At 70.9% G+C, this 57,671-nt stretch carries 44 protein-coding genes and 1 pseudogene (1 of these 45 running past the window's edge); 22 read left to right on the top strand and 23 right to left on the bottom strand.

Annotated features, from left to right (window positions below; translation table 11 throughout):
* From ABT130_RS14865 to ABT130_RS14830, 8 genes are all read right to left on the bottom strand, one after another.
* Positions 1-1,913, bottom strand: the 5' portion of a protein-coding gene (locus ABT130_RS14865) for a hypothetical protein (protein ID WP_350955860.1). The gene continues 85 nt to the left of window position 1, outside the view; 1,913 of the gene's 1,998 nt are visible here — the first part of the coding sequence; its start codon is at positions 1,911-1,913; the stop codon falls past the left edge of the window.
* An 80-nt stretch (positions 1,914-1,993) separates the two neighbouring features.
* Positions 1,994-2,419, bottom strand: a complete 426-nt coding sequence (locus ABT130_RS14860; protein WP_350955859.1) for an HIT family protein — start codon at positions 2,417-2,419, stop codon at positions 1,994-1,996.
* Between the two features lie 4 nt (positions 2,420-2,423).
* Positions 2,424-3,251: an HpcH/HpaI aldolase/citrate lyase family protein gene (locus ABT130_RS14855; RefSeq protein ID WP_350955857.1), complete on the bottom strand. Its 828-nt coding sequence runs from the start codon at positions 3,249-3,251 to the stop codon at positions 2,424-2,426.
* Positions 3,251-4,411, bottom strand: a complete 1,161-nt coding sequence (locus tag ABT130_RS14850) for an acyl-CoA dehydrogenase family protein (protein WP_350955855.1) — start codon at positions 4,409-4,411, stop codon at positions 3,251-3,253. The genes ABT130_RS14855 and ABT130_RS14850 overlap by 1 nt, the downstream gene beginning before the upstream one ends.
* Positions 4,412-4,622: 211 nt before the next feature.
* Positions 4,623-5,093, bottom strand: a complete 471-nt coding sequence (locus ABT130_RS14845; RefSeq protein ID WP_350955853.1) for a VOC family protein — start codon at positions 5,091-5,093, stop codon at positions 4,623-4,625.
* 9 nt (positions 5,094-5,102) lie between these two features.
* Positions 5,103-5,663, bottom strand: a complete 561-nt coding sequence (locus ABT130_RS14840; protein ID WP_350955851.1) for a hypothetical protein — start codon at positions 5,661-5,663, stop codon at positions 5,103-5,105.
* 435 nt (positions 5,664-6,098) lie between these two features.
* Positions 6,099-6,749, bottom strand: coding sequence for a DUF3618 domain-containing protein (locus ABT130_RS14835; protein WP_350928749.1), 651 nt, complete (start codon positions 6,747-6,749; stop codon positions 6,099-6,101).
* Positions 6,746-7,144 (bottom strand): phage holin family protein, encoded by a 399-nt coding sequence (locus tag ABT130_RS14830; protein WP_350928747.1) that lies wholly within the window; start codon positions 7,142-7,144, stop codon positions 6,746-6,748. Before ABT130_RS14830 ends, ABT130_RS14835 begins: the two co-directional genes overlap by 4 nt.
* A gap of 309 nt (positions 7,145-7,453) precedes the next feature.
* Here ABT130_RS14830 and mads6 point away from each other — a divergent pair, with 309 nt between their 5' ends.
* The 3 genes from mads6 to ABT130_RS14815 are packed head-to-tail and all read left to right on the top strand — an operon-like array spanning position 7,454 to position 10,896.
* Positions 7,454-9,055: a methylation-associated defense system protein kinase MAD6 gene (gene mads6 / locus ABT130_RS14825; protein WP_350955849.1), complete on the top strand. Its 1,602-nt coding sequence runs from the start codon at positions 7,454-7,456 to the stop codon at positions 9,053-9,055.
* A gap of 58 nt (positions 9,056-9,113) precedes the next feature.
* Entirely contained in the window at positions 9,114-9,710 is a 597-nt protein-coding gene (locus ABT130_RS14820) for an RNA polymerase sigma factor (protein WP_350928743.1), read from the top strand.
* Positions 9,703-10,896: a CU044_5270 family protein gene (locus tag ABT130_RS14815; RefSeq protein ID WP_350955847.1), complete on the top strand. Its 1,194-nt coding sequence runs from the start codon at positions 9,703-9,705 to the stop codon at positions 10,894-10,896. Before ABT130_RS14820 ends, ABT130_RS14815 begins: the two co-directional genes overlap by 8 nt.
* A 7-nt stretch (positions 10,897-10,903) precedes the next feature.
* Here ABT130_RS14815 and ABT130_RS14810 read toward each other — a convergent pair whose 3' ends face one another.
* Positions 10,904-11,842, bottom strand: coding sequence for a diacylglycerol/lipid kinase family protein (locus ABT130_RS14810; RefSeq protein ID WP_350928739.1), 939 nt, complete (start codon positions 11,840-11,842; stop codon positions 10,904-10,906).
* Positions 11,843-11,926: 84 nt separating this feature from the next.
* Positions 11,927-14,659 carry an immune inhibitor A domain-containing protein gene (locus ABT130_RS14805; RefSeq protein WP_350955845.1) on the bottom strand — a complete coding sequence of 911 codons (2,733 nt, stop codon included), beginning with the start codon at positions 14,657-14,659 and terminating at the stop codon, positions 11,927-11,929.
* A 340-nt stretch (positions 14,660-14,999) separates the two neighbouring features.
* Here ABT130_RS14805 and ABT130_RS14800 point away from each other — a divergent pair, with 340 nt between their 5' ends.
* From ABT130_RS14800 to ABT130_RS14745, 12 genes are all read left to right on the top strand, one after another.
* The gene (locus ABT130_RS14800; protein WP_350955843.1) at positions 15,000-16,361 is read left to right on the top strand and encodes an FAD-binding oxidoreductase; all 1,362 of its coding nucleotides are present in this window, start codon (positions 15,000-15,002) and stop codon (positions 16,359-16,361) included.
* Positions 16,362-16,562: 201 nt separating this feature from the next.
* Complete coding sequence (locus ABT130_RS14795; RefSeq protein ID WP_350955841.1) at positions 16,563-18,467, top strand: serine/threonine protein kinase; 1,905 nt, start codon at positions 16,563-16,565, stop codon at positions 18,465-18,467.
* A 328-nt stretch (positions 18,468-18,795) separates the two neighbouring features.
* Entirely contained in the window at positions 18,796-19,809 is a 1,014-nt protein-coding gene (locus ABT130_RS14790; RefSeq protein WP_350955839.1) for a nitronate monooxygenase, read from the top strand.
* A gap of 154 nt (positions 19,810-19,963) precedes the next feature.
* Positions 19,964-20,623, top strand: a complete 660-nt coding sequence (locus ABT130_RS14785) for a TetR/AcrR family transcriptional regulator (RefSeq protein ID WP_350955837.1) — start codon at positions 19,964-19,966, stop codon at positions 20,621-20,623.
* Positions 20,624-20,670: 47 nt separating this feature from the next.
* Positions 20,671-22,203 carry an acyl-CoA carboxylase subunit beta gene (locus ABT130_RS14780; protein WP_350955894.1) on the top strand — a complete coding sequence of 511 codons (1,533 nt, stop codon included), beginning with the start codon at positions 20,671-20,673 and terminating at the stop codon, positions 22,201-22,203.
* Positions 22,204-22,205: 2 nt separating this feature from the next.
* Positions 22,206-24,257, top strand: coding sequence for an acetyl/propionyl/methylcrotonyl-CoA carboxylase subunit alpha (locus tag ABT130_RS14775; protein ID WP_350955835.1), 2,052 nt, complete (start codon positions 22,206-22,208; stop codon positions 24,255-24,257).
* Between the two features lie 58 nt (positions 24,258-24,315).
* Entirely contained in the window at positions 24,316-25,128 is an 813-nt protein-coding gene (locus ABT130_RS14770) for an enoyl-CoA hydratase-related protein (protein ID WP_350955833.1), read from the top strand.
* Between the two features lie 33 nt (positions 25,129-25,161).
* Positions 25,162-26,898, top strand: coding sequence for an acyclic terpene utilization AtuA family protein (locus tag ABT130_RS14765; protein WP_350955831.1), 1,737 nt, complete (start codon positions 25,162-25,164; stop codon positions 26,896-26,898).
* Positions 26,899-27,001: 103 nt separating this feature from the next.
* Complete coding sequence (locus tag ABT130_RS14760; RefSeq protein WP_350928721.1) at positions 27,002-28,027, top strand: phosphotransferase family protein; 1,026 nt, start codon at positions 27,002-27,004, stop codon at positions 28,025-28,027.
* A 118-nt stretch (positions 28,028-28,145) separates the two neighbouring features.
* Positions 28,146-28,370 (top strand): hypothetical protein, encoded by a 225-nt coding sequence (locus ABT130_RS14755; RefSeq protein WP_030908087.1) that lies wholly within the window; start codon positions 28,146-28,148, stop codon positions 28,368-28,370.
* A 112-nt stretch (positions 28,371-28,482) separates the two neighbouring features.
* A complete protein-coding gene (locus ABT130_RS14750; RefSeq protein ID WP_350955829.1) occupies positions 28,483-29,334 on the top strand; it encodes a helix-turn-helix domain-containing protein in 852 nt (283 codons plus the stop codon).
* Positions 29,335-29,401: 67 nt separating this feature from the next.
* Positions 29,402-29,671 carry a hypothetical protein gene (locus tag ABT130_RS14745; protein WP_343976512.1) on the top strand — a complete coding sequence of 90 codons (270 nt, stop codon included), beginning with the start codon at positions 29,402-29,404 and terminating at the stop codon, positions 29,669-29,671.
* Positions 29,672-29,708: 37 nt separating this feature from the next.
* Here the strand turns inward: ABT130_RS14745 and ABT130_RS14740 are convergent, their stop codons facing one another.
* The 8 genes from ABT130_RS14740 to ABT130_RS14705 all read right to left on the bottom strand — a co-directional run bounded on the left by ABT130_RS14740 (position 29,709) and on the right by ABT130_RS14705 (position 39,571).
* A complete protein-coding gene (locus tag ABT130_RS14740) occupies positions 29,709-30,362 on the bottom strand; it encodes a TetR/AcrR family transcriptional regulator (protein WP_350928713.1) in 654 nt (217 codons plus the stop codon).
* Between the two features lie 143 nt (positions 30,363-30,505).
* Positions 30,506-32,560 carry a mannosyltransferase YkcB-related protein gene (locus tag ABT130_RS14735; protein ID WP_350955827.1) on the bottom strand — a complete coding sequence of 685 codons (2,055 nt, stop codon included), beginning with the start codon at positions 32,558-32,560 and terminating at the stop codon, positions 30,506-30,508.
* A complete protein-coding gene (locus ABT130_RS14730) occupies positions 32,557-33,753 on the bottom strand; it encodes a bifunctional glycosyltransferase family 2/GtrA family protein (protein WP_350955825.1) in 1,197 nt (398 codons plus the stop codon). Before ABT130_RS14730 ends, ABT130_RS14735 begins: the two co-directional genes overlap by 4 nt.
* Before the next feature lie 498 nt (positions 33,754-34,251).
* Positions 34,252-34,614 carry a YybH family protein gene (locus ABT130_RS14725; protein WP_350955823.1) on the bottom strand — a complete coding sequence of 121 codons (363 nt, stop codon included), beginning with the start codon at positions 34,612-34,614 and terminating at the stop codon, positions 34,252-34,254.
* 327 nt (positions 34,615-34,941) lie between these two features.
* Complete coding sequence (locus tag ABT130_RS14720) at positions 34,942-36,339, bottom strand: HAMP domain-containing sensor histidine kinase (protein WP_350955821.1); 1,398 nt, start codon at positions 36,337-36,339, stop codon at positions 34,942-34,944.
* The gene (locus ABT130_RS14715) at positions 36,336-37,043 is read right to left on the bottom strand and encodes a response regulator transcription factor (RefSeq protein WP_350955819.1); all 708 of its coding nucleotides are present in this window, start codon (positions 37,041-37,043) and stop codon (positions 36,336-36,338) included. The genes ABT130_RS14720 and ABT130_RS14715 overlap by 4 nt, the downstream gene beginning before the upstream one ends.
* Positions 37,044-37,116: 73 nt before the next feature.
* Positions 37,117-38,631 carry a phytoene desaturase family protein gene (locus ABT130_RS14710; RefSeq protein WP_350955817.1) on the bottom strand — a complete coding sequence of 505 codons (1,515 nt, stop codon included), beginning with the start codon at positions 38,629-38,631 and terminating at the stop codon, positions 37,117-37,119.
* Positions 38,612-39,571, bottom strand: a complete 960-nt coding sequence (locus ABT130_RS14705) for a LysR family transcriptional regulator (RefSeq protein WP_350928701.1) — start codon at positions 39,569-39,571, stop codon at positions 38,612-38,614. Before ABT130_RS14705 ends, ABT130_RS14710 begins: the two co-directional genes overlap by 20 nt.
* A gap of 70 nt (positions 39,572-39,641) precedes the next feature.
* On the opposite strand from ABT130_RS14705, the gene ABT130_RS14700 reads away from it, so the two are divergent.
* The 5 genes and pseudogenes from ABT130_RS14700 to ABT130_RS14680 all read left to right on the top strand — a co-directional run.
* Positions 39,642-40,721, top strand: coding sequence for a YeiH family protein (locus ABT130_RS14700; protein ID WP_350955815.1), 1,080 nt, complete (start codon positions 39,642-39,644; stop codon positions 40,719-40,721).
* A 123-nt stretch (positions 40,722-40,844) separates the two neighbouring features.
* Positions 40,845-41,783 (top strand): pseudouridine-5'-phosphate glycosidase, encoded by a 939-nt coding sequence (locus tag ABT130_RS14695; RefSeq protein WP_350928697.1) that lies wholly within the window; start codon positions 40,845-40,847, stop codon positions 41,781-41,783.
* 7 nt (positions 41,784-41,790) lie between these two features.
* Complete coding sequence (locus ABT130_RS14690) at positions 41,791-42,741, top strand: carbohydrate kinase family protein (RefSeq protein ID WP_350928695.1); 951 nt, start codon at positions 41,791-41,793, stop codon at positions 42,739-42,741.
* A gap of 64 nt (positions 42,742-42,805) precedes the next feature.
* Positions 42,806-44,470 carry a hypothetical protein gene (locus ABT130_RS14685; RefSeq protein WP_350955813.1) on the top strand — a complete coding sequence of 555 codons (1,665 nt, stop codon included), beginning with the start codon at positions 42,806-42,808 and terminating at the stop codon, positions 44,468-44,470.
* 452 nt (positions 44,471-44,922) lie between these two features.
* Positions 44,923-46,140 (top strand): annotated as a pseudogene (locus tag ABT130_RS14680) (MFS transporter); the annotation flags it as partial.
* Between the two features lie 67 nt (positions 46,141-46,207).
* On the opposite strand, the gene ABT130_RS14675 reads toward ABT130_RS14680, so the two are convergent.
* The 3 genes from ABT130_RS14675 to ABT130_RS14665 all read right to left on the bottom strand — a co-directional run bounded on the left by ABT130_RS14675 (position 46,208) and on the right by ABT130_RS14665 (position 49,485).
* Positions 46,208-48,229: a tetratricopeptide repeat protein gene (locus ABT130_RS14675; RefSeq protein ID WP_350955811.1), complete on the bottom strand. Its 2,022-nt coding sequence runs from the start codon at positions 48,227-48,229 to the stop codon at positions 46,208-46,210.
* Complete coding sequence (locus tag ABT130_RS14670) at positions 48,226-49,116, bottom strand: SIR2 family NAD-dependent protein deacylase (protein ID WP_245651495.1); 891 nt, start codon at positions 49,114-49,116, stop codon at positions 48,226-48,228. Before ABT130_RS14670 ends, ABT130_RS14675 begins: the two co-directional genes overlap by 4 nt.
* 210 nt (positions 49,117-49,326) lie before the next feature.
* On the bottom strand, positions 49,327-49,485 hold the full coding sequence (locus ABT130_RS14665; RefSeq protein ID WP_350928689.1) for an FxSxx-COOH-like cyclophane-containing RiPP peptide: 159 nt from the start codon (positions 49,483-49,485) through the stop codon (positions 49,327-49,329).
* A 201-nt stretch (positions 49,486-49,686) separates the two neighbouring features.
* Between ABT130_RS14665 and fxsT the strand changes: the two genes are divergently transcribed.
* Positions 49,687-52,218, top strand: a complete 2,532-nt coding sequence (gene fxsT / locus ABT130_RS14660; RefSeq protein WP_350955809.1) for an FxSxx-COOH system tetratricopeptide repeat protein — start codon at positions 49,687-49,689, stop codon at positions 52,216-52,218.
* Positions 52,219-52,229: 11 nt separating this feature from the next.
* Here the strand turns inward: fxsT and ABT130_RS14655 are convergent, their stop codons facing one another.
* Positions 52,230-53,534, bottom strand: coding sequence for an HEXXH motif domain-containing protein (locus ABT130_RS14655; protein WP_350955807.1), 1,305 nt, complete (start codon positions 53,532-53,534; stop codon positions 52,230-52,232).
* Positions 53,531-54,808: an FxsB family cyclophane-forming radical SAM/SPASM peptide maturase gene (locus ABT130_RS14650; RefSeq protein WP_451935883.1), complete on the bottom strand. Its 1,278-nt coding sequence runs from the start codon at positions 54,806-54,808 to the stop codon at positions 53,531-53,533. The genes ABT130_RS14655 and ABT130_RS14650 overlap by 4 nt, the downstream gene beginning before the upstream one ends.
* 199 nt (positions 54,809-55,007) lie before the next feature.
* Here ABT130_RS14650 and ABT130_RS14645 point away from each other — a divergent pair, with 199 nt between their 5' ends.
* The gene (locus tag ABT130_RS14645; protein WP_350955892.1) at positions 55,008-57,482 is read left to right on the top strand and encodes an FxsB family cyclophane-forming radical SAM/SPASM peptide maturase; all 2,475 of its coding nucleotides are present in this window, start codon (positions 55,008-55,010) and stop codon (positions 57,480-57,482) included.
* Positions 57,483-57,671 lie beyond the last annotated feature (189 nt).

Raw genomic sequence — 57,671 nt, 5'->3', positions numbered from 1 at the left:
ATGCTCAGTGGTCCAAGACTGAGTTTGCCGTGACCACCCATGCCGTTGTCGATGAACCACTGCTCAAGCGCCTTCATGCCGGCATCGCCCTGTTTGGCGATCTCACTGAAAGGACGCAGGTTTCCGTTCGCATCGGTGATGGCCCTGTTGGATGGCGCGACCTGAGGGGTGAAGCCCTGTCGCATGAGAAGTCGGGCCACCGCGTACTGGCGGCCCAAGGTTTCAGCACCGTCCATTTCGCGGAGTTTGGCCACCTCCTCCTCCGGGTCGGGACTGTAGGTGTCGCCCGCGGCCACCCCCGTGGAGAGCGCCGTCCAGGTGCGGGCGAAAAGAGAGATGGGATGGATCAGGCCGAGCCCTCCCATGACGGTGCCGAGTATCAGGCTCTCCGCGTCGTCGGCGTCCTTCACGGCCTCGTCCACGGGTTTCAGCACCCGGGTCGCGGCGGCCAGTTCGAAGCCTCGAACGTTTCCAAGGACGGTGAACAGGTTGTCCAGGGCGGTGACATCCTTGGTGCTCCTGACCAGGCGCGAGGCCTCGGGGAGCAGTCGCTCGGTGAGCGCGCCCATGCCGGTTTCGAAGGGAGCCCGGCTCTGGGGGGTCGCGGTGAAGGTGGTGAGGAAGCGGAAGGTGTCCTCGGGGCTGAGCCGGAAGGCGCCGCGCAGGCCGGGGACGGTGGTCGGTTCGAAGGGCCCGGGGGTGAGTCGCAGGGCGCTGTCCTTGGTCATATCAGCGTCACCGATGTCGGCGCCCAGAGTGATCTCTGGAGCGTAGGAGCCGGCGATCTCCGACAGATGTGGCCGGGTGGCGTCGCCCAGCCGCCACCCGTCGGCGGTGGTCATCACCGTGTACGCGAAGAAGGCGGCCTCGCCGCTGTGCTTTCCCTGCGGCTCGTCGTAGGCACCGGAGGCAGCGGCCAGCATCCGCCCGAACCCGGCAGCAGATTCAGGCGTCCTGCCGGCCCGCTCATTGAGCGCTTCGAGGAAGGCGGCCAGCGCGGGCCTGGCCTTCCATGACTGCGGAGAATTCGAAAGGACCCCGAAGGGCGACTTCACGGAGGCCGGAACCGGACTGAGATCGGTGGCCGAGCTGATCGCGAGGCGGGCGGCGGCGGGGTTGTTGCCCAGGGCGCCCATGAGCCTGCCCAGGGTGGTCACGCCGACCCCGCTGCCGGCGAGGAGCGCGGGGGAGACGATCCCGGCCAGCCACTCGGCCGGGTAGCGGCCGTGACTCAGCAGGTCGGAGACGTCGTCCAGGGCATCGGCCTTCTCCACGGCCTCGACGACCCTGGCGAATCCCGGCACCTTGGCACCGCCCGCGACCGCGGTGGCGAAGGCCGTTCCCGCGACGCTGACCGCTTCCTCGTCGTCGGCCAGACGGCGGAGCCGTTCACCGAGCGCGCGGGTGCCCCTGGTGCCGAGGGCGGCGAAGAAGGAGGCGGTGAAGTCGGCGTCGTGCCGGTGAGCCTTCAGTTCCTCGACGAGCGCGGCCATCCGGTCCGAGGCGTACGGACCGAAGACGGAGAACTCGTCGAGGTCGATGCCGGCGAAGCGCTCGCCCAGGTCCGTCCCCTGACGCCGGGCCTCCGCCGGGGCGAGGAGAGCACCCTCCTGATATCCGCTCAGCCCGCCTCCGAGGAGCATGGCGGGGGTGGCGGTGATGGTCTCCACCCGCCGCCGGAGCCGGGGCAGCTGTTCCTCTGCCCAGCCGCCGATCTCCCTGACCTGGGTGAGCGAGGCTGCGGGGAGGTCAACCGCGGCCAGTTCCCTGCGGATGGCCTCGGCGTGCTCGGCGATGGCCTGTCCGGCCCGTTCCAGGTCGGTGATGAAGCCTCGCATCAGCTCCGGATCGATCCCGTTGAAGCCGGGTGCGAGTGGCCCGGTTCCCGGCGCCATCGCGGGCGTCTCCCCCACGTCTCACCACCTCCACCCGACCATCATGGCCGCGCGGGTCTCCTCGCCGCCATCCCCGAGGCCGGAGGCGGTCAGGCGTTTCAGGAGGTCGGCAGGGCCTCGCGGACGCGGCGGGCGTAGGTCTCGGCCTCGGCGGGGTCGTCGTATCTCGTACGGGGCCAGAAGAAGCCGCGCAGGCCGTCCTTGTGGTTACGGGGGACCACGTGGACGTGCAGGTGCGGGACGCTCTGGCTGACGCGGTTGTTCGTCGCGACGAACGTGCCGGCCGCCGCCAGGCCCCGCTCGACGGCGACGGCGACGGCCCGGACGCGTTCGAAGAACGGGCCGACCATCGGCGCCGGCAGGTCCGCCAGCGTCTCGACGTGGGTCAGCGGGGCCACCAGGACGTGGCCTTTGAAGACCGGACGCGTGTCCAGGAAGGCCACGGCCACGCCGTCGGAGACGACGACGTGGGCCGGGCGCTCCCCCGCCGCGATGGCGCAGAACAGACACCGTTCATCTGGCATCACGTCAGGATAGGAGGCGGCGGGCGGCCCTTACCACCGCCTCGTCGACCATCTGGCCCCTGGCGTCGGTGACGACACCTGATCCGGATGCCTCGAAGCGGGCGATCAGGTCACGAGCCCGGTCGAGCTCTTCCTCCGAGGGGGTGAACACCTCGTTGACGACGGCCAGCTGGGCCGGGTGGATGCAGGCTCTGCCACGGAAGCCGAGGCGTTTCAGGGCGAGGGTGGAGACGCGCAGGGCGTCGAGGTCGCGGAAGTCGGTGCTGACCGGAGCGAGGGGCGGGGCGAGTCGGGCCGCCGCCGAGGCCAGGACGACCTGGGAGCGAGCCCACAGCAGCTCACACTCGTCGGGGCCGGTCTCGACCGCGAGGTCCGCCCGGAGATCGGCCTCGCCGATCTGCAGGCGCGCGACACGGGGCGCCCTGGCGATCTCGGGGGCCGCCAGGATCGCGGCGGCACTCTCCAGCAGGGGGCACACCACGATGGAGCCGCCCGGCACTCCCTGGGCCGCCTCGGCGGCGGTCAGCACGGCATCGACGGCCTCCAGTTCGGCGGCCGACTCGGTCTTGGCCACGCAGACCCCGCGCACCCCGGGCAGGGCGACCGCCCGCAGGTCGTCGTGTCCGGCCGCGCCGGGATTGATCCGTACGTAGATCTCGGGGTTGTCGGGGCCGAGCTCGCGCAGCCACGCGGCGACAGTCGCGCGGGCCGCCGCCTTGTGCACGGGCAGGACCGCGTCCTCAAGATCCACGATCAGACTGTCGGCTCCCCTGCCGAGCGCCTTGGCGAGTTTTTCGGGCTGGTCACCTGGTACATAAAGGGCAGATCGCATCACCATCCGACTTTAGCGGTACCCGAGATGAGGGATCTCGCGATGACCATCCGCTGGATGTCGTTGGTGCCCTCGCCGATGGCCATCAGGGGCGCGTCGCGGTAGAGGCGTTCGAGGACGAACTCCTGGGAGTAGCCGTAGCCGCCGTGGATCCGCATCGCCTCCATGGTGGTGCGCAGCGCCACCTCGGACGCGAAGTACTTGGCCATCGCGGCCTCGGAGTTCACCGCGCCGTTCTCGGAGCGGACCGCCGCCCAGTAGGTCAGCAGCCGGGCCGCCTGGATGTCGGTGGCCATGTCCGCGAGCTTGAGCTGGATGGCCTGGAAGTCGGAGATGGGCCGGCCGAAGGCGTGGCGCTCGCGCGAGTAGCTCAGCGCGGCGTCGTAGGCGCACTGGGAGACGCCGACGGCGCGGGCCGCTATGTTGACCCGGCCGAGTTCCAGGGCGGACAGCGCCTGCTGCATGCCCCGTCCCTCGACCCCGCCGAGCAGCGCCGAGGCCGGGACGCGCACGTCCTGCAGCACGATCTCGCAGGTCTCGGTGCCCTTGTAGCCGAGCTTGGGCAGGTCGCGGCTGACCGTGTAACCGGGAGTTCCCGCCTCGACCAGGATGAGGGACATGCCTCGGTGCGCGGGGTCGGTGAGCGAGGTCTTGACCAGCACGGGCATCGGGTCGGCGTGCCGGGCGTTGGTGATCCACGTCTTGGTGCCGTTGATCACGTAGTGGTCGCCGTCGCGGACGGCCCGCGTCTGGATGCCCTGCAGGTCGGTGCCGGCCGCCGGCTCGGTCAGCGCGATGCCGGTGCGGCGGACACCGGTGGCCAGGTCCGGGAGGTAGCCGCTTCGCTGCTCCGCCGTGCCGTAAGCGGCGATCATCCAGGCGGCCAGGGAGTGCGAGCCGAGCACCCCGGCCACGCCCATCCAGCCACGCGCGATCTCCTCGAAGACCAGGGCGAACGACACCCGGTCCAGGGCCAGCCCGCCGTACTCCTCGGGGATCGTGATCCCGAACAGCCCCATCCGTTTGAAGCCCTCGACGATCTCCGTGGGGTAACGGCCGGTCCGCTCCCACTCCGGGGCGACCGGCACGATCTCCTTGTCGACGTACTCCCGCAGGGTCCGGCGGAACAGCTGCTGTTCCTCGTTGAGCTCGAAGTCCATCACGAGGTCCTTTCCGGAAAAGCGGTCCCGCGGAGGGGGAGCGGGCCGGTCCTGGCCCGCGGGAGATACTTCACCAGGTGGCGCAAGGACATGATCTCGCACCGTCCCGGCCGGGACCACGGGCCCCCGCCGGAACCTTCCGGCGATCACGGGAAGGATCCCGCTCGGCACGGCCGCGCCGGGCCTGCCGCCACTCCGGCAGACGGGCCTCTCAGGCCCCGTCCCGCCCGGGGGCGAAGCCGGGGGCCGGGCCTGATCGGTAGACGCCTTCCGGGCCCACCTGGGCGGCATGGACCTCCTCGTCCGGAGCGTACAGCCGGATCTGGACGCCGTCGGGGTCGACGAAACCCAGCGCGTGGCCGGAGGAGGCCCTGATGATCGGGCTGTGCGGGATGCCGAGGTCGTCGAGGTGGGCGACCCAGGCGTCGAGCCCGGAGAGGGTGACCTGGAGCGCGAAGGGGTCGGCGTCGAAGAGCGCCCTGGCCAGGTCCGGGTTCTGGCGCAGCGCGATCTGGAAGGCGGCGCCGGGGACCTTGAAGCTCATGCCCCTGATCACGCCGTCCTCGTCCGCGAAGCCGGTGTGGTGCTCCAGCCCCAGGACGCGTTCGTACCAGGAGCGGCTCCGCTCCAGGTCACTCACCCAGATCTTGAGGTGGTGCACACCGGTCAGTGCGGCGTTCAACTCGCCTCCTCAGGAGTCCGGCGTCGTGGTGACGGTCGCGGTGAAACGGTGGTTACAGAATCTCTCGCGCGCCTCCCGCCGGCTGAAGCGCCGCTCGGACTCCTTGCGGTCAAGCGCTTCGAAACTGTCGAAACCGAGTCTGGTCACCCCCTTGCCCCCGGTGCGGGCGGTGAGAACGACCCTTCCCCGGTACGGGATGTGGCTGCCCGCGGCGCACCAGACACCGTCGGAGTGCTCGCGGCAGCGCAGGACGGCGACCCGCTTGCCGGCGGCGTCGAGCAGCACCGCCCTGGTGGGGCCCCGCCCCGCGGGAAAGCGGCCCCCCACCCAGAAGGTGCCCCAGTAGGGGGCGAAGGACGGGGTCAGGGTCATGGAGTAGTCAAGGGTGTAGGAGACCTGCCCGCTCGGGGCCGCGGGGGGCGTGACCCTGGCCGCCACCTCGATACCGATCAGTGGTCTGGCCTGGCATTTCCCGGTCACGCTGACGCAACTGGCCTGGGCCTGGGGCATCGGGGAGAGGGCCGCCGCGATGAGAGCGAGGCCTGCGGCGATCCCGAGAGCATGACGCATGAGACCTCCCTTGTTGTCCTGCCCCGAGAACGCTACATGCGCTCGGGGCACGCATGTGCCCGAGTCCGGATACTTCGCCTTTCGCTATGAAAACGCGGCCTGGCCGGTGAAGGCCGATGTGAAGGTCCGGGCGGAGCGAAGGCGGTTTCGCGACACATCGGCGGCGGGAAGGTCCGGGCAGGCGGAGAGGAGGGGGTCCGCCGCCCGCCCGGAAACGGTCAGATTACCCCGGCAGACATGAGTTTGGCTCGCCTGGGCGCACGGGTATTGGCCGGATCTCCGGAGATCCGGCGGTTCGCGTCGTTCCCGGCGGTGCCGAGGGCCGCTCGGAGCACCCCACCGGCCGGTCAGCCCGAGGGCCCCAAGACGGTTTCGAGGGCTTCGGGCCGCCTCCCGTGAATCGTCGGGGGCGGCCCTGCCGGTGTCGCCGGACGGCTACCTCTTTTTTCCTCTCCGCAGGACCCGGAAGACAACCAGGGCGAACGCGGCCACCGCCGCGATCGTCAGAACGGGGCGCTTGCCCGCCTCGGCCGTGACCTTCTCCGCCGCGTCCTTGATCTCGGCGGGGGTCACCTCCTTGACCCGGCCGACGACCTCGGGAGCCGCCTCCTTCACACGCTCGACCATCTCGGTGGCGGTGGTGGCGGTCGCCGCTCTCGCCTTGCGCAGGTCCTCCCCCACATGGGCGGCGGTCTCCTGAAAACGGCCCTTCACATCGGTCTTGTGCACCAGTGCCTCCACAGTGTCGCCAAGTTCGCGGCGGGCGTCCTCGATGTCCCGCCGCACGGTTTCCACGTCGCTCTCGTCTTTTGTGATGATCTTGCCGGTCTTCGTCTCGCCGACACCGGTGTCGACGTAGGGTGCGACGTCGGCGGCCGCGTTCTCCGCGAGCCGGGGCGTGCCGTCGCGCTCGGACTCCGGAACGCCGAGATCCTCGCCGGGCGTGCCGTACGGCTGCTTCGGCGGGATGTTCAGCGACTCTCTCTCGTCCGGCGTTATCGGGGCACCGACCCTTTTCCTCCGGGATCCGGTGATCCCCGCCTCGGCCCGGGACCGGTCGGGTCCGCCCGGGTCTGTCTCAGTCATCGGTGGGCCCTCTCCTTCACCGCGTAGATGTCGTCCCTGACGCTCTCGATGGTCCGCGCGGGAGTCGGCGGGGACGCCTCGGCGACCTGGTGCTTGCCGGAGAACCCGAGCACACCGGCCAGGGCCAGCAGCACCACGCCCACGACCGCCGCGGCCACCCAGGCGGGCATCACGTACGCGAGGAGCAGGATCACCGCGGCGACCAGGGAGCCCGTCCCGAACAGGGCCACGACTCCCGCCCCGCCGAACAGCCCCGCGCCGATTCCGGCGTGCTTGCCCTTTTCCGTCAGTTCCGCCCTGGCCAGACGGAGTTCGTCCCTGACCAGACGCGAGACCTGCTCCGACATCTGCCGGATCAGCTCGGACGTCGGCAGTGACTCCTTGGTGTTGACCATGGACTGCCTCCTCCCCTACAGGAAAGGACGCCTACCCTGTCCCACCGCGGCAAACATCCGTCCGGCGGCGGTGTTCACGGGAGCCCCAGGGGTAACACCGCCCCACGACCACGCCCCGCAGGAACGGCGGCACCGCCCGCACCCCTGACGTGCCGGACACGTCGATCACGTCTCCCGGCCAGGACTAGGCCATGATCATAGGGAGGCCCGCGTGTCCGAGTGGTGGAAAAGTAAAGGTACGGGCGAAGATGAGCCTCTTGAGATACTGCGTGGCACGATGAGCACGATCAGGAAGGCGGCACGCTAGAGATGGCACAGATCGTCGGCGGCGGAAGCCCGGTCAACGACGCCGAGCGACGGGTCATCGCACACCTGCGAGACAGCGCCCCGCCAGACTGGCTACTGCTGCACAACATCGAGGTGCCCCGCGGCGACGACACCTTCGAGGTGGACGTGATCGTCCTGACCGGTCACTCGCTCTGCGTCATCGACGTCAAGGGCACCCGGGGCAGGATCGAGGTCGCGGGGAACCGCTGGTTCCCGCTGCGGCGGGAGGCGTTCGGCTCCCCTGTCGCCAAGCTGCGCGGCAACGGGCGCGCGCTCAAGGGGCTGCTCACCCAGGAACGGCGCGAGCTGGACCGGGTCTACGTCGACAGCCTGGTGGTGCTCACCGGGGCCGACGCGGAGCTGGTCGACCCGGCCGGCCGCGACTCACGCCACGTCACCGACCTGGCCGGGCTTGTCGGCACGCTGAGTGACGCCTCCCGCGTCAGACGCGGCCACACCACGGACACCGCGCCGTACGGCACCGCGATCATTGAGGCGCTCAACGGGAGCGTGCGACGCTCCACGGCGCCGCCGCGGTTCGGCAGCTGGGAGGTGGAGGAGCAGCTGGGCGGCGACAACCGGGTCACCGAGTATCGCGCGATCAACGCGACGGTTCCCGGCAGCGAGACGGTTCTGCTGCGCGTCTACCGGGCCGACCCTCTGGCGGAGGAGGAGCCGAGGGCGGCCGAACGGCGGCTGATCACCAACGCCTATCAGGCTCTCACCAGGATCCCGGCGCACCCGTGCGTGGTGCGCGCCCGTGACTTCTTCGCCATCGACGACGAGAGCCGGTTCGTGCTGGTCCTCGACGACGTGCACGGTCAGGCGCTGCACCTGCACCTCACCGCCTCCCCCCGCACGCTCTCCACCGCCGCCCGGCTGGACGTGGTGGAGGACATGCTGCTGGGCCTGGCCCACGTGCACGCCAACAACGTGATCCACCGGGCGCTCAGTCCCGCGTGCGTGCTGGTGACGGAGAACGGCCGGGCGATGCTCACCGGGTTCGACTACGCCAAGCCCGGTCCCCGCGCGCACACCGTCGCCAACGAACTGCCCAACGTGCTCGACACCCACTACGCGGCCCCCGAGTGCCAGGCCATGCCCGAGCGGATGACCGCCGCCTCCGACGTGTACGCGGCCGGGGTGATCGCCTTCCAACTGCTGACAGGGGAGCTCCCACCGGCCAATCCCGACGCCGAACCCGCTTCCAGTGAGGCGTCCGCCGAGATCATGGACCTGCTCCGGCGCATGCGCGACCACGCGACGCACAAGCGCCCGGACGCCGCCGAGGCCCTGTCCGACCTGCGACGGGCGCGGCGCCCCCGCCCCGCGGCCCTCACCGCGCCGGATTCCGGCGAGTCGGCCCCCCTCCCCCAGGTCCCCGGTACGGCGAGCACCGGCGTGGCGGCTCCCGGACACCCGGAGGGGCCCGAGCCGGAACGCCACCGGCGAGACGCCCACGCGCCCGCGCGGAACGGGGAAGAGCGCGAGAAGAGCCCGCGTGACAGGAGCGGGCCGGGGCAGAAGCCGCTGCTCGACAGGCTCAGGATGAGGTTCCGGCGTATCACCGGGAAACAGTCGTGAAGGCGAACCGGGCCCGCGACGGAGTAGGGGTGTAACCCATAGAAGGGACACCCGGCACATGGCCGCTCCCCCTGATGCGCCGACGAGAGTCGACGACGCCGCGCTGATAGAACGGTCGCGGCACCGTCCCGACCTGTTCGCGATGCTCTACGACCGCTACTTCGTCGAGATCCACCGCTACGCCGCCGGACGGCTCGGCTCGCAGATCGCCGACGACGTCGCCGCCGAGACCTTCCTGGTGGCGTTCCGTAGACGGGAGACGTTCGACCCCACCAGGGGGACGGTGCGGCCCTGGCTGTACGGCATCGCCACCAACCTGGTCGCCCAGCACCGCAGGAGCGAGACACGCAGGCTGGAGGCGTTCCAGCGGGCATCCGTCGACGGTGAGGTCGACGAGGGATACGAGGAGCGGGTGGCCACCCGCCTCGCCGCCGCGGGCGTGCGGGGGCCGCTCGCGTCGGCGTTGAGCGGCCTTTCCGACGGCGACCGCGACGTGCTGCTGCTGGTCGCGCTCGCCGATCTCAGCTACGAGGAGGTCTCACAGATCCTCCACATCCCTTTCGGCACCGTCGGCTCCCGGCTCAACCGGGTGCGCAGGAAGCTGCGCGCGGCGCTGGGCGGCGTCAATCCCATGATCGGAGGCTCCGATGGATGACCTGACCGCGGTCCGGGACCTGCTCGCGGAGCCGGAACCGTCCCACGAAGTGATCGCGGCGGGCCGGGACCGGCTCCTGGCCGCCATGCCGTCGTCTCAGGAGCCGCCCGGGGGCCGAGGGCTCCTGCAGGCACGGCGGGGCCGCAGGGCGGCCTGGTGGACGGCCCTGGGGATGGGGGTGGCCGGGACGGCCGCGGCCGCGGCCCTGGTGATCACCTCGTCGACCGCCGCCTCGCCGACGCCGCTCCCTCACCTGCCCGCCCCTGGCCCGCAGGACACCGGGGCCGAGGCGAGACAGGTCCTGCTGGCCGCGGCCACCGCGGCGACCAGGGCACCGGCGGAGGGTGCCTACTGGGTCACCCGCACCGTCCGGGGGAACCAGCGCGTCGCGCCGAATGCCGGCTATCTCATCCTGCAGAGTCACGCCGAGGAGATGTGGCTGTCACGCGCACGCGACGGGCAGAGCTGGAGGATCAGCCAGTACCTCGGTGCCAAACCGGCGACTCCCAAGGACGAGGCGGCCTGGCGGAAGGACGGCTCCCCTGACCGCTGGCTGTTCGCGGACGGCGCGCTGACGGGCGGCTACGTCTCCGCCGAGGACAGGATCGAGTCCGAACCGGGAGAGCGGGAGGCGTTCCGCCTGCGCGGCAAGTGGAAGGGGTCGGCCGGCCACCTGACCAAGGGACTGCTCACCTGGGCCGAGGTGCGCGCGATACCGGACACCCCGGAGAAGTTGAGGATCTACCTGAACGGGCGCGGCAAGGAGTTCACCGCCAAGTGGCCGGGGGCCGAGAAGGCCGAGAAGCAGGTGGAGCCGTGGCTGCTGGAGGACTGCATGAGGATCATCACCTCGCTCCCGGTCTCCCCCGGGACCCGCGCGGCGGCCTATCGGCTGCTGGCCTCCCTGCCGGGGATGACGTCGGAGGGGAAGGTCGTCGACGGGCTCGGCCGAGTCGGTCAGGCGATCTCCTACCCGGTCAGCACCACCACGCCACAGGGCGAGAGCAAGGTCTACGGAACCAACCGGCTGGTGATCGACGTGTCGAGCGGGCTGCCGCTGTCGCGGGAGCAGGACGGCCTCGACCGGCTCAAAGACGGGCGGACCTACAAGGTCACCTCGTTCACCGCGTACGAACGGATCGGCTGGACCGACGACCTGCCCGACCTGCCCGCCCGGCAGGACTGAACGCGGCTCAGGAGTCGACGAAGTCGTCGGGGACCATCACCCGCAACCCGTTGGGGACGGTGCGGATCGTGATGGGGGTCATCAGCCGGACCTCGCCGTCGACGTCGGCGGCCAGCGGCGGGTCGGTCTCCAGGTGCATCTCGCGCCCCACCACGAAGGGACCTCCCGCGAGGCTGCGCCAGCGGCCGCTGCCGGCCCGGATCATGGTCTCCACCAGCAGGCGCAGCCGCTTGCCCGAGCCGAGCTGGTAGGCGACCAGGCGGCCGTTGTCGATGCTGATGTCCTTGGCGACCTGCCAGCCGCCGTGGAAGCGGCCGTTGGCGATGTTGAGCTGGTGGGTGAGCAGTTCGTGGCGGCGGCCGTCCACGGTGAGGAAGGCCCGGAACGGCCGGTGGCCCGGCAGGACCGTCAGTGCCGTGAGCGGGTAGGCCGCGCGGCCGAGGAGGCGTTTCACCCCGTGCCTGACCTTGCCCGCCACCTCCACCGACACCCCGAAGCTGGCCAGGTTGGCGAACTCGCGGTCTCCGGCGATGCCCAGGTCGATGTCCGCGACCTTGCCGGTGCGCAGCACCTCGATGGCTCCGGCGAGGTCGAGGGGGACGCCGAGGCTGCGGACGAAGTTGTTGGTGGTGCCCAGGGGCAGCACGCCGAGGGCGACGTCGCGGTGGGCGACGTGCTTGACGGCGGAGCTGAGCGTGCCGTCGCCACCGCCCACGACGAGCAGGTCGGGCCCCGCGGCCAGGGCCTCCTCGATGATGGCGCGCAGACGCTTGGGATCTTCCACGGGGAAGAAGCGGATCGATCCGAACCTCTCGGCCCGCAGCGCGCGGACCACCTCCGGGTAGTGGCGCCGGCCTCGGCGCGAGCGCGTGTTGACGACCACGCAGACCCTGCCCTCGGTCCTGATGGCCTCGGTGTGCTCGGCCTTGCTTCGAAGCTCTCCCACGCTGCCCCTATCCGATCGGGTGCCTGCCCGTTCAAATGGTATGGCCCCGCCGTCGGTGACAGCGGGGCCATACTCCTGCGGGGTTTACTTCTTGGGCGGGGTGACCTGAACGATCGCGCCGAGGTTACCCGGCAGCGGGGTGACGAGCTTGAGCTTCACGCCCAGCGCCTTGCCCTCGTCACCGGGGTTTCCGGAGCCGAGGACGTGGCCGCCGCCCATGTCGGTCCCGTACCAGTCGTTGGCGGGGGTGCCGTCGGCGTTGACGACCCGGGTGCTGTACGGCTGGTCGCCCGCCGACGGTACGACCGTCGAGGCGTCGAAGTCGCGGTAGTACAGGCTGGTGCCGCGCGCCTCGAAGCCGGGGTACCAGGTCTTGGCGTCGGTGAACTCCGAGACCCCCTTCAGCCCGTCCACCTTGGTGCAGTACGTGCTGAAGGGCTCGTCCGGCCCCTCGATGCAATCGGTGAAGGGGTAGGTCTTGGCGAAGGAGAAGGCGGCGTTCGAGCTCTGCACGCGTCCCGACATGTTCTTGAGCGTGGTGGGATCCTTCGTGGCCGCCACGCCGGTCCGCCGCAGCGGGTCGAAGTGGGAGTCGACCAGGATCAGGCTGCCCTTGGAACCGATGCTCGGCGCCAGTTCGAGGTTGTTGGCCACCGAGTTGTTGGTGTAGTTCGAGTCGCGGTACCAGACGAGCATGCCGGGGGCGTTGTACTTGACCTTCTCCACCTTCCACGCGCCGTCACGCGAGTAGTTGGTGGTGTAGGTGTACTGCAGGCCCTTGTCGAACCCGTCGAGGTTGCGCCACTCGGCCAGGTAGAAGCGGGAGACCTCCCGCGTGCCGTCGTTGAGGGCCCAGCCCTGGCCGTTGGTGTTGTTGAAGCTGCCGCCGGTGGCCGTCCAGCCGTTGAGGCCGCCCTCCAGGTCGTCACTCCAGACGGTCTGGGTGCCGTTGGTGAGCGCGAAGTCGTCGGCGTGCCAGCCGCGCGGGGTGTAGGCCGCGTCGGTGTTGTAGGTCAGGCGGAGCTTGATGTTCTTGCCGGCGAACGGCGTGAGGTCGACGTAGTCGTGCCGCCAGCCGCCGGTGGCGCCGGTGAGGCCGTACTTCTTGCCGCCGAACGCGGCGAGGTTCCCGTTGGGGTCGGTGTAGGCGTCGTCGGTGGAGACCAGGGCTCCGCCGTCGGTGTAGACCTTCTGCTGGCTCCAGGTGGTGCCGCCGTCGACGGAGGTCTCGATGAAGCCGAAGTCCCAGTCGTCCTCGATCTCGTAGTTGTTCCAGAGCCAGAACTTCAGGTCGGTCCCCGCGGGCACCTGAACGTCGCGGGCGATCTTGACGTTGGCCCACTCCTGGTCGAAGTTGGACCAGAGCGTCTTGGTGCCGCTGTGCGGTTCGACCATCGTGACCGGCGGGCTGTCCAGGTTCACCCGGACGCCGTCCTCGGTGAGCTTGGGCGTACGCGAGGCCTGGCCGATCGTCACCGCGCGGGCGCGGTCACCGGGGTTGAAGACCTTGGGGTTGGCCCAGCCGAGGACCCACTTGCTCCAGATGCTCATGTGGGTGGGCATCGACTGGAAGATCGGGCCGCTGTGCGATCCGCTGGACATCAGGTCCCAGAAGTCCACCGCGGAGGACGCCTGGCCGCTGGTGTCGTAGAGGTCCGGAAGGCCCAGGTCGTGGCCGTACTCGTGGGCGAAGACACCGACGCCGGAGTCCTCGGGCTGCACGATGTAGTTGGAGATCTTCACGTTCTTGCCGGGCACCTGGTAGCCGCCGGCCACCGCGCTGGAGTGTGCCCAGATCGCGTAGGTGCCCTCGGCGCCGCCGTCGGAGGACTTGTCCTTGCCCGCGTGGACCAGGACCAGGTGGTCGATCACGCCGTCGGGCTCGGCGAAGTTCCCGTCGCCGTCGGCGTCACCGACGTCCTCGAGGTCGTAGTCGGCCCACGGGAAGTTCGGGTCGGCGGCGGCCAGGGCGTTCACCGCGTCGATGGCGAGCTGGCCGGCCCCGCGCGGGTTGTCCGGGTGGCCGCTCATGTCCTGCACCGGCTGGCCGCAGGCGCGCGCGCCGTAGTATGCCTCAGAGTGCGGGACCTTGATCCACGGGCTTGCCTGCCCGGTGACCGTGTAGGCGCCCTTGGACATCTCCTCGTACATGTTCTTCAGGGTGTGCTTGGAGATGTCTATGCCCTTGCGGCCGTCCCGCGGGTCGGTCAGGTCGGTGCGGACGCGCTGGGTGATGCCCCCGGTGCTGTAAAGCATCTTGTTGAAGTGGTCGGGGCTGAAGTCGGGCACCCAGAAGCTGTTGTTGTCCTTGTGGGACAGCGTGGCCGGGTTGGGGATCTTGTTGTGCAGCGGGCCGTTGAGCCGCGTGCCCGGCGGCTCGGTGACGCACTCGGCCGGGTCCTCGCTGGTCACGCTCGCCGGACGGGAGAATCCGGAGAAGTCGTCGTTCGCCTGGTCGTTGAACTCCACCAGCAGGGTGAGGAGCTTGGCCGTCTTGGGGGTCTTCGCCTTCTTGAAGAGGAGGTCCGCGGGGTTGAGCCCCGTCCTGATCGCCTCGGCCTCGCGGGCGGCCAGCACCCGCGCGGCGACGGGGTTGCCCTCGGAGTACTTCCGGTCGATCTTCCTGGACGGACCGGTCTTGCGCGCCTTGGCCGACGGCACGGCCGGGTCGCCGACCTCCGGCTCGTCCCTGGGCGGCGCGTAGTTGATGTAGTAGTCGGCCGCGGTCGGCTGGTAACGCGCGACCGAGGAGTCGCTATCGGCCGACGCACCGCTCACAGCCAGTCCCGTGACGGCCAGGCCGAGCACGGGAACCATCGCGAGAAGGCGTCTGGGAGCGCCTCCTCTGCTGACTCTGCCGGACAACGTGTCCCCTCCCTGCACCCGGGTTTACCGGATGCGGACATTTCCGGCGCGCCGGATGAGCGCGCCGAACCGGGACGTTAGACGAGAAGGTAAAGCCAGAGTCAAGACGCCAAATGATGTTGTAAAAATGAAATAAAGTGTCTTTTACTGGGAATGGTGGTGATTTTCACTACGCTCCGGCTCGGCGCCGCCGGAAACTGCCTCCAAAAGCCCTTTGAGGTGCGGAATTGGCGTATGGAGGGTTCGGCGTACCGCCGAACACTCGCTCGGCGCCAGGCCGTACAGTCCACTTGTGACCGCTATCTCCGAACTTGTTGCCGCGCTCGCACCGGAGAAGGTGCTGACCGACTCCGACGTGACCGACTCCTACGCCCGGGATCGAACCTTTCTTGAGCCCGGCAAACCGCTGGCCGTGGTGCTCGCGCACACCAGGGACGACGTGGTCGCCGTGATGAGATGGGCCACCCGGTACCGGGTCCCCGTGGTGCCCCGGGGTGCCGGGACCGGCCTGGCCGGCGGGGCGACCGCCGTCGAGGGGTGCGTCGTGCTGGCGCTGCACAGGATGGCGGCCATCAGGGAGCTGTCCCCCGACGACGAGATAGCCGTGGTCGAGCCGGGGGTCATCACCGCCGACCTGGACCGGGCCGCCCGCGAGCACGGGCTGATGTACGCCCCCGACCCCTCCTCCTACGAGATCTCCACCATCGGCGGCAACCTGGCGACCAACGCGGGCGGCCTGCGGTGCGTGAAGTACGGCGTGACCCGCGACTCGGCGCTCGGCCTGGAGGTCGTGCTCGCGGACGGGCGGGTGATCAACACCGGTCGGCGCACCGTGAAGGGCGTGACGGGGTACGACCTGACCGGCCTGTTCGTCGGCTCCGAGGGGACGCTCGGGGTCATCACCGCGGCGACGGTGCGGCTGCGCAGAGCGCCGTCGGTCTACCCGGCGACGATCGCGGCCGAGTTCGCCTCCCTCAGGGAGGCCGCCGCCGCCGTCTCCGCGATCATCGCGGCCGGGTGCCAGCCGTCCCTGCTGGAGTTGCTCGACCGGAACACGCTCAAGGCCATCGACGACTGGCGGAACATCGGGCTGGAGGAGTCGACCCGGGCGATGCTGATCGCGCAGTCGGACGCGGTGGACGGCCCGGCCGTCTCCGAGCGCATGGCGGAACTCTGCACCGCCAGCGGCGCGGCCTTCGTGGCGGTGTCGTCGTCGGCGCAGGAGGCCGAGCAGCTGATCGAGGTCCGCCGGATGGCGTACGAGGCCAAGGAGCGGCTGGGCAAGTGCCTGGTGGAGGACGTGTGCGTACCGCGCTCCCTGCTGCCTGACATGATCGAGAAGATCGAGGCGATCGCGGCCAAGCACGGCGTGCTGATCACCACGGTCGCCCACGCGGGCGACGGCAACCTGCACCCCGTCTTCGTCTTCGACAGGACCCTGAGCGAACCGCCGCCCGAGGTGTGGGCGGCGGCCGACGAGCTCTTCAGGGAGACCCTGAAGATGGGAGGCACGCTCACCGGCGAGCACGGCGTCGGGCTGCTGAAACAGCGCTGGCTGTCCATGGAGACCGGGCCGGTCACCGAGGAGATCCACCGCGGGATCAAACAGGTCTTCGACCCGCTCGGCATCCTCAACCCCGGCAAGGCCATCTGAGCGGGTTCCCACCACGCCGGGCGGGAACCCCGCGGATCCCGCCCCACCAGGGCAAGAGATGGGACCTCCGCGGATTCCCGTCAGACCGAGCACGGGATTCCGCGGCTCCCCGGATCTCCATAGCCGTTCGCTCCCCTCTCACGCTGGTAGCGTTCTGCCCCACATAAACCATTTTTTTGGGTTTTGTCGGGGGGCATGCTGGTGGAACCACTAACAACGGAGGATCCCCCACGCCTGGGATCGTTCGAGCTGACCGGACGGCTTGGAGAGGGCGGGCAGGGGATCGTCTACCTCGGGCGGGGGCCTGAGGGCGAGCAGGTCGCCGTCAAGCTTCTCCACCACGGACTGGTCGGCGACCCCGAGGCCAGGGCACGCTTCCTGCGCGAGGTGTCGGTCGCGCAACGGGTGGCCCGGTTCTGCACCGCCTCCGTGCTCCACGCCGACCTCGCCGGCAGCCGTCCGTACATCGTGAGCGAGTACGTCCCCGGCCCCTCCCTGCGCCAGCTGGTCGACAGCCAGGGGCCGCGGCGCGGCGCCTCCCTGGAACGTCTCGCCGTCAGTACCGCCACCGCGCTGTCGGCGATCCACCGCGCGGGCATCCTGCACCGTGATTTCAAGCCCGCCAACGTGCTGATGGGTCCCGAGGGCCCGGTGGTGATCGACTTCGGCATCGCCAGGGCGCTGGACTCCCCGGGGATGACCGCGACCGGGGTCGCGATGGGCACCCCTTCCTATCTCGCGCCCGAGCAACTCGGGGCGGGCGAGGTGACACCCGCGGCCGACGTGTTCGCCTGGGGCGTCACGATGGTCTTCGCCGCGACCGGTAGGCCCGCGTTCGGCCAGGACTCCATCCCCGTCGTGATCAACCGGATCCTGAACACGGAGCCGGAACTGGGCGCGCTGGAGGGAGAGTTGCGCGAGCTGGTCACGGCCTGCCTGTCGAAGGACCCGGCACTGCGCCCCACCGCCGAGCAACTCGTCAACCGTCTGATGGGCACCGCCCCCACCACCCCGGTCCGGCGTCCGGCCCCCCTCCCCGGCCCTGTGCCCGGTCCCGGTCACGTGCCCGCGGCGGCCACGCGACAGGGCGGGCAGCGTCAGGACGGACCGCCGACGGGCGGACCGGGAGGCACCGCGCCGGGACGTGTAGGGCCGGGACACGGCGGACCGGGAGGCACCGCGCCGGGACAGGACGGCCCCGGGCGGGCCGGGGAGCCTGGTGGGAGGAAGCCGCGCGGGCCTGTGGGGCTCCTGCTCACCGGGGTGGCGGTCGTGGCCGCGCTCGGCGTGACCGCCGGGACCGTGGTGGTCCTGCAGAACGACGAGAAGGCCACGATGGCGCGAGCCGGAGCGGCATCCACCGCGGCGGAGACCCCGGGCCCCGACCCGACGACCGTTCCCGGCGATCCGCCCACGGCCGGGAAAAAGGCTTCCCGGCCTCCGGAGAACGAGGAACTCCTCACGATCACGCCCCACCCGTCCCGGCCGATCGCGCGGCCGTCATCCCGACCGGCCGAGAACCCGAGCCGCGCTGCGGGAGCGCCGACGGGGAAGCCGAGCAGGCCCCCCTCCCGGACTTCCAGCCCGGCGGCCACCACCGCCAGGCCCACCCCGCCGGTGGAGCAACCGGGCTCGGCGGAGCCGAGCGGCATCATCAAGCCCTCATCGGCTCCCGAGCCGACGGCCAAGCCCACCGCCACCTCGCGACCGACCTCGACGGTGAAGCCCACCACGGCCAAGCCCACCACCACGGCCAAGCCGAGTCCCGCCCCTCAGAAACCCAACCCCTATACGGCCACCGGCGTCTGCGGCAGCGGCTACAAGGTCATCAACTCCAAAGCCCTGGGCAGCGTCGCGACGATCTACCTGCTCTACAGCTCCGCCGCGGGTAAGAACTGCGTCGTCACCATGTCCAGGTACGTGATCCCCGCCAAGATCTCGATGAACGCGACACTTCAGGTGCAGGGCGGCTCCAGCGGGAGCAACCCCGGCAAGTTCACCGTCTACGCGGGCCCGGTACGCCTGTCCGGGGCCAAGAAGTGCGTCATCTGGGGAGGCTCGCACGGGTCGCTGTCCTGGAAGAGCGGCTGGAGCCACTGCGGTTGAGCACGAGGGCTGTCGCATACTCCTCGGTGGCCCGCGTGACGTCGCCGCCGCACCTCGTCCACCGCGTGAGCGTCCCGCCCACGACCAGGACGACCCCGGCGTCCGGCCGGCCCGGAGTCGGCAGGAGATCTCCAGGCGGCTCCGCTCGGAGACGCCGGGGTATGTCTTCAAGGCCATGGATACGGCCGTCCTGACCTGCGCGCAGTGGCGTTTGCCGGGTACCTGGCGCGCCAGGTACTTGATCTGGATTTACCGTGAACCCGCGAGTGGGATGTGCTGATCGGCGGCATAGGTTTTCCAGACCATGGAGTGCCGAGAGGAGAAACCGATGCCTGACCCGATGCCGTGGCCGTCCAGGCTGCCGATCGTCCAGGCTCCGATGGCCGGCGGGGCGTCCACGCCCGAACTGGCCGCCTCCGTGTCCGGCGCCGGAGGTCTGGGATTTCTCGCGGCCGGTTACAAGACGGCCGCGCAGATGCGGCAGGAGATCGAGCGGACGCGCGAACTCACGTCTCGTCCGTTCGGAGTGAACGTGTTCATGCCTACGGCCGACGAGGCCGATCAGGCCGAACTCGGCGCCTATGCGCGAGCCATCGAGGGGGAGGCGCGGCGGCTTGGTACCGAGCTCGGGGTCCCGCGCGGCGGCGACGACGACTTCACGGCCAAGATCGAGGATCTGCTCGCGGATCCGCCCGCGGTGGTGGGATTCACGTTCGGCTGTCCCGAGGACGAACTCGTCCGGGCGTTCCGCCGCAAGGGGACCGCGGTGGTGGTCACCGTGACGTCGGTGGCCGAGGCCCGGCTGGCCTCGGCCGCCGACGTGCTGTGCGTCCAGGGAGAGGAGGCGGGCGGGCATCGGGGGTCGTTCGCCAACACGGACGCGGAAGGAATGGGCCTGGACCGCCTGCTGCTCCGGATACGTGAGGTGTCACGGCTTCCTCTCATCGCGGCCGGCGGTATCGCCTCGGCCGCCGACGTCTCCCGGGTCCTGTCCGCGGGAGCGGTCGCGGCCGCGGCGGGCACCGCCTTCCTCCTCTGTCCCGAGAGCGGCACCGGCGCGGTCCACCGCGCGGCGCTGACCGATCCGCGCTTCACCCGGACCGCCATGACCAGGGCCTTCACCGGACGTCCGGCGCGTGGCCTGGTCAACCGGTTCATGACGGAGTACTCCGGCCGGGCGCCCGCGGCCTATCCGCAGGTCCATCACCTGACGGCGCCGCTGCGGCGCGCCGCCGCGGCACAGGGGGACGCCGAGGCGCTGCACCTATGGGCTGGAACCTCCTGGCACCGGGCGCGACCCGTACCGGCGGCGCGGGTCACCGTGGACCTGACCGCGATCTGAATTCGGTCAGAGCCGGGCTCGATCAGCGGTGTCGACGGGCGGGACGGCTCCGGCGCTGTCGGAGCCGGCAGCGGCGGCCTCGCCGGGGTGAGGGCGACATCGAATCCATCCCGGCCTCTGGCAGGCGCATGGGTTCTGGGTTACCGTAACTGACGTGATCGTCAAGTCTGAGACGCTCAGCACCCGGGGCCGGCGCACGCGAGCGGCGCTCGTCCAGGCCGGACGGGAGATGTTCGAGGAGCGAGGCTACGACGCCGTGCGTGTCGACGACGTCTGCGCGCGCGCCGGTGTCTCACACGGCACCTTCTACACCTACTTCGGCTCACGCGAGGAGCTGTTCCGTGAGGTGGCGGCCACCGTGGTGGGCGAGATGTTCACCGCCAACGTGGTCGGGCCCAGCGCTCCCGACGACCCGTACGCCCGCATCGAGGCCGCCAACCTGCTCTACCTGCGCGCCTGGGCCACCAACTCCCGGTTGGTAAGGATGCTGGAGCAGGTCGCGATCGCCGACGAGGGGTTCCGCGGCCTCCTGCTCGAGTTGCGCGAGGTCTTCGTGCGGCGCGGCGCGGAGGGGCTGCGGCGCCTGCAGGAGCAGGGTCTGGCCGATCCGTCGCTGGACCCCCGGCTGACCGCCGTGATGCTGGGCGGGATGGTCGAGCACTTCGCCCACGTCTGGCTCGACCTCGGCGAGCACGCCGACGAGCGGACCGCCGTAACCATGCTCTCCACGCTCTGGGCCCGGGCCATCGGCCTGACGCCCGCGAGCCGGGGCAACAACATGACGCCAACGTCAACAAAGGAGGCGGGTTCGTGAGCCGGCTGGACACCTCCGGTGACGACTACCTGGCCCGGCGCGAGGCGATGCTCGCCAAGCTGGCCGAGCTCGACGCCGAGCAGGCCAGAGCGGTGGCCGGCGGCGGCGAGAAGTACGTCGACCGGCATCGCGCGCGGGGCAGGCTGCTGGCCAGGGAACGGATCGAGCTGCTCGTCGATCCCGACTCGGCGTTCCTGGAGCTCTCACCGCTGGCGGGCTGGGGCAGCGACTTCCCCGTGGGGGCGAGCGTGGTCACCGGGATCGGGGTGGTCGAGGGCGTCGAGTGCGTACTCGTCGCCAACGACCCGACGGTGCGGGGCGGCTCGTCCAACCCGTGGACGCTGCGCAAGACGCTCAGGGCGGCCGACATCGCCTTCGAGAACCGGCTGCCGCTGATCAATCTGGTGGAGTCCGGCGGGGCCGACCTGCCGACCCAGAAGGAGATCTTCATCCCCGGCGGCCGGATCTTCCGCGACCTGACCCGCCTGTCGGCGGCCGGGATCCCCACGATCGCCCTGGTCTTCGGCAACTCCACCGCCGGCGGGGCGTACGTACCGGGGATGAGCGACCACGTGGTCATGGTCAAGGAGGGGGCGAAGGTCTTTCTCGGAGGGCCGCCGCTGGTCAGGATGGCCACCGGGGAGGAGTCCGACGACGAGTCGCTGGGCGGTGCCGAGATGCACGCCCGGGTCAGCGGGCTGGCCGACTACCTGGCCGCCGACGAGCACGACGCGCTGCGGATCGGGCGGCAGATCGTCAGGGGCCTGAACCGGCGAAGGCTCGGCGCCTCCGCCGGGGCCGTGCGTGACCCGCTGTACGACGAGGACGAGCTGCTGGGCATCGTACCCGAGGACCTGAAGATCCCGTTCGACCCGCGCGAGGTGATCGCGCGGATCGTGGACGGCAGCGAGTTCGACGAGTTCAAACCCCTGTACGGCGGGAGCCTGGTGACCGGGTGGGCCCGCCTGCACGGCTACCCGATCGGGATACTGGCCAATGCCCGGGGGGTACTGTTCAGCGAGGAGGCGCAGAAGGCCGCGCAGTTCATCCAGCTCGCCGGCCAGGCCCGCACACCGCTGGTCTTCCTGCAGAACACCACCGGCTACATGGTCGGCAAGGACTACGAGCAGGGCGGCATCATCAAGCACGGCGCCATGATGATCAACGCGGTGTCCAACTCGACGGTCCCGCACCTCACGATCGTCATGGGCGCCTCGTACGGAGCGGGCAACTACGGCATGTGCGGCCGGGCCTACGACCCTCGTTTCCTGTTCTCCTGGCCCAGTGCGAAGTCGGCGGTCATGGGGCCCGCCCAGCTCGCCGGAGTGCTGTCCATCGTCGGCAGGGCCGCGGCCCAGGCCCGGGGGCAGGTCTACGACGAGGAGGGCGACGCGGCGATGCGCCGGATGGTCGAGGCGCAGATCGAGGCCGAGTCGCTGCCGTTCTTCCTCTCCGGCCGCCTCTACGACGACGGGGTGATCGACCCCCGCGACACCCGGACGGTCCTGGGCCTGTGCCTGTCCGCCGTACACAACGCCCCCGCCCCGGAGCCCGCGGGCTTCGGCGTCTTCCGGATGTGACCATGCCCGCGAACATGCCCGCGAACATGCCCGTGACCGCCTCGCCGATCCGCCGCCTGCTCGTCGCGAACCGGGGTGAGATCGCCCGCCGCGTCTTCCGTACCTGCCGCGACCTCGGCATCGAGACCGTCGCGGTCTTCTCCGACGCCGACGCCGACGCCCCGCACGCGGCCGAGGCGGACCACGCGGTGCGGCTCGGCGGTGTCAGACCCGCCGACACCTACCTGTCGGTGGAGAAGATCATCGACGCGGCCCGCAGATCGGGGGCGGACGCGGTCCATCCCGGCTACGGCTTCCTGTCGGAGAACGCCGCCTTCGCCCGGGCCGTGCGGGACGCCGGCCTGACCTGGGTCGGTCCACCGGCCGACGCCATCGCCGCGATGGGCTCCAAGATCGAGGCCAAGGAGCTGATGGCGGCCGCGGGGGTCCCGGTGCTGCCGGGATTCACCACGGGTCCCGGCCACTCGACGGACGACCTGGAACGGGACCTGGACGCCGTGTTCACCCCGATGGGCGGCCCCCTTCCCCTGCTGGTGAAGGCGTCGGCCGGGGGCGGCGGGCGCGGGATGCGCGTCGTACGGCTGACCGGCGACCTGCCGGAGGCGGTCGAGTCGGCGCGCGCCGAGGCCGCGTCGGCGTTCGGGGACGGCACGGTGTTCGTCGAGCCCCTGCTGGAGGGCGCCCGGCACATCGAGGTGCAGATCCTGGCCGACGGGCACGGGACGGTGTGGGCGCTGGGCGAGCGGGAGTGCTCGATCCAGCGGCGGCACCAGAAGGTGATCGAGGAGACCCCTTCCCCGGCGATCTCCCCGGTGACGCGGGCGCGGCTGCGCGACGCGGCGGTCACCGCCGCGCGGGCCATCGACTACGTCGGCGCCGGAACCGTCGAGTTCCTCGTCAGGGGCGACACGGTCGCCTTCCTGGAGATGAACACCCGCCTGCAGGTGGAGCACCCGGTGACCGAGTGCGTCTACGGCGTCGACCTCGTCGAGCTGCAACTGCGGATCGCCGAGGGCGCCCGGCTGCCCGCGTCACCGCCCGAGCCGTCCGGGCACGCCGTCGAGGCGCGCCTATACGCCGAGGACCCGGCCCGCGACTGGCTCCCGCAGAGCGGCACCCTGCACCGCCTCGAGATCCCCGGCGTGGACTCCCGCTTCGCGCCCGCGTCCGGCGGGCGGCACGGACTGCGGCTGGACTCCGGCGTCGAGGACGGCTCGGTGATCGGGGTGCACTACGACCCGATGCTCGCCAAGGTCGTCTCCTACGGCGCGAGTCGCTCCGACGCCGTGCGGAGGCTGGCCTTCGCGCTGGCGGGCGCGCGGATCCACGGCCCCGTCACCAACCGGGACCTGCTGGTCGAGGTCCTGCGCCATCCGGCGTTCCTCGCCGGGGAGACCCATACGGGTTTCCTGACCGAACACGGCCTCACCGGGTCGGCGCCCGGACGGCAGGCCGCCGGAGCCGGGCCGGGGGCCGTGCGCCTGTCCGCCCTCGCCGCCGCGCTCGCGGGGGCGTCGGCCAACCGCGCGGCGGCGACGGTGCAGGTGGGACTGCCGAGCGGATGGCGCAACGTGGTGTCGCAGCCGCAGCGCACCGCGTTCGCGGAGACGGAGATCTCCTACCGGATCACCAGGGCCGGCCTGCGTGCCGAGGGGTTCCCCGATACCGTTCTGGTCGGCGCGACGCCCTCGCTCGTCGTACTGGAGACCTCCGGCGTGCGGCACAGGTTCGCCGTGGCCCGCTACGACGGCGTGACGCACGTGGACTCCCCGCTCGGTTCCGTACGGCTCACCCCGCTGGAGCGCCTGCCTGCGCCGGTGGAGCAGGTGCTCCCCGGCTCCCTGCTGGCACCCATGCCCGGTACCGTGCTGCGGATCGACGTCAAACCCGGCGAGAGGGTCGGTGGGGGGCAGGTGGTCGTGGTGCTCGAAGCCATGAAGATGGAGCACCGGATCACCGCACCCGCACCGGGCACGGTGGCGGCGGTGAACGTGGCGCCGGGCCGCCAGGTCGAGGCCGGGTTCGTGCTGGTCGTGATCGAGGAGCAGACTTGATCCCCTCCCCGGGCTCTCCGGAGCCGGAGTACGGGGTCTTGCGGCTGGAAGGATTCAGATGAGAACCGATGGGGGTTGGCCGGTGGAGCGCCTGGTGCACGGGGAGGTGTCCGGAGGGGTGGCGACGATCACCCTCGACTCCCCCCGCAACCGCAACGCCCTGTCGGTGCGGTTGCTGGGCGATCTGGAGGACCGGCTCAACTGGGCGCTGGCCGAGGAGAGCGTCCGGGTGATCGTGCTCACCGGGACCGGGCCGGTGTTCTGCGCGGGCGCCGATCTGAAGGAGCAGCGGGTGACCCCCCGTGGCGCGCACGAGGCGCCGGTGACCGCGTCGTTTCCGGAGATCATGAGCCTGATCTGGGAGAGCCCGAAGCCGGTCGTGTGCAGGCTGAACGGCACCGCGAGGGCCGGGGGGCTCGGTCTGGTGGCGGCCTGCGACTTCGCGATCGCCCCCGACTCGGCGTCGTTCGCCTTCAGCGAGGTGCGGCTCGGCGTGGTGCCCGCGATGATCTCGGTGACCGTGCTGCGGCGGCTCGACCCGCGCGCCGCCGCCGAGTACCTGCTCACCGGGGAGACGTTCGACGCCGCCCGCGCCAGGGAGATCGGGCTGCTCACCCGCGCCGTGCCCGAGGAGGAGCTGGACGCGACGGTCGCCCACTACACCGGCATGCTGCTGCGCGGCGGCCCCGAGTCGCTCGCTCTCACCAAGCAGCTCGTGCGGACCGTGCCCGAGCTGAGTGTCGAGGAGGGCATGCGCCAGATGGCCGAGCTGTCCGCCCGGCGCTTCACCTCCGCCGAGGGACAGGAGGGGATCGCCGCCTTCATGGAGAAGCGGCCCGCGTCCTGGATCCCCGCCTCCGAGGCGGGCTGACACCGCCTGCCGATACCCGCCCGAGGAGATCCGATGTTGCGTATCGCCAACTGCTCCGGCTTCTACGGCGACCGGCTGTCGGCCGCCAGGGAGATGGTGGAGGGCGGCCCGATCGACGTGCTCACCGGCGACTGGCTCGCCGAGCTGACCATGCTGATCCTGGCCGGGAACCGGCTCAAGGGCCGCCCCGGCTACGCGCCGACCTTCCTCAAGCAGCTGGAGGAGGTCCTCGGGACCTGCCTGGAACGCGGCATCAAGATCGTCTCCAACGCGGGCGGCCTGGATCCCGCCGGGTGCGCCGGGGCGGTGACCGAGCTGGCGGCACGCCTCGGGTTGCCGGTGCGGGTCGCCCACGTCACCGGTGACGACCTCACCGGCCACGACCTGGGCGGAGCGCCGAACGCCGACACCGGCGAGCCGCTGCCCGCGCCCGCCCTGACCGCCAACGCCTACCTGGGGGGCCGCCCGATCGCCGCCGCCCTGTCCGCCGGGGCGGACGTGGTGGTGACCGGCCGCGTCACGGACGCCGCCCTGGTCACAGGGCCGGGAATCTGGCGGTACGGGTGGGGGCCCGGCGATCTCGACGCGCTGGCCGGCTCCGTGGTCGCCGGGCACGTCATCGAGTGCGGCTGCCAGGCGAGCGGCGGTAACTACGCGTTCTTCGGCGAGGTGCCCGACCTGGCGCGCTGCGGGTTCCCGCTGGTGGAGCTGGAGGCGGACGGCTCCAGCGTGGTCACCAAGCATCCCGGGACCGGGGGGCTGGTCTCGGTCGGCACGGTCACCGCGCAGCTGCTGTACGAGATCGCCTCACCTCGCTATCCCGGCCCCGACGTGGTCGCGCGCTTCGACACGATCCGGCTGGAGCAGCAGGGCCCCGACCGGGTCCGCGTCTCGGGGGTGCGCGGCGAGGCCCCGCCCGCCACGCTCAAGGTCGCCGTCAACTACCTGGCGGGCTACCGCAACACCATGACGCTCGTCCTGACCGGCCTGGACATCGAGGCCAAGGCCGAGCTCGCCCAGGAGGCCATCTGGGCCCGGGTGCCGAGGGAGTCGTTCGACGAGGTCCACGTCGAGCTCACCCCGCTGGCGGGAACCGCCCTGCTGCGCGTCACCGTGATGGACGCCGACCGGCGCAGGGCCGGACGCGTCTTCTCCTCGGCCGTGGTCGAGACCGGCCTGGCGAGCTACCCCGGTTTTTACGGGCTGACCCCTCCCGGTGACGCCTCGCCGTACGGGGTCTACTGGCCCACACTCGTCCCGGCGGAGGCGGTGCGGGCCCGCGTCTGGCTCGACGGCCGCGAGCTCCCCACGGTGCCGGACGCGTCGGGGGACGGCGAGCGGGGGCGGTCCGGGCAGGCTCCCCCTCCCCCGGTCACGCGCCCAGGAGCACCGGCGGGGGGCGCGCCGGGCGGCCCGCGGGGCGCGGACGGCGACGGCGGGACGGTGCGGGTCGCGCTGGGCTCGATCGTGGGTGCCCGGTCCGGGGACAAGGGTGGCAACGCCAACCTGGGGGTCTGGGTCCGCACCGCCGAGCAGTTCGGGTGGCTGGAGGACTACCTGACGGTCGAGCGCCTGGCCGGGCTCCTGCCCTGCACCGCGGAGCTGAACGTCGAGCGCTTCGAGCTGCCCAACCTGCTCGCCCTCAACTTCGTCGTCCACGGCCTCCTCGGCCGGGGCGTGGCCGCCAGTCCTCGCCTCGACGCCCAGGCCAAGGCCCTCGGTGAGGAACTCCGCGCCGTACTCGCCGACATCCCGCGGCGCCTGCTGTGATCCCCCGATCGGAACGGCCGTCGCGGTATGGACGGTATTGACCGTCGCGGGCGGAGATCATAGATTCACTCTGACTAGAATATAATTCGGTCAAGGAGGATGCATGACGGCCGCGCACATCGACGTCAACGTGATCGACTTCGGCGTGCTCGGTGCGTGGATGGACGCGCAGGGGCTGCCCCACGGGCCGTTCGAGCGGGTCGCGCCCGTGGCGGGCGGAACGCAGAACGTCATGGTCCGCTTCGAGCGGGGTGGGGCTCAGTACGTGCTGCGCAGGCCGCCGCTGCATCCGCGCGCCAGGAGCAACGAGGTACTCCGCCGGGAGGCGAGGGTGCTGGCGGTGCTGCGCGACACGCCGGTGGCGGCGCCGCGCCTCGTCGCGGCCTGCACCGACGAGAGCGTCATGGGCGCGGTCTTCTATCTGATGGAACCGGTCCAGGGTTTCAACCCCACGGTCGGGCTGCCCGAGCCGCACGCGAGCGATCCCGCGATCCGGTACCGGATGGGCCTGGAGGCGGCCTCGGCGCTGGCCGACCTCGGGCGGGTGGACCACGGCGCGCTCGACGGGTTCGGCCGCCCCGACGGGTTCCTGGAGCGGCAGGTACCGCGCTGGATGGGCGAACTGGACGGCTACGGGGCACTGGACGGGTATCCGGGGCCCGACATCCCCGGACTGGCGGAGACGGCCGGCTGGCTGGAGCGCAACCGGCCGAAGGAGTTCACCCCGGGGATCATGCACGGCGACTACCACCTGGCCAACCTCATGTTCGCCGGTGACGGGCCCAGGGTGGCCGCGATCGTCGACTGGGAGATGTGCACGGTGGGCGACCCGCTGCTGGACCTGGGGTGGCTACTGGCGACCTGGCCGACCGCCGACGGCGTGGGCGTGATCTCCGGCGGCGTCACCGGGCTGGCCCCGGCCGCCGAGCTCGTCGAGTGCTACGCGGCCCTGTCCGACCGCGATCTGTCCGCCGTCGACTGGTACGCGGTGCTGGCCTGCTTCAAGCTCGGCATCGTGCTGGAGGGCACGCACGCTCGCGCGTGCGCGGGCAAGGCGCCCAGGGAACTCGGGGATCTGCTCCACGCGACCACGCTGAACCTGTTCGCCCGCGCCCGCACGTTCATGTGACATAAGGCGAAATAAGTGGAATGTGCGTTATCTGGTGCTTGAAACCTTCATGCAACCCTCCAAACTCTAGGATTGCTCGCAATTGCTCCGTGAGTGTGGTTCGGGGAAGGATTCAGTCATGCGCCTCCGGTTCCTTGGTTCAACCTCCGAAGCGGGCGCCTGCCCCTCCCTCTACGAGACCGATCGCGGGACCGTCGTGGTGCAGGGCCTTCGGGTGACCGACGCGGAGGCGCTGGCCGACCTGCGCCACGTCCTGGAGGGTGAAACCGCCGTCGAGGTGCCCCGCGAGTTGCTCGTGGACATCGCACGCCGGGTACTTTCTGTAAATATTGGTCACGATTAGGAGTGCTCTCTGGCTTGATCCACATGCTCGGGTCTAGCCTCGTGCGCACCACGCGGGGGATGACGTGAACCCGCGGGAGGAACAGGCGGGCGAGAGCGGCCGGGGAGATCGTGTGAGCGGGTTCCAACAGGCCAGAACCGAACTCGGCGCGCGGTTGCGGCACCTGCGGGAGACCGCTCATCTGTCGGGCAAGGAACTGGCCGAACGGCTGAGGTGGCAGGCCTCCAAGGTCTCCCGGATCGAGAACGCCCGCCAGGCCGTCACCGAGGACGACATCGTCCAGTGGGCGCAGGCCACAGACGCCTCCCCCGAGGTGGTCGAGGAGCTGGTGGAGCGGGCACTGGGCCTCCTGGATCGCCAGGACTCCTGGCGGCAGCGGCACCGCAGCGGGCTGGCCGCCCTCCAGGAGGACGTCCGCGACATGGAGGCGCGGACCACGCTGCTGCGGGTGTTCGAGCCCGGCGTGGTCATCGGCCTGCTGCAGACCACCGAGTACGCCCGGAGCATCTTCACTCGGATCAAGCGCCTCTACCTGTCCCCCGACGAGATCGACGCGGCCATCCGGGTCCGTATGCGGCGCCAGGACATCCTCTACGACCAGAGCAGGCGGTTCAGGTTCGTCCTGCCGGAGGCGGTGCTGCGCTACCGGCTGGCCCCGCTGGACGTGATGCGCGGGCAGCTCGACCGGTTACTGGCGGTGACCGCGCTGCCGAACGTGGAGTTCGGTGTGATCCCCTTCGAGGCGCCCCTGCCCTCGGCACCGCTCAACGGTTTCTGGATGTACGACGACGACCATGTCGCGGTGCCGACCAGGACGAGGGACCTGCTTCTCCGCGACCCGGACGACGTCGCCTTCTACGCGCGGACCTTCGAGGAACTCTGCGAGGTCGCGGCCTTCGGGGAGGACGCCAGATCGGTGATCGTCCGAGTACTCAACGATTTCTCCGGGCAGCCGAGGGAGTAAACACCGCAATTGCTTGATTAGCATCCCAAGATCGTGCAATTCTCTGTCGAGACGGAGGTGACGCACGATGCTGGACACGCTGTCTTGTCTGGAGAGGTTCGTTGCTGCGATACGACTGCACGCCGACCTTTCCGTACAGCGGATCTCGTTCGGTGATCCCGCGTACGTGTACGTCCGCAACCGTTTCAGCAGCACCCTGGCCGAGACCGTGACCTGCTCCCAGGACGGCCGTTTCATCACCTCGTGGGGTTACCGGCTCGGCACCAGCGAGAACATCGACGGTGCCGCGGCGCGGCTGGCCTTCCTCCTCGCGGCCCTGCCCACCCCCCAGGTCTGACCCGGCGGCCACGGGGTCTCCCCCGCCCGGCCCGCCGCTACGAAGCCTCGGCCGGCTCGTCGGGAAAGTCCGAGAGGTGCAGGCCGACCTCCCTGGCGGCGGCGACCCTGGCGTGATGGAGCATCCGGCTCCGCGACATGTTGCCGGTGTGCAGGGTGTACCGGACCACGAGGCCGTCGAGCATGCCGTCGATCCGCTCGGCCGAGCCCAGGGGGTCGTCGCAGGTGAACTCACCCGAGGCCACGCCGGCGGAGATCACCTGGCTGAGGATCTCGATCCAGGCGCCCTCAAGCTCCAGCAGGATGGTGCGGACGTGCTCCTCGCGCACTCCCACGGCCCAGGCGTCGACCCAGAGGATCCAGCTCTGGTCGGAGCGGGAGGCCGGGATGTAGAAGCGCAGGACACGGTCGAGGAGTTGGACGGCGGTGCCGGGGCCCGCGACGATCTCCTTCAGCCGCTGGATCTCCGAGTCGCTGGTGCTGCGGAGCATCTCGGTGATGAGATCGTCCTTGGTGGCGAAGTGGTAGTGGATCAGGCCACCGCTCACGTTCGTCGCCTTGGCGATGTCGGCGACACGGGTACTGGCCAGCCCGCGCTCGAGCACGACCCGCCTGGCGGCTTCAAGGAGCTCCGCTCGGCGCTGGTCGGCCTGGTCGGCGCGGCTGCTGCGCGCCCCTCCTCCGCTGTGCACGGCGCAAGACTACAGCAGCGCGGGCACACCGCCTCCATACTACTGATTGGTCAATCAGTCAATGACTTCGCCCCTGTCGTACGGGCGAGGAGAGCGGGAGCGGCACGGCTCCGGCCGCCCGGCAGACAGGCCGGCCCGCCGGCTCAGCCGCAGCGGTACAGGGACTGGTCGGTGGAGCCGCCGTACTCCGACGCCTTGACCGCCGTGCAGTTGGCCCGCACCCACTCGGTCACCTGGGACCCGCCCCCGTCGGGCCCGCCCCGGCCGCCTCCGGTCATCACGTACCTGAGCCGCCCCGAGGAGACGAGCCCGCTGAGCCGGTCCACGGTCATGGCGGGGTCGCTCCCGGTGAAGCCGCCCATCGCGATGACGGGCAGCCCTGTCGACAGGATGGCCGAGGAGGCGCCCTGCGCGCTGCTCACCGCCACCAGCCAGGTCGCGCCGTCCCGGTTCCTCCTCAGGTATTCGATCATCTGCCGGTCCATGGCACCGCCGGGGCCGCCACCACGCATGCCGCCTCCGGCCGGGAGGCCGTAGCGCGTCCGCGGAACGGCGTCACCGGTCACCCCCTGCTGCGAGTTCTGTCCCGGTACGCCACCGGGAGGTCCGCCGTCACCCTCGGCGCCCCCTCCTCTCGCGCCTCCGGGGAAGCCGCCCCGCATGCCGCCGAAGCCGCCGCTCCCCGCGGGACCCGCGGTGGGGTTGGTGCCGTTGACGGCCGAGCCGAGCGGGGTCAGCGCGTAGGCGGCGGGACCGGCGAGGCCGGCGGCCAGCCCGGCCGTCAGCGCAACGGCGGCGATCCGCAGCCGGAGCCGCGGCCCCAGGCGGGCCAGGAACAGCCCGGCGACCGCCGTCACCGTGATCGCGGCGACCGCCCAGGCCAGCCAGGGCACGAAGTCCGTACTGCGGTGCAGCACGGTGAACGCCCACGCCCCGGTGACCGCGATCCCCGCGGGCAGCACCCACGACCACGCCCTGGAGTGCCGGTAGGCCCTCCAGCCGAGCACCCCGCCGAGACCGGTCAGAGCGGCGACGGCCGGGGCCATCGCGGTGGAGTAGTACGGGTGGAAGGTGCCGCTGGAGAAGCTGAACACGACGTAGTGGACCACGAGCCAGCCGCCCCACAGCAGCAGGGCGATCCTGGCGTCGCGGAGCGGGCCGCGGGCGGTCAGGGCCAGGCCGGCGACCAGGGCGATCACGGCGAAGGGCAGCAGCCAGGAGATCTGCCCGGCCATGATGTCGTTGAACAGGCGCCCGGCGCCCGCCTCACCGCCGAACCCCATGCCACCCCCGGCCCGGCCCCCGCCGTTGCCGAAGATCCGTCCGAGGCCGTTGTAGCCGATGACGAGGTCCCGGACGGAGTTGTCGGTGCTGCCGCCGATGTAGGGGCGGCTCGACGCGGGCCACAGGTCCACGATCACCATCCACCAGGCGCTGGAGACCACCAGCGCGGCGCCCGCGGCGAGCAGGTGCCCGAGACGGCGGAGCGGCGCCCCCGGAGCCATGGCCAGGTAGAGCGGGGCGAAGGCCGGGAGCACCAGGTAGGCCTGGAGCATCTTGGTGTTGAACGCCAGGCCGACGAGCACCGCCGAGACGACGAGCGCACGCATCCGGCCGGTGCGTACCGCCTCCTGGCAGAACCAGGCCGCGAGCACCAGCAGCAGGACGAGGAGGGTGTCGGGGTTGTTGTCCCGGTTGATGGCCACGGTGATCGGGGTCAGCGTCATCACCAGGGCCGCGACCAGTGCGGCGACGTGGCCGTACCCGCCGGGCATGGCTCTTCGCACCGCCGAGTGGAGCACGGCGACGGCGGCGACCCCGGCGACGGCCTGGGGCAGGAGCATGCTCCAGGTGCCGAACCCGAAGATCCTCGCGGACAGCCCCATCACCCAGAGCGCGAGCGGTGGTTTGTCCACGGTGATGAACGACCCCGCGTCCAGGGCTCCGAAGAAGAACGCCTTCCAGCTCTGGGTGCCCGACAGGATCGCGGCGGAGTAGTACTCGTTGGCGTGACCGTTGCGCCCCAGCGCCCAGACGTACAGGACGGTGGCCAGCGCGAGCATCCCCCACAGGCCGGGCCGCGCCCAGCGGGGGTCGCCCTGGGCGCCGAGGAACACCCGCCGCACCCCGCCCTGCCCGGCGGTGTGCCGCCCGCCCGAAGTCGGCAGCACCGCGTCCGGCGAGGTGTGGGTGGTCATCGGCTGTTCTCCTTGGCGCGGCGGGGGTTGAAGACCCAGGTGCGGAGCATCAGGAAACGTACGAGGGTGGCGACGGCGTTGGCCGTCACGAGCGCGGCGACCTCCGCGGCGGTGGACGCCGCGGGTGCCACGAGGTTGAGCAGGGCCAGGCCGCCGGTGCTCAGCGACAGGCCGACGAGGAAGGCCAGGCCGCCTTCGAGCTGGTGACGGAGGGCTCCGATGCGGCCGGTGACGCCGAAGGTGAAGCGCCGGTTGGCCGCGGTGTTGAGGACCGCGGTGACGAGCAGGGCCACCCCGTTGGCCACGACGGCGGGCATCACCAGGCGCAGGGTAACGAACAGGGCCAGGTGCGCCAGGGTGCAGACCACGCCGATGACGGCGAAGCTCGGCAGCTGGCGGGCCATGCCCCCGGGCAGCCGCGCCGCCCGCACCCGCGGCGGGACCGGGATCCTGGCCGCCCCCGACAACGTCTTCCGCGCCACCCTCGCCATCCCCCTGAGGTCGTCCCTGACGGTTCTGACGATGTCGACGCGGCTGTCGGGGTCGTCCACCCAGTCGACGGGCACCTCGTGGATGCGCAGACCGTGCCGCTCGGCCAGGAGCAGCAGCTCGGTGTCGAAGAACCACTCCTCGTCCTCGACCGCGGGGAGCAGCGCCTGCGCGATCTCGGTGCGCACCGCCTTGAAACCGCACTGCGCGTCGGAGAACCGTGCCCCCATCGCCGAGCGGAGCAGCAGGTTGTACGTCCGCGAGATGAACTCCCGTTTCGGCCCGCGGACGACGTTGGCCCCCCGAGACAGCCGAGTGCCGATGGCCAGGTCGCTGTGGCCGGAAAGCAGCGGGGCCACCAGCGGCAGGAAGGCGTCCAGGTCCGTGGAGAGGTCCACGTCCATGTAGCCGACCACGTCGGCGTCACTGGCCGACCATGCCCTGCGCAGTGCCCGGCCCCGGCCCTTGGCGTCGAGGTGCAGGACGCGCACGCCGGACAGCTCGCGGCTGAGGTCGGTGGCGATCTGCCAGGTGGCGTCGGTGCTGGCGTTGTCGGCGATCGTGATGCGAAAGCCGTAGGGAAAGGTTCCCGTGAGGTAGGCGTGCAGGCGGCGGACACTCTCGTCGAGCACCCGCTGCTCGTTGTGGACGGGGACCACGATCTCGACCGTTCGGGTGCGCGCCGGCGCTGTCGCCTGCTTCACGCTGCTCTCCCGGGGTGAGGGCTCGGTTCTCTCATGGCCCCAGAGTCATCAGGTGACCTTGGGCGATCCTGAGGCGACCGTTAACACCGGGTGAGAAAACGAAGGAGCCCCGGCGCGCGCAGCCGGGGCCTGGGACCGTCCGCGAGTGCGCCCCCGTCCTTCGCACCGGCCGATCAGGCCACCGGCAGCGAGTTGGGCGGGCCCGGCTGCGTATAGGCCGGTGAGACACGAAAAGCCCCCGGCCGCGGGCGCATTCGAGGGATCGTCGCAACACAGTGATCGCTTACTGGCAGCGGTCAGCATGGCGCGAGCCGACTGGGTTTCCGTGTTCCCCGCGTTGGGGGAAGACGGAAACCCAGTCGGAGACCAGAGGATCGGCCAACGTGGGTGACATGAAACCGACCGAGATCACCCTCGGCATAGTGCTGGACGAGGAGATATACGAAGCGGGGGCTGCTGAGGTCGTCGTCCACGCCGCCGGCGACGAATGGCTCTGACCTAATCTAGAAGACCAGGCTGATCGATCACCCACAACCACGTGCCGTCATCCTGACGGCGAGCCACCTCGACGGTGATACCGCCGTCGGGCAAGCACACCGAGGTAAGCGCCAGGTCGCCATTACGCAGCGTGGGCTGCTGCCGCCCAGGGGCAAAGGTGGGTCCATCGGCGACCAGACGCTCATATGCCTGACGGATCTCTTCGGCCCCCTGGGCGACCTGACCGTCCGGCAACGCCAGCACTGCGTCCGGTTCGTACAGCGCCACCAGCCCTTCGACATCGCCCGCGTTGAGCCGCTCGACGATGTACCGGCTGAGATCCTCGGGTTGGACGGCGCGCTTCCGGACATCATCAATGGTCATTGCCTGTAACTCCCATCAGATCACAGCAAACCGCCTCGGACAGCAAGCGATCATGCCAGGTAGGTACGACAAACCATCCCTACCGGCGACAGCCACTGATCAACGTCCGAAACAGGGCCCCTCGGTCAGACGCAGGTCGCCAGGAGCTCCGCGAGGCGTTCAGCCGGGGTGTCCCAGTCGAGCGTCTTTGCCGTCGGCGTTGGTGACCTGGGCGCCACGCAGGTAGCGCTCCTCGTCGGTGGGCGTGGCGTCGCCCATGCCGTCGTCCGCCCCCCGCCCCTGGCCGCCCGCCCCCGGGCCGCCGGGGCCACCACCTGATGAGAGACCTCACGGCGCCGCGGGGAGGTGGGCGCGGGCCGGAGAGCCGGGCAGGCGGACGCGCGCGAGGATGCCGCCCCCCTCGGCGTTCTCCAGTTCCACCACTCCCCCGGCGTCGCGCACCGCCTTGGCCACGATGGCCAGCCCCAGCCCCGACCCGGGCATGCTGCGGGCCGAGGACGACCGCCAGAACCTGTCGAACACGTACGGCAACTCCCCCTGGGGGATGCCGGGGCCGTGGTCCCTGACCGTCAGCTCGCCGCCCCGGAGCCTCACCCGCACCGGGCCCTCCCGCCCGTGCGAGAACTTCACCGCGTTGTCCAGCAGGTTCACCACGGCCCGCTCCAGGGCGGCCTGATCACCTCGCAGGTACCAGGGGAGCAGCTCCACCTCGATCGGGGTGTCGGGGGCGCGCAGCCGCGCCCGGCGCACGGCCTCCTCGACGACCTCGTGGAAGGCGACCTCGACGTACGGCTCATGCTCGTCCTCGGCGCGCGAGAGCTGGAGCAGGTCGCCGACGAGCGTGGACATCTCCTCGAACTGGGCCTTGAGGTTGGTCAGCAGCCTGTGCTTGGGGGCGGGGTCGAGCGGACGCCCGGTGTTCTCGCTGCGCAGCAGCAGGTCGATGTTGGCGCGCAGGCTGGTGAGCGGGGTGCGCAGCTCGTGCCCCGCGTCGGCGATCAGCCGCCGCTGGCGCTCGCGGGACCCGGCCAGCGCGGTGGTCATCGCGTTGAAGGAGACGCCGAGCCTGGCGATCTCGTCGGTGCCCTCGACGGGGATCCTGGTGTCGAGGTCCTCGGTCCTGGCGACGTACTCGACGGCCTCGGTCAGCCGGCCGACCGGGCGCAACGCGGTGCGGGAGACCAGCAGCCCCGCCGAGGCCGCGCCGAACACGCCGAGCGCGGTGACCCCGGCGAGGATCCAGGCCAGGGCCGCGAGGGTGGTCTGAACCTCCTCCAGCGACCGGGACTCCATGATCGCGATGCCGGGCCCGACGTTCCTCGTCATCACCCGGACCTCCTCGCCGTCGTCGGTCACCCCGTCCCTGATCCTTCTCGTGCCGGGCGGGGCCTGGGTCAGGGCCAGGTCGGCGGGGGTGACCTTGACGGGTGCGGTGCCTATGACACACCTGCCGCCACCGGCGTAGATCAACTGGACCGACGGGATGCGGAACGGCGGCCTGCGCTCGATGCTCTCCCTCGGCCCCGCCGGGCCCCCCGCGCAGTACGACTCGATCCACTCGATGCCCTGCGGCCCCTTCGGCACCTCCAGGGAGCGCTCCACCTGCCGCAGCAGCTCGGCTCTGACGACGAACCAGCACAGCACCGCGCAGACCGCGATCGCCAGCGCCACGGCCGCCGCCACCAGCAGGGTCAGCCGCGAGCGCAGCGAGCGGCGACCGTTCACGCGGAGTTCCGCAGCACGTAGCCGACCCCCCGGACCGTGTGGATCAGCCGGGGACGCCCACCGGTCTCGGTCTTGCGGCGCAGGTACATGACGTAGACGTCGAGGGAGTTGGAGGAGGGCTCGAAGTCGAAGCCCCACACCTCACTGAGGATCTGCTCGCGGGTGAGCACCTGGCGGGGATGGATCATGAGCAGCTCCAGCAGCAGGTACTCGGTACGGGTCAGCTCCAGCCGCTCGCCCGCCCTGGTGACCTCCCGGCTGGCGGTGTCCATCCGCAGGTCGCCGAAGACCAGGCCCGCGTCGTCCTCGGCCGCGGGCGCGCTCAGCGCGCCGCGCCGCAGCAGCGCCCTGACGCGTGCCAGCAGCTCGTCCAGCTCGAACGGCTTGACCAGGTAGTCGTCGGCCCCCGCGTCCAGGCCGGAGACCCGGTCGCCCACGGCGTCGCGGGCGGTGAGCATGAGCACCGGCAGGTGGTTGCCCGCCGCCCTGAGCCTGCGGCAGGCGGTCAGCCCGTCCAGCCGGGGCATCATCACATCCAGCAGGACCAGCTCGTACGGCTCCCGCTTCAGCGTCTCCAGCGCCTCCTGGCCGTCCGAGGCCACGCCGACCCGGTAGCCCTCGAACTCCAGGCTGCTCTGCAGCGCCTCCCTGAGCGCGGGCTCGTCGTCCACGACCAGCACCCGCGCCGCCTCACCGTCACCCATGGCCCTCACGTTAGACGCTCATCATGAGAACCCGATGAACGCCTCGGGCCACCTTCGCCCAGGCCGGACGGGCTCAGGTGAGCAGCGCCATGGCGGCGTTGTGGCCGGGGATGCCGCTGACGCCACCGCCGCGCCTGGCACCCGCGCCGCAGAGCAGGACGCGCTCGAGGTCGGTCTCCACGCCCCAGCGTCCCGGCTCCCCGTACGGCCAGGACAGGTCGCGGTGGAAGATGTGGCCGCCCGGCAGTCCCGCCTCGGTCTCCAGGTCGACCGGGGTCTTGGCCTCCAGGCAGAGGCCGCCGTCCGGGGCGCGCAGCAGGCAGTCCTCAAGGGGTTCCGCGAGCACCCGGTTCATCGAGGCGAGCGTGGCGCGCAGCGCGGCCTCGCGCGCCCCGGCCGGGTCGTCGCGGAACAGCCTGGCCGGCATGTGCAGGCCGAACAGCGTCATCGTGTGGGCTCCGGCCTCCCGCAACCCCTGGCCGAGGATGGAGGGGTCGGTCAGCGAGTGACAGTAGACCTCGGCCGGGGGCAGCGTGGGGATCCGCCCGGCCGACGCCTCCGCGAACGCGCGGGCGAGCTGGTCGCGGCCCTCGTTGATGTGGAACGTGCCGCTGAACGCGGCCTCGGGGTCCACTGCGGGGTCCTTCAGCCGGGGCAGCCGCGACAGCACCATGTTGACCTTGAGCTGGGCGCCCTCGGGGGCGGGCTCGGCACCGCCGAGGAGCCGGGCGAGCACCGCGGGCGGCACGTTGGCCAGCACCCGCTCGCCCACCACCGTGTGCTCCCCGCCCGCGTCGCGGAAGACGACCTCGCCCGAGGCGTCGACCGCGAGGACCTCGGCGCCGGTCAGGATCTCCGCCCCCGCGGCGCGGGCGGCGTCGGCGAGCGCGCCGGAGACCGCGCCCATGCCGCCGACGGGGACGTTCCAGTCGCCGGTCCCGTCGCCGATCACGTGGTAGAGCAGGCACCGGTTGGCCAGCAGGCCCGGGTCCGAGGGGTCGGCGAAGGTGCCGATGAGGGCGTCGGTGAGGATCACCCCGCGTACGGTGTCGTCGGCGAACCGCTCGTCCACCACCTCACCGATCGGCCGCTCGAACAGGTCGCGCCACGCCTCGTCGCCGACGAGGCGCCGCATCGCCGCACGGTCGACGAGAGGCTCCAGCAGTGTCGGCGCGACCCTGCCGGCCATGTCGGCGGTCATCCCGTAGAAGCGCCGCCACGCGTCCAGCTCACCGGTGCCCCCGGTGACCCGGGCGAAGGAGGCGGCGGTCCGCGCGGCGTCGCCGTTGTCGACCAGCAGCCCGCTCTCCCCCACCGGCGTGTACGAGGCGTAACGGCGCCGGCGCAGCGTGACGTTGAGCCCCAGGTCGGCCACGACCTTGGCGGGCAGCAGGCTGACCAGGTACGAGTAGCGCGAGAGCCGCGCGTCGACGCCGGGGAACGCCCGCGCCGACACGGCGAGACCACCGACGTGGTCGAGGCGCTCCAGGACGAGGACGCGCCGGCCCGCGCGGGCGAGGTAGGCGGCGGCGACCAGGCCGTTGTGGCCGCCTCCGACGATCACTGCTTCATAGCGAGAGTGGAGCACGAGACTTCCCTGTGGGTTGAGCGGACGGTGGAGCCGGGGGCTCCGGCCGCCCGGCGGCGGAGAGGGTGATTCTCAGCAGGGTGGCGGCGGGGCCGCTGGGGGTGCGGCCGCGGCGCCAGACCGCCCGCAGGCGGCGCGCGAGGTCGATGTCCTTGGTGGGCACCTCGATCAGGCGGCCGGTGGCCAGCTCGGCCTCCACGGCGTAGCCACTGAGCACGGCGGGGGCCGCACCCTCGCGGGCGGCCCCCTTGACCGCCGCGTTGGAACCGAGCTCCAGCTTCGGGGAGGCGACGGCGTAGCCGGTCAGCGCGACGTCCAGCGTCTCGCGGGTGCCCGACCCCCGCTCCCGCACGACCAGCGGGGTGGCGGCCAGCTCGGCGGCGCGCAGCGGGGTACGGCGGCGCGCCCACGGATGGCCCGGCGCGACCACCACCACGAGCCGGTCCGTGGCCACCACCCGTGACACCAGCCCCGACGGCACCGAGGGCCCCTCCACGAAGCCGAGCTCGATCTCACCGCCGATCAGCTTCGCCACCTCCGCCGAGTTCTGCACGTCCAGGCCGACCTGTACCTGGGGCTCACGGTTCTGGAGCTCTCCCAGCCAGCGCGGCAGCAGATACTCGGCCACGGTCATGCTGGCGGCGATGTGCAGGTGGGCGGCCCGGCCGTGCCGTACCGCCTCCACCCCCCTCATGAGCTCCTCGGCCGCCGCCAGCACCTGCGCGGCCCAGGCCGAGACCATCGCGCCCTGCGGGGTGAGGACGGAGCCGCGCGGGGTGCGTTCCAGCAGTTCCAGCCCGAGACGTCGTTCCAGCAGCGAGATGCGCTTGCTCACCGACGGCTGCGCGACGCCCGCCGCCCTGGCTGCCTGGCCGAGGCTGCCCAGGCGTTCCACATCGACGAGCAGGCGCAGGGATTCGATGTCGGGCAGCTCACTCATAGCCCCAGGCTATGACCTACCAGCAAGACGACGGGTACCGGCCCCGCCGGGCCACGCCGACACTCGGACAATGCCCTCCTCCCCGCCCGCCCGTTCACCGGGACCTACCCGGCACTCCCCCTCGGCGCCCGCTGCGACGGGGCGGGCACCGGCGACGGCATCGGGGCTCGGGACGCTCGTGCCCGGCCTCGGGGCGGTGGCCGTCGCGGTGCTGCTGGCCACGGCCATCGCCCGGATCGTTCCCGAGGTGAGCGCCGCCGTGATCGCGGTGGCGCTCGGGGTCGCGCTCACCAATCTCGGTGGCCTGCACCGTTCGCTGGCCCCCGGGCTGAGGTTCGTCTCCCGCCGGGTGCTCCGCCTGGCGATCGTGCTGCTCGGGCTGCAGATCGCGCTGCCGGAACTGCTGGCGCTCGGCTGGCCGGTGCTGGCGGTGGTCGCGGCGGGGACCGGTGTCACGTTCGCGGCGACGCGGTGGATCGGAGGCCGGGTCGGGGTGAGCCCGCGCAGGTCCCTGCTGATCGCGACCGGCGTGTCCGTCTGCGGGGCGGCGGCCGTGGCCGCCATGCACGAGGTCGCGGGAAGCGACGACGACGACGTGGCGGCCGCGGTCGGCGTGGTCGTCCTGTACGGCAGCGCCTCGATCGTCACGCTGCCACTACTCGCGGGATCGCTGGGCCTGACACCGCATCAGCTGGGCATCTGGGCCGGCGCCTCGGTTCACGAGGTCGCACAGGTCGCGGCCATCGGCGCGGCGGCCGGAGCGGGGGTCCTGGTGAGCGCGGTGGCCGTCAAGCTGGCCCGGGTGGTGCTGCTGGCCCCGATCGTCGGCCTCACCTCCGCCGCCCTGCGCCGTACCTCGACGGAACCCCCCGGGGCCGGGCGGGCGGCGGGCCGGCCACCGGTGCTGCCGCTGTTCGTCGCCGGGTTCGTCGTGGCCGTGGCGGCGCGGAGCCTGGGCGCGGTACCGCCCGAGGTCATCCGGGCCGTCCCCGGGCTGACGGCGACACTGCTCGCCGCGGCGCTCTTCGCCCTGGGCACCGGTGTCGATCTCCGAAAGCTCGTGCGGGGCGGGCGGTCACTGCTCCTGGGCGGGATCTCCACGGCCATCATCGGCGGGATCTCACTGATCGGAGTCCTACTCATTAGCTGATCTTTAAGTGGACGTCTCCCGGCAACCGCCGTAACGTGCTCTTTTTGGGGAAGACGGTGTCGTTTACACCGTTCCAAAAGCAAGCAATGATTACGACCTCGGACAAGGAGACAGAACCAGCTCATGCGTACCACCCGACAGTCCCTCACCGGTATGCCGAGCCCCTCGAGTGAGGTGGCCGAGGCGCTGGAGCAGGGCGCCCCGATCGTGGCCCTGGAATCCACGATCATCTCGCACGGCCTGCCCCAGCCCCGCAACCTCGAGGTCGCGCTGGAGCTGGAGCAGCTCGTCCGCGAGGCCGGGGCGGTGCCGGCGACGATCGCGGTACTGGACGGTGTGGCGCGCATCGGTCTCGACAAGAGCCAGCTGGAGCGCATCGCCGGCGAGCCCGGGCTTCGCAAGCTGGGCTTCCGCGATCTGCCCGCCGCCGCCGCACTCGGGGCGAGCGGGGCGACCACGGTCTCCGCCACCTCGTTCCTGGCCGCCAGGGCGGGCATCCGGATCTTCGCCACCGGCGGTCTCGGCGGTGTGCACCGCGGATGGACCGACAGCCAGGACGAGTCGGCCGACCTCGACATGCTGAGCCGGACCCGCATCACCGTGGTCTGCGCGGGCGTGAAGTCGATCCTGGACGTCGGGGCCACCCTGCAGCGGCTGGAGACCCGTAGCGTCACGGTCGCGGGGTTCCGTACCGACGAGTTCCCCGGCTTCTACCTGCACACCTCTGGCGAGCCGATCGACTGGCGGATCGAGACCCCGGCCGAGGCCGCGGACATCATGCGGGCCCAGGACGCGCTGGGCGGACCGGAGAGCGCGCTGATCGTCGCCAACCCGGTGCCGCTGTCGGAGCAGCTCGACCCCGAACTGCACGACCGGGTACTCGCCGAGGCTCTCGCGGCGGCCGAAGAGCAGAAGGTCACCGGCCAGGCCATCACCCCGTTCCTCCTGGGTTACCTGGTACGCGGCACCGCCGGCGCCTCACTCGAGGCGAACCTGGCCGCGGTGCGGGGCAACGTCCGCCTCGCCGGGCAGATCGCGGCCTCCTGGAGCCGGGGAAACTGAGGAAACCATGACCGGAACGGGTCTACTGGTCATCGGCGACGTGGTGACCGACGTCGTCGCGCTGCACGGCGGGTCGGCCAGAAGCGGCCTGGCCGTCGGCACGGACACCGCCGCCGACATCGTGCTGCGTCCCGGCGGCTCGGGGGCCAACACGGCCTCCTGGGCCGCCCGGCTGGGCGCCGACACCCGCATCCTGACCCGGGTCGGCTTCGACACCGCCGACTGGCACGCCGCCGAGCTGCGGCGCTTCGGGGTACGGCCGCACCTGCGGGTCGACCCCGACCGGCCGACGGCCGTGGTGATCGCCATGGTCGACGTGACCGGGGAGCGTTCCATGCTCACCAACCGGGGCGCGGGCGGGCACATCGGCACGGGCGACTGGGACGAGAGCCTGCTGGAGGGGGTGGGCCACCTCCACCTGTCCGGATACACGCTGTTCGCCGAGCCGGGGCTCCAGCTTTCCCGGCTGGCCATGGCCGAGGCGTCCCGGCGCGGCGTCTCGATCAGCGTGGACCCCGCCTCGACCGGATTCCTGCGCTCGTTCGGCGCCGAGCGGTTCATCCAGGAGACCCTGACCGCCCAGCTGATCATCCCCAATCTGGACGAGGCGCTGCTGCTCACCCGCGAGACCTCGGCCGAGGGCGCGGCGGAGATCCTGAGCCTGCGCTACGGCGCGGCGGCGGTGAAACTCGGCTCCCGCGGCGCGCTGATGGCCAGGAACGGAAAGTTGACCGCCCGGGTTCCCGCACTCACCACCGAGGTGATTGACTCCATTGGAGCGGGGGACGCGTTCGCCGCGGGGTTGCTCACGGCCCTGCTGAGCGGGGCCGACGACGAGGCCGCGCTGGACGCCGGACGCCGTGCCGGAGCGGAGGCCGTGACGGTCCTGGGGGGCCGTCCACGTATCCTTCCGTCGGAGTTGGGTACGAACGAGCTTTACCCTCTTAACACCAATTGATAGCTTGCGGCGTAAGCTGCACCATTAGCCACACGCGTCACTTTGGGGAGGTTGCGGTCCGCCGATGGATGCCGAGTCATCGATCTGCCTGAGTGATCTGGTCCCAGCCCTGCGCTGGAGCCGTCCCCAGCAAGTCGCCGAAGCCCTGGCCGACCCCCGGCTGCCCGCCGGCTGGTGGTCCTCGGTCACCCTGCCCAAGGCCCTCGGCTCCGCCGGGCTCGACTGGGTCTGCGACAGGCTGGCCCGGCTCTCGCTGTCGCGCTGGGACCATCTTCCGCTGAGCGACGTGCTGCCCGCCCTGCACGTGCACACGGTCGACCCCACCCTGCCGGACTGGCCGGAGCCCGCGCGCCTGGCCATCACCGGGCTGGGCGGCTGGAGCCGCCTGCGCCGCCTGACCGCGGGAGACCTGAGCGGGCCCGCGATGCCCGCCTCTCCCGAGGTCCTGGTCACCGCCATGTTCCGCGAGGTGCTCAGCCGTACCCCGGGGCTCGCCGAACAGGCCGCGCCGGCCGCCCAGGCTCAGTCCCCGGCACAGGAACAGGCCCCCGCGCAGGTGCCCGCGCCACCGATCCCGGCCCAGCCGCCCGCGCCGCAGGAGCAGCGCCAGTCGCCGGCCCCGGAGCCGGCCGCCCCCGCCGCCGAACCTCCCGCCGCCAAACCTCCGGTGCGCCTCAGTGACTATCCGCTGGTGCGCCTGGTGGACAACATGTTCCGCGACTGGAGCCCGCTGGAGCGCGCGGTCGCCGTGGAACGGCTCTTCGCGGTCGACCCGATCAGCCTGCGCGCGCTCGCGCACAAGCTGAACGCCGACCGCGACGCGCTCTCCACGGCCCAGCGCACCGCCGAGGAACGCATCCTGCTCTGGCTGCGCTCCTCGGAGTCCGCACCGCTGACCGGGCACATGTTCGGGCTGACCGAGTGGCTGGGCGCCGCCGCCACCAAGGACCAGCTCATCGGCGCGGACCCCGCGCACCCGATCGAGGTCCCCACCCTCCAGACCCCGCTCTGGCGGGTGCTGGTCACGCTCATGCCCGATCGGCGGCTCCAGGACGACTGGCTCGTCGTGGGCGATCTGGGCGGCCTGCGCGACCGGACCCGCCAGCTCCTGGCGAACAAGCCGATCGACGCCGACGCGGTCGCGCTCATGGAGCACCAGCTCGGCATCCGGGCCCACTCGGCCCAGGCCTGGCTGGACGCCCTGGCCGCGAGCGGGCAGGAGACGCCTGCCCAGGAGGCCGCCGCCGAGGCGACCAGGCAGCTGCCTCGCCGCACTCCGGGGGCCAACGGCCACCACCACCGCGGCGGCCAGCCGATACCGCAGGTGAACACCGGCAGCATCGATCCCCGCGCCGCCCTGGCCACGCTGTCGGCCCTGTCCGGCGGTAACACCCGGCCGCACCTGATCACCAGCCAGCGGGCTCCGCTCCACCCGCCCGCGAGCCCGTCGGCCGACCCGAGCCGCTGGCAGCGCATCGAGGTGACCAGCGACCACCTGCGGGGCGGTCCCGTGGCCGTGCCCGAGGGGTACGCCACCCGGCTGGGCATGCGTCCCGGCACGCTGCTTTCGGTCACCGGCCCCGGTGACAACGCGGTGGTCCTGGTCTGGCGGGACCACCCTGTCTTCGACTCCCTGCAACCCGTCCTGATGCGCCTGAACGCCCGGCCGGGCGACCAGGTCTACGTCACCGTGGACGGCTACCGCCTGGACGCCCAGCTGCCCGCCTGAACTTCCGGCCCCCTCGGAGTGATTTCCGCCCCTGGGAACCGGCCGTCCGCGGCGACCGAAACCGGCATGGGCGGCCCCCACCCCCGGGGGCCGCTCACCGGTCGCGTCGATTCGGGCACCGAGCGCCGTCGACGACCTGTGATTTCCACCAAGGATTCCGAAACATCCCCTTTCTCGGCATGGGAATGACCGACCTTTCCCGGCTGCTCTTTTTCGGCGCTATGCTTTTGGGACTCAAGTGACTTAGCGACACCGCTGGGGCCCGTTTCCCTGAAACGGGCTCTCGTTGTTGTTGAATCCTGCGACTTTTCGTAAGGAAACGCCATCTGGTGGGAGTCGGGATAGCTCTATCCTCCGTCGCCTTGTGAAGTGTCCCCAGGGACGCGGGCGGGGACGGCGGGCGGCTAAGTCGTGATATGGCCAGGGATTAGAGAGCGACTTCGAACTAGCCGATGAGAAAATTCGCCCGTGTCTGGCTGGGACTGACGTTCTCCACCGTGGGATCACGAGCCGTGAGCGTCGCCTATCCCCTCCTGGCACTGGCCTTGACCGGATCTCCGGTGCAGGCGGGCTGGACCAGCTTCGCCCTGACGTTTCCGGTCCTGATCTTCTACATTCCGGCGGGCGTCCTGGCCGACCGGGTGAACCCGCGCTCGCTCATGCTCCTCACCGAGACCCTGCGGGGGCTGGCCGTCTTCAGCGTGTTCCTCGCACTCGCCCTCGACTGGCCGTCGCTCCCGCACCTACTGGTGGCGGCCTTCCTGGAGGGCACGCTGTGGGTCGTCTACTCGCTGGCGGAGACGGCCTTGATCTCGTCCCTCGTCCCGAGGGACCAGGTCTCCGTCGCGATGGCCAGGAGCGAGACGATCTCGCACGTCGCGGTGCTGGCGGGCAGGCCACTGGGCGGGTGGCTTTTCGGGATCATGCAGGTGGCGTCCTTCGCGGTGAACTCCGCGCTGTTCTTCCTGGCGCTGCTGTCCCCGCTGAGCGTGGCGGGCGGAGGGAGAGGGCGCCGGCCTCGGTCGCACGCGATCCGCGAGATCGCCGGCGGGCTCGTCGACGGGCTCAGAAGCCTGGCGGGACGGCACCTGCTGCGGGAGATCGCCGACGGTTTCAACGAACTGGCGAGGCACCCGTTCCTGCGCAAGGCCATGGCCCTGACCATGGTCACCAATCTGATGGTCAACGCGCTCATCATGATCTTCATTGCCGGGTCGGCGAACCTGCCCTCCTACGAGGTCGGCCTGGTACTGGCCGCCGGGGGGATGGGCGGGGTGGCGGGATCGAGCCTGGCTCCCTACCTCAGACTCAAGCCGAGGAACTCCACGCTCTTCGCCCAGCTGTGGATCTGGGTGCTGGCGCTCCTCATCGCGGCGTACGGTGCCGGGCCGATCTTCTTCGGGCTCGCGATACTGCTGACCGGGTGCACCGGGGCGCTCAGCAACGTGGCCATCAGGACCTTCGAGGTCGACACCGTCGACAAGGGCAAGCTCGGGCGTGTGATGAGCGTGCACCGGCTCGTCACGTACAGCGCCGTGTGCGTCGCGGCCCCCCTCGGCGGGACCCTGGTCGCCGTGGCGGGCGTCCGGATGGCGGCCGTCATCCTGGCCGGCCTGATGTTCTGCGTCGCCCTGGTGGTGACGCTCGTGGCACTGCTGAACCTCCATAGGCGGCTCGGCCTCGCCGGGACGGCCAGGGAGGTCCGGGCGGCCGAGGCCCACGCGGCCACGCGGGCGCTCACGACGTGGCGACCAGCCGAGCCGCTTCGGCCGCGAGATGGGCAGGGAGGGTGGGCGCCCTCGCCGTCCCCGACCTCCGGGCCAGATCGGCCGCCGCCGAGGCGTCGCCGGCCAGAGCCTCGATCCGGGCGGCATACAGCAGCACCGGACCGTGATCTCCCACCTCGGTCAGCACAGCCCTGATCTCCCGCCTCGCCTCGGGGAAGCGCCCCAGCAGGGCCAGCGCGAGGGCGTGGGCGGCCCGGGTGGAGGGCCACTGCAGCGGCCTGACCCGGTCGAGGTCGCGCAACGCCGCTTCCGCCTGGCCGAGCCCGGCGAGGATCTCGCCCCGCGCCCGCAACGCCTCGGTGAGGTTTCCCTCCCTTCCCAGAACGTCGTTGAGAACGTCACGCGCCGCATCGGGATGGCCGTCGTACCAGAGCGCCCAGGCGAGCTCGGTCTGAATGCTCATGTCGTTGGGGACGCGGCGTATCGCCGAGTACAGCTCCCGCACCGCGACCGAGGGGCGCCCCTGGGCCAGCCGCAGCCGGCCGATCCCGGCGAGAAGGCCACCGACGGCCGAGGTCGCCCCCAGCGTCTCGAAGAGGACCGCGGCGGTGCGGTAGTGCGAAACGGCCTTCTCGAAGTCCTCCCGCCGGTGCGCCACGTTGCCGAGAAAGGACTCGATCTCCGCGCGGATCCTGGTGTTGTCGCCACACCGCTCCAGAGCCTCCTCGGCCTGTTTGGCGGCCAGCGCGAACTCCCCGTCGCGGAACGAGAGCTCGGCGGCCCGCAGGTAGTCGTCGGGAAGGGCCCGGCTCTCGGCCTGCACGACGAGGCGGTCGTTCTGCAGGATCGGCTGGATGAGACGCTCGTGCGACAGCTCGCACCAGCGCGTGCCCGCCTTGATGTCCTCACGCAGGATGTGGCGGTCCACCAGCGCCCTGACCACCGCGTTCGGCATGCCGGCGGTGACGGTCTCCCCCTGGTAGACGACCTCGCGGGTGCCGAGTTCGGTGATGAAGCAGCGGCGCAGCCAGCTCCTGAGCTCGGCGACGTCGTCTCCGAAGTGGTCGTGGGCCACCTCGGTGATCATTCGCTCGGAGAAGTCGGTGAGGGAGCGATCGGCGTTGGCGAACCTGCGGACGTGGTCCGAGGAGATGACCCGCACGTCCTCGGGCAGGGAATGCCACATGGCCGAGCACACGACCTGCAACTGGACGGGCTCGACCACCTTGGCGTCGGCGACGACCTCCTCGCCCAGCGCCCTGCCGACCCTGATCATGCGGAGGTCGTCCACCAGGCCACGCGCGGCGCCCGGGGCGAACGAGCGTCCCGTTCCCTCCAGCGGGCCCTCGGTCGCCCGGACCGCGGCGCCCGTGTCAAGGGCGGTCAGGGAGAAACGGCTCCTGGCCATACCCGCCAGCTTCGGCTCGTGGGGAAGGATCGCGGCGAGGTAGTCCTCGCGGATCGAGATGAGAAGGCGCAGGTTCGGGTCGTCGTCCAGCGCCTCGACGAGCTGGCCGATGAACCATTCCCGGTACGGCTGGCGGTGGGCGAAGTCCCCGAATAGCTCCTCGGCCTGGTCGATCGCGGCCAGGGTGAGGACCGGGTCGCCGTAGGGATCCTGGCGCGGCGGGCGCCGGCTGAGGAACTCACGGATCGTCAGCCCCGCCAGCCGGGTGGGCGTCTCGGTGGGAGACCACGACGACAGCAGCGCGAACACGTGCGGGTTGTGCCGGGAGAGCGCGGCCGAGGGGAAGGGCGAGCCGTGCGACACCCTGCCTATCGGCAGGACGTCGGTCCTGCCGGTGTCCAGCAGTGGGAGCACGCCCGCCTGGATCAGCGAGGTCTTGCCCACACCCGACGGCCCGTACAGCACGGTCAGGCGCCCGGCCTGCCACAGGTCGGAGACCTCGTGCGCCTCCCTGTCGCGGCCGAAGAACTTGGCTCGGTCCTCGCGGCGGAAGGCCCGCAGGCCGACGTACGGCCGGCCGGCCGCGTCCGGCCGGACAAGGTCGGAGGTCACATCAGAGGTCACGGCACCGGTCCCATCCGCCGGCGCAGCTCACGGCAGAACTCCTCCGCCGTCCCCCAGAAGATGGAGATCCGCCAGTCTTCGTAGTATCTGGCCAGCTGACGCTGGACTTCCAGCACGTCCGCCTTCGTGCTGGCGAGCGAGGGGGCGAGCTGGACGCTCACGTGCCTGCGGCGGTTGATTCCGGGAACGGCTTTCAACAACCCATGGAAAAGCACGCGAAATGTCCAGTCCTGCAGGCTGTATCCGATGAACAGCAGGGGTCTCCTGGTCAGCGCCGCGAGAATGGAGGTGGGCAGCATCCGCTGGCCGCCCGCGACACCGTCCACGGCGAGGTTGGTGAGAAACTCCAGATAGTCATCCTCCGCCAGGACTATCGACGCCGGATCCTGCAGGCTGCCGTGCAGGTGATAGATGAGCGGGGCCTCGGGCCTGGGATTCCAGCCCGCCTCGCTGCTGAACAGATCCTCGGCGTAGGCCAGCCCTTTGTTCCATGGACAGACTGCCACATTCGGTCTTTTTCCCACGGCTTCGAGTGAGCGCAGGATGAAGTCGTCGTAGTTTGTCGTCAGATATACCGGAAGCGGGAAGCTCGCGAGCAGACCGTGCGGTTCGAGGGGGTCGAGGAAGTCGGGCGCGCCCCCGGCGTCGAGCTCGTCGCAGATCCGCCTCTTCACATATACCGAATCCCCATATCGCATCACCGCGAACTGCGTCACCCGCGGGAGATCATGGTCGTCGTCGAACGGATAGTCCCATCGGCGCGCCATGTCGCGGCTCAGCGCCGTCCCGGTCGGCAGAGTGCCCACGCACGCTCCGGACCCCAGGAACGGCGTGCAGTCCCCGCTGTTCAACTGGTCGAGCAGGCGTTCCCACTCGGCCTCCCCCATGTCATGCACGCAGGGCACCACCTCACGGGCAAGAGGTCCAATCGGATCATGGACTCGATGCCGTACGACTCTATTGGCATGGTCAATCCCTCCGGCGAGGGAAGGCACCTCTTGTCTCGCCGACGCTTGTCCCGACGGCACGCCCGGAGCAGGCGAATGATTCACGATCACCTTTCTGCCGTGACCCTTGTGAAACGGCAGGGTGACCGTTCAGATCGAGCTGGTGAATCCGGCCGTCGGCTCCGCCGTCTCCAGAAACAACGGCTCCAGCGCCCTCCGCAGGGAGTGGTCCTCGATCTCACCGAGCATCTCCAGGGAGAGGCCTCCGAGGTCGACGAAAACGTTTGATCTTGAGCCGTCATCGCGCATACGTGCTCCCCTTACATCGCTCCAGATCCGGCCTCGACCACCATCCGGGTTTGGGACGTCCTAAAAAATGCGAAACGATGTCCCTTTCGAAAGTATCCAGGCCGCTTTCTTCTTACTATGCGATTCTGTAATACCCCACTCGCCGAATCAACCTTTAGGATGACCGTACGATCCCTTTGGCTAAAAAAACGGAGGCCCGAGGTGGTGGAGCTTTCACACGCGGCGAACACGGTGCCGGAACGGCAGCCCGAGGTCTGGGAGAAGGTGCCGCCCCGCAACAGGAACTTCACCGGGCGGGACGACCTGCTTGTCAGGCTCCGCCAGGGCATCAGCACCGTCACCGCCGTCGTGCCCCAGCCCCAGGCACTGCAGGGGTGGGGCGGTGTCGGCAAAACACACCTGGCCATCGAGTACGCCCACCGCTACCGGTCGCACTACGACCTCGTCTGGTGGATCCCCGCCGACCAGCGCGTGCTGGTGCCGTCCGCGCTGGCCGCGATGGCCCCCCACCTGGGGCTGCCGCCCGCCTCCGCCACCGGTGTCGAGGAGGCCGCCGAGTCCGTGCGCAGGACGCTGCAGAGCGGCAACCCCTACCGCCGCTGGCTGCTGATCTTCGACAACGCCGAGGATCCGGGACAGGTCGAGGAGTTCATCCCGCGCGGGCCGGGTCACGTCCTGATCACCTCGCGCAACCCCAAGTGGGAGGACCACTTCGAGACCCTCCAGGTCGACGTCTTCACCCGCGAGGAGAGCGTGGCGTTCCTGAAGAAACGCCTGCGCCGGGAGGTTCCCGACGACGACGCCTCGCGGCTGGCCGAGCAGCTCGGCGACCTCCCGCTGGCGCTGGAGCAGGCCGGCGCGCTGCAGTACGAGACCGGCATGTCCGTCGACGAGTACCTGGAGCAGCTCGGCGAGCAGGCGAGCAGGCTGCTGGGCGTCAACAGGGCACCGGGGTATCCGCTGTCGATGACGGCGGCCTGGAAGGTGTCGGTGTCGCTCCTGCAGGACCGCCTCCCCGAGGCCATCACACTCCTGCGATGCTGTGCCTTCTTCGGCCCCGAGCCCATTCCGCGCGACGTCTTCCGCAGGGGCAACAAGGCCGTCGTCCCCCGGCTCAGCAAGATCCTTTCCGATCCGATCCTGCTCGCCACGGCGCTGAGCGAGCTGAGACGCTTCGCCCTGGCCAGGATCGAGCCCACCACCCGCACGATCCAGGTTCACCGGCTGATCCAGGCGCTGCTCCGTGACGACCTGCCGGAAGAGGATCAGACGGAGATCCGGCACGAGGTGCACGTGCTGCTGGCCGGCAGCGCCCCGAACGACCCCGACGAGACCGACAGGTGGCGCAGCTTCGAGGAGCTGGTCGCGCACGTCACCCCCTCCGGTCTGGAGGAGTGCACGGACCCCGCGGCCAGGCAGTTCGCCCTCAACGTGGTCCGCTACCTGTACATGTCGGGCAACTACCAGTCGGCCCACTCCTTCCTCACCAGCTTCATCCGGAGATGGACCGAGGTCAGCGGGCCGAAGCACCTGGACGTGCTCGTCGCGCACCGGCACCTGGGCAATGTCCTGCGGGCGCTCGGCCAGTACGCCGCGGCGTACGAGGTCGACCACCAGACCCTCGACGACATGCGCGCCATCCTCGGCCCCGACCACCGCGAGACGCTCCTGACGACCAACGGGTACGGGGCCTCCCTGCGGGCCCGTGGCGACTTCGCCGCCGCCCGCAAGCTGGACGGTGAGTCCCGGGACGCCCACATCGCCAACCGGGGCCCCAGCGACCCCGCCACGTTGCGCGTGCTCAACAGCCTGGCCCTCGACTACGCGCTGACCAGTGACTACAAGGCGGCACGACGGCTGCACCAGGAGACGTACCTGGAGATGAGCGACGCGATGGGGGGCATCGGCAAGAGCACCCTGTTGCTGTCCTGGAACGGCCTGGCCAGGGCGGTACGGCTCTGCGGCGACTACACCGAGGCCTGCGACCTGGGCGAGGAGGCCTACGCCTACGGCGTCCAGGAGCTGACGCTCGACCATCACTTCACCCTGCTGACGGCCAAGGACCTGTCGATCGCCAAGCGCCGGGCCGGAGAGGTCTCCGAGGCGCTGGACCTCGCGCGTGACACGCACACCCGGCTCCAGCGGCTCTTCGGAGACGAGCACGCCGACACGATGGCGGCCGCGATCAACCTGTCCAACTCCCTGCGGGTGACCGGCGACCTCGACGAGGCGTTCGCGATAGCGAACAGGACGGTCGCGCTGTATCCCCGGGTGTTCGGCGAGGAGCACCCCTACGGCTTCGCCTGCGGCGGTAACCTGGCGATCCTGCACCGCCTGCGCGGCGAGGTCGAGACGGCCCGCCGGCTGAACGAGCAGGCGGTGCGCGGCCTGATCTCCAAGGTCGGCAGGGAGCACCACTACCCGCTGACGTGCGCCATCAGCCTCCAGACGGACCTGGCGATCCTGGGAGAGTTCACCCAGGCGTGCGAGCTCGGCAGGGAGACGCTGAGCAGGCTGCAGAAGCTCTTCGGCGAGAACCACTTCCTGAGCCTGGCCTGCGCCGGCAACCTCGTCCTCGACCTGAGAGCCGCCGGCGCGGAGAAGGAGGCCGAGCTGCTCTACCACGACACGATGCGGCAGTATGAGCGCCCCCTGGAAGCCGGCCACCCCGACGCCATCCTCGCGAGCGAGGGCCGGCGCATCGACTGCGACTTCGACCCCCCGCCGATCTGATCACGCCGGGGTCAGGTGTTGCGCCTCCGCCAGGCGTCGAGGTGCCGCTCCGCCTCGCGGAGGGCCTGTGCCTCCGCGAGATCGTCCACCGGTTCGGCGGCGCACTCTTCGAGGGTTCTCCTCATGCAGGCCACGAACTCCTCTCCGCGCTCGTTCAGGCTCCCGCTGGCCAGCAGCGTGCCGGTGACCTGGTAGGCGCCCCGCCTCCACCGGGCGAGTTCCACGCGTGCCCGGAACGCCTCGGCGTCCCGCTCGAACCTGTGCTGCCTCCGCCAGAACTCCGCCACCCCGAGATAGGCGTACGAACCCTGCAGCAGCCCGTAGGCGGGGCGCGGGTCATCCCGCCAGGGCGCGTAGTAGCGTCTGCCGTCGTCCGGCAGGGTCAGCGGGATCACGTCGGTCAGCGCCGTGAGCTTCGCGTGCTGGATCTCGTGCGCGAGCGTGGCGGCGAGCCCCAGGCCGTGCCACGGGTCGGACATCGCGACGGTCCCGAACGCCTCGCGGGTGGAAGCGCTGTTCTGCCCCCTGTCCGGCGCCTTGACGGGGGTGAGCACCGACACCGTGGAGCTCACCTCCTCCGCCACCTGCCGGTGGTGGGCGGTCAGGACGCGCCACGCGTCGTCCAGGTGCGCCCACCACGCGCGGAGCCGCTCGCGGCCGAGCCGCGGCTCGGTGACCTCCTCCACGGGCCACCGGTACGGGTCAAGGTCGTCGACGACCAGGTCGAACCCCGGGATCACCGACCAGCCGTGCAGCGCCTGCCAGCCGGGCCGGTCGCCCGGGGGGTCGACACGGACCGTCAGGCCGCCGGCGTCGAGTTCGGCGCCGTCCCCGTCCGGCCGCACCTCGACGTCGACCGTGGCCGGCGCACCGGCGGGGAGAATGAGGCGCCCCAGGGACGGCAGCATGATCGTGCCGTCGCGGACGGGCAGCCGGACCCGGCACCGGACCCGGGACCGCACCGCGACCACCACGGCCAGTGCGCCCAGCTGCGCGGGATCGTCGCGGCTGTCACCCCCGCTCCGCAGGGAGCGGCAGGTCCGCCACGCCCACGCCCCCACCGCCGGATACCTCAGCAGGCGCTCGACCTCCTCGTCCGCCTGCCCCTCCAGATCGGCCAGCAGGCCGTAGGCGCGCATCGCCAGGGCGGCACCGGGATGCCCGGCCGACCGCGCCTCGCCGACGACACCTCGCACCAGCACCCTGTTCCTGGCGCGCTGCGCGGCCCGCAGCTCGGCCACCGCGCCGGCACCGCCCTCACCGGCCGCCAGCGTGAGAAACGTCTTGTCGGACACCTGCTGCGAACCGTGCCTCATCGGCTTCCCTTCAGCCTGGCGACATCCCGCGCGAGCCGGGTGCGGATATGGGTGATCAGCCGGTACAGGTCGGGGCAGTAGACCGAAGGTCCCAGAAAGCCGGCCGCCTCGCTGTACCTGTGCGCGTACAGCCCGCCGCCGCAGACCGAGTGGATGTCACAGGCCAGGCAGACCGGTGCCAGCCCGAGCTCGCCGATCTGCCTGGCGGCCATGGACGGGTGGGTGAGCGCGGCGTCGAACGAGTCGCGGAGCAGGTGCAGGCGGGTCGCGGCCGCCCCGTGGTAACTGGACTTCAGGATGTCCGACTGCTCGATGCTGCCGTCGGTCTCCACCACGGCCATCCGGGCGGGTGAGAGTCCCACGGTCTCGCTGCGCGAGGCGCCTCCCGTCAGCAGGCGCATGATCTCGCGGAACAGCCGGACCTCCGTCTGGTCGGCGGCCGATCCGTACCAGCGGTCGAAGATCGGGATGAGCCAGTCGGCGTACGGCGTCACCCCCGCCTCCGGAACGCGGAAGGGCGGCGGGGTGGACCAGTTGCCGTGCGGGAGCAGGAAGTCGACGGCCGGGGGATCGAACTCCAGAAGCGCCTCGTAGGTCGCCAGCGGATCGTTGCGGACGTCGACGGTGCACAGCAGGCCGCTGAACAGGTGGTGGAAGGGACCGCCGGTCAGCCTGCGAAGCGAGGCCGCCACCTTCGCGTGACTCCCCCTGCCGTCCGCGTGGCGCCGGTGCCGGTCGTGACCCTCCGCGTAGCCGTCCAGGCTCACCCCGACCCGGATCTCCAGGCTGTCGAAGAGCCGCAGGTAGCTCTCGTCCAGGCGCAGCCCGTTGGTCTGCACACCGACGTGGACGCGGGTCCCGACGTCGGCGGCGGCCCCCCTGATGGTGCGCACCGCGTAGGAGATGAGATCCGGCCCGGCCAGAAGGGGCTCACCGCCGTGCAGAACGACCTCCACCTCGGCCAGCTCGTGGGTGAGCGCGTGCTCGGCTATGCGCTTCGCCGTGCGGTCGACGATCGCCTCCGACATGCGCCTCGGCTGTGCCCTCCAGGACTGGTCCGCCATCTCGTAGACGTAGCAGTGGCGACAGGCGAGGTCGCACCTGCTGTGGATCTTCAAGATGAACTGCCGGAAAGCCGCCGGTCGCCACCCTGATTCCAGCAATCCCCTGACATCGAGCGTCGCCGGGAACACGCTTCTGGGTGACGGGATTATAGGGTCAAGTTTCTCAGGCAAACGCGGCACACCTCTCTTGCGCCATTTCCTATCTGGCATGAGTTTGCCCAAATAGTCAAGTTCCAGGCTTACAAACAGTGGTCTCCGCGACATGACCGAAGGGTTTCATCCGTCTCTGGAACGGCGGCCGGCCATCATCTATCGTGGAAGCATCTTTCGGGCATCACATAACGTGGTCTCATCAGGGGGCTGATCAGCGGTGCGCGAGTGGCCGTCGACTCTCGACATCGGCAGGCTGATGGCCGACGGCTGGAGACCGACACCGTTCCGGCAGTTCATCCTAAAGATCCACAGCAGGTGCGATCTCGCCTGCAAATATTGCTATATGTACGAAATGGCCGATTCATCGTGGCTGACACGCCCGAAACAAATGTCACGGGAGACCGTCGCCGCCACCGCCGCGAGAATCGCCGAGCACGCCCACCGTCACGGCCTGCGCGACATCGAGATCATCCTGCACGGGGGCGAGCCGCTGCTCGCCGGCCCCGAGGCGATCCGCGAGACCGTCACCCGGATCCGTTCGGCGGCCGCCGGCACCCGGGTCAGGGCCAGCCTGCAGACCAACGGGCTACGCCTGGACGAGAGCTACCTGCGGCTCCTCGACGAACTGGACATCCGGATCGGGGTGAGCCTCGACGGTGACGAGACGATGCACGACCGCAGCCGCAGGCGCGCAGGCGGCCGCGGCAGCCATGCCGAGGTGTCCCGAGCCCTCCGGCTGCTGACCTCGCCCACCTTCAGGCATCTCTTCAGCGGCCTGCTGTGCACCGTCGACCTCAGAAACGACCCGATCGGGGTCTACGAGGCGCTCCTCTCCTTCGACCCACCGGCCGTCGACTTCCTGCTCCCGCACGGCAACTGGTCGGCGCCCCCGGCCGGTCGGCTCCCCCACGAGGAGACGACACCGTACGCGGACTGGCTCATCCCGATCTTCGACCGATGGTACGGCGCGGCGCGCAGGCCCACCCGGGTCCGGCTGTTCGGCGAGATCATCCACGTGCTGCTCGGCGGTTCGTCGTCGAGCGAGCAGATAGGCCTGTCCCCCGCGGGGATGGTGGTGGTGGAGACCGACGGCGGCATCGAGCAGTCGGACGTGCTGAAGTCGGCCTACCAGGGAGCCCCCGAGACCGGGCTGCACGTGACACGTGACTCCTTCGACGACGCCCTGCGCCTTCCCTCGATCGCCGCCCGCCAGATCGGCGAACTGGCCCTGTGCCCCACCTGCCGGGCCTGCCCGGTGTCACGGATCTGCGGAGGAGGGTTGTACGCCCACCGCTACCGCTCCGGCCATGGTTTCGCCAACCCCTCCGTCTACTCCCCCGACCTGCTCCGACTCATCGAGCACGTCAAGAGCACTGTCGAGGCCGATCTGTCGGCTCGATCGAAACGACGGGGAAGGGACACGATGAACCTGCGTGAGCACCGGATCACGGCCGGGGTGTTCTCCAAGCTCGCCGCCGGCGGTGGCGGCGCCGCCGCGGTCGCCAAGCTCTCCGCGGCGCAGCACAGCAAGCACGTGCTTCTCGTACGGGGGGTGCTGGAGGCCGCGCGCGCGAACGGCCACCCGGACGCCGCCGTCACCCGCCGTGCCTACGACCTGCTCGCCACGGTACAGCGCCGTCATCCCGGCGCCGTCGGCACCGTTCTGCGCCATCCCTCGGTGGGCGCCTGGGCGCGGCGGACGATCAAGATGCTCGACGCTCACGCCGAGGACGCGGCACCGGGGCAGCTCGCCGCGCTCGCCGCCGCGGCGGCGATCCGTTCGGGCACAGCCTGCGACATCGACGTGCCCGCGGTGGAGGGGGTCGTCACGCTGCCCTCTCTGGGCCAGGCGGTCCTGTCGCCGACCGTCTCGTGGGCCACGGTGGAGTGTGCCGAGGGCGGTGCCGAGGTCACCGCGGACGGGGTCATCGTCACCGTCCCGCGCGACCCGGGCCAGGACGCTCCCGGGTGGAGAGGCCTGCGATCGCTCTCCACCGAGGTGGACGGCGTGCCGCTCCACCTGGTCATCGACGACCTCGACCCGTACCGGATGCCGGAGACCACGAACATCGGCGGGCGTCTGACCGAGGCCGAGACCGAGCGCTGGCAGTCGACGCTGGAGGGAGCGTGGCATCTGCTGGTGCGCCACCACCGCGCCGTGGCCGACGAGGTCGTCACGGCGATCACGGTCCTCACCCCGCTGGTCGCCCCGGCCCGGGGCCAGTCGAGCTCGACATCCGGCGAGACCTACGGCTGCGTGGCCCTGTCGACGCCGCCGGACGCCGCCACGTTCGCGGTCACCCTGACCCACGAGACGCAGCACGCGAAGCTCTCGGCCCTGCTCGACCTGGTCCCCCTGACCCTTCCCGACGACGGCAGGCGCTACTACGCTCCCTGGCGCGATGATCCCCGCCCCGTTCCCGGCCTGCTCCAGGGGGCCTACGCCTTCCTGGGCGTGGCCGGCTTCTGGATGCGCCAGCGCCACCTGGAGACCGGGGCGGCGGCCCTGCGCGCGAGCTCGGAGTTCTTCCGCTGGCGCGAGGCGGCTCACCTGGTGACCGGCACCCTGCTCGGCAGTGGGCGGCTGACCCCGGCCGGCGAGAACTTCGCGACCGGAATGGCCCTGCGCCTGGACCGCTGGGCACAGGAGAGCGTGCCGGCCCGCGCCCGGGCCCTGGGCCGCGCACGCGCCGACGACCACTACACGCGCTGGCTCGAACGCAACGGTTAGGCCCTGCCCGCCGGATCCTGCCGTGGCGGGTGCCGGCCGGGCGGCGAGGCGCCGCCCGACCGGCCGTGGCGGGCGGAAGATCCAGGCGACAGGGCCTAGTAGTGCTTTGTTAGGTCAGCCTGTTGTGGCTGGTCGGGTTGGTCGTGTGGTGGTTCGATGCGGGCGTGACCCCCGAACAGCTCGCTCATA

This window comes from Streptosporangium sp. NPDC001681, assembly GCF_040298085.1.
Taxonomy (GTDB): domain Bacteria; phylum Actinomycetota; class Actinomycetes; order Streptosporangiales; family Streptosporangiaceae; genus Streptosporangium.
The sequence above is the reverse complement of the archived record's forward strand: the minus strand, read 5'-3'. Positions and strand labels throughout refer to the sequence as shown.

Coding starts and splice junctions, on each gene's coding strand:
- mads6 (WP_350955849.1), top strand. CDS start 7,454: ATGGCACAGATCGTCGGCGGCGGAAGCCCGGTCAACGACGCCGAGCGA.
- ABT130_RS14725 (WP_350955823.1), bottom strand. CDS start 34,614: ATGACCATTGATGATGTCCGGAAGCGCGCCGTCCAACCCGAGGATCTC.
- ABT130_RS14850 (WP_350955855.1), bottom strand. CDS start 4,411: ATGGACTTCGAGCTCAACGAGGAACAGCAGCTGTTCCGCCGGACCCTG.
- ABT130_RS14685 (WP_350955813.1), top strand. CDS start 42,806: ATGGATGCCGAGTCATCGATCTGCCTGAGTGATCTGGTCCCAGCCCTG.
- ABT130_RS14765 (WP_350955831.1), top strand. CDS start 25,162: ATGTTGCGTATCGCCAACTGCTCCGGCTTCTACGGCGACCGGCTGTCG.
- ABT130_RS14665 (WP_350928689.1), bottom strand. CDS start 49,485: ATGCGCGATGACGGCTCAAGATCAAACGTTTTCGTCGACCTCGGAGGC.
- ABT130_RS14700 (WP_350955815.1), top strand. CDS start 39,642: ATGCCCTCCTCCCCGCCCGCCCGTTCACCGGGACCTACCCGGCACTCC.
- ABT130_RS14820 (WP_350928743.1), top strand. CDS start 9,114: ATGGCCGCTCCCCCTGATGCGCCGACGAGAGTCGACGACGCCGCGCTG.
- ABT130_RS14830 (WP_350928747.1), bottom strand. CDS start 7,144: ATGGTCAACACCAAGGAGTCACTGCCGACGTCCGAGCTGATCCGGCAG.
- ABT130_RS14670 (WP_245651495.1), bottom strand. CDS start 49,116: ATGGGGGAGGCCGAGTGGGAACGCCTGCTCGACCAGTTGAACAGCGGG.
- ABT130_RS14775 (WP_350955835.1), top strand. CDS start 22,206: ATGCCCGCGAACATGCCCGCGAACATGCCCGTGACCGCCTCGCCGATC.
- ABT130_RS14790 (WP_350955839.1), top strand. CDS start 18,796: ATGCCTGACCCGATGCCGTGGCCGTCCAGGCTGCCGATCGTCCAGGCT.
- ABT130_RS14835 (WP_350928749.1), bottom strand. CDS start 6,749: ATGACTGAGACAGACCCGGGCGGACCCGACCGGTCCCGGGCCGAGGCG.
- ABT130_RS14705 (WP_350928701.1), bottom strand. CDS start 39,571: ATGAGTGAGCTGCCCGACATCGAATCCCTGCGCCTGCTCGTCGATGTG.
- ABT130_RS14715 (WP_350955819.1), bottom strand. CDS start 37,043: ATGGGTGACGGTGAGGCGGCGCGGGTGCTGGTCGTGGACGACGAGCCC.
- ABT130_RS14840 (WP_350955851.1), bottom strand. CDS start 5,663: ATGCGTCATGCTCTCGGGATCGCCGCAGGCCTCGCTCTCATCGCGGCG.
- ABT130_RS14805 (WP_350955845.1), bottom strand. CDS start 14,659: ATGGTTCCCGTGCTCGGCCTGGCCGTCACGGGACTGGCTGTGAGCGGT.
- ABT130_RS14815 (WP_350955847.1), top strand. CDS start 9,703: ATGGATGACCTGACCGCGGTCCGGGACCTGCTCGCGGAGCCGGAACCG.
- ABT130_RS14770 (WP_350955833.1), top strand. CDS start 24,316: ATGAGAACCGATGGGGGTTGGCCGGTGGAGCGCCTGGTGCACGGGGAG.
- ABT130_RS14695 (WP_350928697.1), top strand. CDS start 40,845: ATGCGTACCACCCGACAGTCCCTCACCGGTATGCCGAGCCCCTCGAGT.
- ABT130_RS14690 (WP_350928695.1), top strand. CDS start 41,791: ATGACCGGAACGGGTCTACTGGTCATCGGCGACGTGGTGACCGACGTC.
- ABT130_RS14755 (WP_030908087.1), top strand. CDS start 28,146: ATGCGCCTCCGGTTCCTTGGTTCAACCTCCGAAGCGGGCGCCTGCCCC.
- ABT130_RS14655 (WP_350955807.1), bottom strand. CDS start 53,534: ATGAGGCACGGTTCGCAGCAGGTGTCCGACAAGACGTTTCTCACGCTG.
- ABT130_RS14855 (WP_350955857.1), bottom strand. CDS start 3,251: ATGCGATCTGCCCTTTATGTACCAGGTGACCAGCCCGAAAAACTCGCC.
- ABT130_RS14745 (WP_343976512.1), top strand. CDS start 29,402: ATGCTGGACACGCTGTCTTGTCTGGAGAGGTTCGTTGCTGCGATACGA.
- ABT130_RS14650 (WP_451935883.1), bottom strand. CDS start 54,808: ATGCCAGATAGGAAATGGCGCAAGAGAGGTGTGCCGCGTTTGCCTGAG.
- ABT130_RS14735 (WP_350955827.1), bottom strand. CDS start 32,560: ATGACCACCCACACCTCGCCGGACGCGGTGCTGCCGACTTCGGGCGGG.
- ABT130_RS14645 (WP_350955892.1), top strand. CDS start 55,008: ATGGCCGACGGCTGGAGACCGACACCGTTCCGGCAGTTCATCCTAAAG.
- ABT130_RS14760 (WP_350928721.1), top strand. CDS start 27,002: ATGACGGCCGCGCACATCGACGTCAACGTGATCGACTTCGGCGTGCTC.
- ABT130_RS14780 (WP_350955894.1), top strand. CDS start 20,671: ATGCTCGCCAAGCTGGCCGAGCTCGACGCCGAGCAGGCCAGAGCGGTG.
- ABT130_RS14860 (WP_350955859.1), bottom strand. CDS start 2,419: ATGCCAGATGAACGGTGTCTGTTCTGCGCCATCGCGGCGGGGGAGCGC.